The sequence below is a fragment of the Pseudoruminococcus massiliensis genome (genome assembly GCF_900291955.1).
Classification (GTDB): Bacteria; Bacillota; Clostridia; order Oscillospirales; family Acutalibacteraceae; genus Pseudoruminococcus; species Pseudoruminococcus massiliensis.
Map to the genome: position 1 here is coordinate 1 of NZ_OLMR01000009.1, position 57,671 is coordinate 57,671.

The window sequence follows — 57,671 nt, forward strand, 5'->3', positions numbered from 1 at the left end:
AGGCTGATTTAACAAACAATCTTGCAAATGTGTTTGGCATATCGACAAGTGCCTTAACTGTGCCCGACATTGACAGCTACAACGGATTAATGCACACTCTGTTTACTCTTGAGGATTTATACGGTTTCCGTATTGATAAACTTGATGACGAGCTTTGCATACGCCTTGATAAGTGTATGGGAACAAACTATCTTAAATTGTTCGATATGTTTTCCGCTTGGCAGGAGCAAGCCGAAAAACTTAAGAACGGAGAAATCACAAAAGAGGAATACGACCGTTGGCGTTATAACTATCCTGCAATCAATATTGAATAAAGGTGTTACTTATGAAAATACAAACTAAAATTGATTTCTTTTCAAGCAATTTCATAGAAGCAATTGGAGCAGGTGTGTATAAAGTAAGTGTTATCAATGCAAATGGTGATATCGCACCTTTATACATTGGCGAATCTGTTTTTGTGTTAGTCCGTTGTGCAACTCATTTATTTGAATTTAAGAAAAATCCCGCTTATTTCGGTTTTAACGAGAAATCCATTGTTAATCCAAAAATAACATTAAAATTCGAATTATACCGTCAAATAGATGAGCAACAAAAGCGAAAACAATGTGAAAAAGAATTGATAAAAGAAATACTAAAAACAAAACAAATCATCTGTCAAAACGGCATAAGTGACCGTATGAAGGGTATTAACGAAAAAATCAAAGCACTAGAAAACTTTTTAAGTCAAAACAAATAAGCAAATAAACGCAAAAAAGGCATTACCGACTGCAAAAGTCAGTAATGCCTTTTATAGTATTAAAATAATTGTACCTGCAAACCAATAGAACACTTAGAATAAAGTCGTTTTATGGTTTGCTATCATTTTGCTATCAAATCGGGAATTTGAGAGCTGAAAACCCAGTGTTTATGCGGGTTTACGCAACTCCTGATATTATTCCCACTCAATAGTTGCTGGAGGCTTACTAGTAATATCGTAAACAACTCTGTTTACATGCTTAACCTCATTGATAATTCTACTGGAAATTTTTCCAAGAACATCATAAGGAATGTGTGCCCAGTCAGCAGTCATAAAATCGCTTGTTGTTACAGCACGAAGTGCGATTGTACTATCATAGGTTCTTCCGTCGCCCATAACACCAACGCTCTTAATATTCGTAAGAACTGCAAAATATTGATTAATATCCTTATCAAGTCCTGCGTTTGCTATTTCTTCACGCATAATTGCATCTGCATCTTTGAGAATATCAAGCTTTTCATCTGTAATTTCTCCGAGAACTCGAATAGCAAGACCTGGACCTGGGAATGGCTGACGCCATACAAGGAAAGATGGAATAAGGAGCTCAAGACCAGCTTTACGAACCTCATCTTTAAAGAGATAACGCAAAGGCTCAATAATTCCCTCAAAATTAACATCTTCAGGAAGTCCGCCAACATTGTGGTGACTCTTAATTACAGCAGCCTCACCTACACCGCTCTCAACAACATCAGGATAAATTGTTCCTTGGCAAAGATAATCCATCTTTCCAAGCTCGTTTGCTTTTTCTTCAAATACACGAATAAACTCTTCACCAATAATTTTCCTCTTGCGTTCAGGGTCAGAAACACCTTCAAGCTTTTTGAGGAATCTATCCTTGCAGTTTACTCGGATAAGATTCATATCAAACTGCTCTCTAAATACCTTTTCAACTTGGTCGCCCTCGTCCTTGCGAAGAAGTCCGTGGTCAACAAAGATACAAGTAAGATTCTTTCCAATAGCCTTGTGTACAAGAACAGCAGCAACAGAAGAATCAACTCCGCCTGATAATGCACAGAGCACTTTTTTATCACCAATAGTTTCTTTAAGATGCTGAATAGTATCATTAACAAATGAACTCATCTTCCAATCGCCCTTGCAAGCACAAGCATTATAGAGGAAGTTCTTAAGATAAGTCATACCCTCTTTTGTATGTTGAACCTCTGGGTGGAACTGCATAGCATAAAATTTATTTGTTCTGTCTTCCATAGCAGCAACAGGGCAATCGTCTGTACGAGCAACAATCTTAAAGCCCTCAGGAGTTTTAGAAATATAGTCTGTATGGCTCATCCAGCAGATGTTTTCATCGCTTGCATTTTGGAAAAGTGTACTTGTATTATCAAATAAAACATTTGTGTTGCCATATTCTTTTACGAGTGAAGTGCTAACTTCTCCGCCAAGCATATTAGCCATAAGCTGAGCACCATAGCAAATACCAAGAACAGGTATACCAAGCTCAAAGAGCTCAGGGTCACACTTAGGAGCTTTTTCAGCATAAACACTGTTAGGACCACCAGAGAAAATAATTCCCTTATAGTTGCCCTGCTTAATCTCCTCAGCAGAAATTCTATATGGCTTAATCTCACAATAAACATTAAGCTCACGAACTCTTCTTGCGATAAGCTGGCTATACTGACCTCCGAAGTCGAGAATCAGAACCGCTTCATTTTTAATTTCCATCATTTTCACCTCAAAAACTTATTCAACTGTTACAGACTTTGCGAGATTTCTCGGCTTATCAATATCACAGCCCTTTAAAGAAGCGACATAATAAGCGAAAAGCTGCAACGGAATTACTGCCAAGGATGGCAACATAATATCACAGGTCTTTGGTATATAAAAAGCAAAATCAACGCTTTTTTCAATTTCGGGGTGGTTTTCACAGGTAAGTCCAAGAACAACCGCACCTCTGGATTTAACCTCAACGACATTACTCATAGTTTTCTCAAAAAGATTTTCGTGTGTTGCGAGAGCAACTACAAGTGTACCATCTTCTATAAGAGAAATAGTTCCATGCTTCAGTTCACCAGCTGCATATGCCTCCGAATGAATATAAGAGATTTCCTTTAGCTTGAGCGAGCCCTCGAGAGAAAGAGCATAATCAAGATTTCTGCCAATAAAGAATATATCTCTGTTATCAAATTGCTGTGATGCAAAATACTGAATATCTTCTTTATTTTTAAGAATCTGCTCTATTTTATCTGGAATAAGTCTAAGCTCAGAAAGATATTTTTTATATTCTGTTTCGGAAATTGTTCCAAGAATATCTCCAAAATAGATTGTAAGGAGATAGACAACTGCAAGCTGTGTGCTATAAGCCTTTGTTGTAGCAACAGCAATTTCAGGACCTGCCCATGTATAAACAACATCATCAGATTCGTTTGCAATAGCGCTTCCAACAACATTTACAATAGAAAGAATATAAGCACCATAACTCTTTGCCTCTCTGAGTGCTGCGAGAGTGTCAGCTGTTTCACCAGACTGACTTATTACTATCACAAGGGTTTTATCATCGACAATCGGATTTCTATAACGGAATTCCGAAGCAACATCAACCTCAACAGGAATTCTCAATGTCTGTTCAAATACATATTTTGCGACAACGCCTACATGATAAGCAGAACCACAAGCAACTATACAAATCTTTTTAAAGCTTTTAAACTGTTCAGGTGTAAGGTTTATTTCATCAAAGACAATTCTATTATCTTTGATTCTTGGATTTATAGTATCACGGAAAGCCTTCGGCTGTTCCATAATTTCTTTAAACATAAATGTTTCATAACCGCCCTTTTCAGCAGCAGAAATGTCCCAGTTTATATGCTGAACTTCTTTTTTAACTTCGTCTTTATCAGTGTTGATAATCTTGACATCTGAACTTGTAATAATAGCAATTTCATCTGCATCAAGACGATAAATATCTCTTGTCTTTTCAAGAATTGCAGGAATATCACTTGCAATGTAGTTTTCATTCTTGCCAAGTCCGATAATGAGTGGACTTTCTTTTCTTACTGCAATAATCTGATCGGGATTATCCAGACAAATTATGCCAAGGGCATATGAACCATTAACCTTAGAAAGAACCTTGATAACAGTATCAATAATATCTCCAGTATAATAATAATCCAAAAGCTGTGCTATAACCTCTGTATCCGTTTCAGAGTAAAATTTTACTCCTCTGCGAATAAGATGGTCTTTAAGCTTAATATAATTTTCTATTATTCCGTTGTGAACAACAGCAAATTTACCTGAATCGCTCAGATGAGGGTGTGAATTTGCATCTGATGGTTCGCCGTGAGTAGCCCATCTTGTATGGCCTATACCAACTGTACCTTTAACAGCTTTGCCACCATCAATCATATCACTAAGAATTTTCAGCTTGCCCTTTGCCTTAAAAACATTGAGTTTTTCTCCGTCATAAACACAGACACCTGCTGAATCGTAACCACGATATTCAAGCTTTTCAAGTCCACTTAAAAGGTTAGGAGCCGCTTGTTCATAGCCTATGTATCCAACTATACCACACAAAATAATCCCTCCGGTCTTATCTTAGAATGATGTCCTCACGCTTAGGTCCATTAGAAATCATCTTGAAAGGAACACCGACTGCCTTCTCAGCAAATTCGATATACTTTCTGCAATTTTCAGGAAGCTTATCATATTCCTTAATTCCACGAATATCGCACTTCCAGCCAGGAAGAACCTCAATAATAGGCTTGCATCTCTTAAGCTTTGTTGTTGATGGGAAGTAATCAATTCTTTCGCCGTCAAGCTCATAAGCAACAACAACAGGAATCTCATCAAGATAACCAAGAGCGTCAATAACTGTGAAAGCAACCTGTGTTGCACCCTGAACCTTACAACCATAACGAGTTGCAACGAGGTCAAGCCAGCCAACTCTTCTTGGACGGCCTGTTGTTGCACCATATTCTCCCTTATCTCCGCCACGCTTACGAAGTTCCTCTGCTTCTTCTTCATCATGAATTTCGCTTACAAATTCACCTGCACCAACAGAGCTTGAGTATGCCTTAACAACCGTAACAATTTCTTTAATCTCATATGGAGGAATACCGCCTGCACCAACAGCACCATAGCCAGCGATTGTATTTGAGGAAGTAACCATTGGATAGATACCAAAATCAGTATCCTTAAGTGTGCCAAGCTGTCCCTCAAGAAGAATGTTCTTTCCAGCCTTAACAGCGTCATTAACGATGTCAAATGTTGAAGCAACATAAGGCTCAAGCATTTCTTTATATTCCATAAGCTTATTGAAAATCTCGTCAACACTAAGCTCTTCTTTGTGATAGAGGTTCTTAATAGTTAAATTCTTAACCTCAAGAATTCTTTCAAGCTTCTTTCTTAATGAGTCAGTATCATCATAAAGCTCATTTACCTGAAAACCAATTTTAGCAAATTTATCAGAATAGAAAGGAGCAATACCAGACTTAGTAGAGCCAAAGCTTTCTTTTGAAAGTCTTTCCTCCTCATAGCAATCGAAAAGAATATGATAAGGCATTACGATTTGAGCTCTGTCAGATACCAGTATATGCACATTCTTTACACCTTGTTCCTCAAGGCTCTTAAGTTCGTTGATAAAATTATCAACATTAAGTGCAACACCGTTTCCGATAATATTTGTGATATTATCATAGAAAACACCACTTGGAAGCTGATGAAGAGCGAAACGGCCATAGTTATTTATGATAGTGTGTCCTGCGTTGCTTCCTCCCTGAAAACGGATAACCATATCCGAGTTTGCTGCAAGCACATCAGTTATCTTGCCCTTGCCTTCATCTCCCCAGTTTGCACCAACAATAGCTTTTACCATAATTAAAATCCAACCTTTCATTTTTTGTCGTTAAGGAGCGGAGTGCCTCCGCTGTCAATTTGTGTAATTGATTTTGCTTTGCAAAACCTATTAGCAAATTGTAGGGGCGAACTGTACTCGCCCGTTTAATATTTCATCATTCGCATCTTAGCCATATGCCGACACCCATATGCTTATAAAAACAGTTTTAGAGATATGCACAAAATAGTACATATCTCTTGCACTGTAAGTATTTTTTTATACGTTAATTTCAACCTCTTCAACAGCAATATTCTCATATTCTGCTAAAACAGGTGCTACAACATCATTGAGAAAATCTTCTGTTTGCTGAGGTGCTCTGCCAACATAGTTTTCTGGCTTGAGATGCTCCTCAAGCTCCTCTAAGGTTACACCAAAGATAGGGTCTTTCGCAATCTTCTCAAAGAGATGATTTTCCTTACCCTCTGCCTTAATTTCGTAGCCAGTTTCAACAGAAAGCTCACGAATACGCTCATGAAGTTCCTGACGGTCACCGCCACGCTTTACTGCGTCCATCATAATATTCTCAGTTGCCATAAATGGTAACTCAGAACGCAGACGCTTTTCTATAACCTTATCATAAACTACAAGTCCGTCACTCACATTAAGATACAAGTTAAGAACTGCATCAATAGCAAGGAAGCCCTCAGGTATGCTCAATCTCTTATTAGCTGAGTCATCAAGAGTTCTCTCAAACCACTGTGTAGCTGCTGTAATATATGGATTAAGTACATCAACCATAACATATCTTGAAAGTGACGCTATACGCTCTGAACGCATAGGATTGCGTTTATATGCCATAGCAGAAGAACCTATCTGATTTTTCTCGAATGGCTCTTCAATCTCTTTAAGATGCTGAAGAAGTCTTATATCATTAGAGAATTTTGTAGCACTCTGTGCAATTCCTGCAAGAACATTCAAGATTTGGCTATCAAGCTTTCTAGAATATGTCTGTCCTGAAACAGCAAAGCAAGAATCATAGCCAAGCTTTGCAGCAATTCTTCTGTCAAGCTCACGACACTTTTCGTGGTCGCCCTCAAAAAGCTCAAGGAAGCTTGCCTGTGTACCTGTTGTACCCTTGCAGCCAAGAAGCTTTGCCTTAGAAAGCTGGTACCTTACATCTTCGAGGTCCATAAGAAGGTCCTGAATCCAAAGTGTAGCACGCTTACCTACTGTTGTAGGCTGTGCCGGCTGAAAATGTGTGAATGCAAGTGTAGGAAGGTCCTTATATTTTCTTGCAAAGTCAGAAAGTGTGCGGATAACTCCGACAAGCTTTTTCTCAACTATACGCAAAGCCTCTGTCATAATGATAACATCTGTGTTGTCACCAACATAGCAAGAGGTTGCTCCGAGATGAATAATTCCCTTTGCATTCGGGCATTGTACACCATATGCATAAACATGTGACATAACATCGTGACGAACTAACTTTTCTCTTTCTTCTGCAACATCATAGTTTATGTCATCAGCGTGTGCTTTAAGCTCGTCAATCTGCTCCTGTGTAATAGGAAGTCCAAGCTCCATTTCAGATTCTGCAAGAGCAATCCAAAGCTTTCTCCATGTTCTGAATTTCTTATCAGGAGAAAAAAGATATTTCATTTCCTTATCGGCATATCTTGACGAAAGAGGAGATTCATAGGTATCTTTAGCCATAATCTTAAATTCCTTTCATCTTAAAAATACTGAAATCGGCAAATTATTGCTTATCCTTGACAAGCTTCTTGTCAAAGTCAACTCCGCCTCTTTCCTTACCTTCAAGTAATTTTTGAGGTATTTCTGTTGGGTATTTTCCAGTAAAGCAAGCAGTACAAATACCATTTGCTTTATTCAAAAGCATCTGTGAAAGCTTATCCGCTGGCAAATATCCAAGAGAATCCGCTCCACTGATTTTGCAAATCTCATCAACAGTATGTTTGCAGGCAATAAGCTCGCCCTTAGACGGAATATCTGTTCCGTAATAGCAAGGCCAAGTAAATGGCGGTGAACTTATGCGGAGGTGAACCTCCTTAGCACCTGCTTTTCTAAGCATAGTTACTATTCTATCGCAGGTTGTGCCACGAACGATAGAATCATCTATCATAACAACTCTCTTACCCTTAACACTTGTAAGAAGTGGATTAAGTTTAAGACGAACGCTCTTTGCACGCTCCTGCTGTGTCGGCTTAATAAATGTTCTGCCGATATAGTTATTCTTAACGATTCCCTTTTCATAAGGGATTCCCGATTCTTCACTATAACCAATAGCAGCATCTATTCCCGATTCAGGAACACCAATAACCAAATCAGCGTCAACTGGGAACTCTCTTGCAAGGATTCTTCCAGCCTCTTTACGAGATTCGTAAACGCCAATTCCATCAATTATAGAGTCTGTTCTTGCGAAATAAATATACTCAAAAACGCAAAGAGATTTCTTGCTTTCCTTAGGGCAGTTATCTTTGATTGAGGTAATGCCTCTATCATCAACAACAACAATTTCGCCAGGCTCAATATCTCTTACAAATTCTGCACCCGCAGCATCTAATGCACAAGATTCAGAAGCGAAAACATAAGAGCCTTCAAGCTTACCCATACATAGCGGTCTGAAGCCATGAGGGTCACGAGCCGCAATTAGCTTTCTTGGACTCATAACCAATAGTGAATATGAGCCATCAAGCTGTTTCATAGCCGCACTTACGGCAGCCTCAACAGAATGTGAATGAACACGCTCTCTTGCAATCAAATAAGCGATTACTTCAGAGTCGATTGTTGTCTGAAAAATTGCCCCTCGATGCTCAAGCTCTTTACGAATCTCAACAGCATTAGTAAGGTTGCCGTTATGAGCGATAGCAAGAACACCCTTAACATATCTCATTACAAGCGGTTGAGCGTTTTCAGGAACGCTTCCGCCTGCGGTTGAATATCTGACATGAGCAACGGACATCTGACCTTCAAGTGAAGCTAAGGTTTCCTTAGAAAATACTTCGCTTACAAGTCCCATATCCTTATGATAGCTGATTACGCCTCTGTCGTTAACGGCAATTCCGCAACTCTCCTGACCTCTGTGCTGTAAAGCAAGAAGTCCATTATATGAAGCATAAGCTGGGTTTATAGCACCATCACTATATACTCCGAAAACACCACATTCTTCATGCAGCTCCTCGGAGAAACAGTCTGAAAATTTGCTGCTGTCCAAAAGGTTTCACCGTCCTGTTAGCATTATAAAATTGTTTATAAAAAGATTATGCAAGGCCAATTCTTTTCATCATCTCAGCATAAGCTTCTTCTACGCCGCCCATATCTCTGCGGAAACGGTCCTTGTCGAGTTTCTCGTGTGTCTTAATATCCCAGAAACGGCAAGTATCAGGAGAAATCTCGTCAGCAAGTATAATCTTATCGTGGAACTTGCCAAACTCAAGCTTAAAGTCGATAAGCTCAACGCCTACGCCTGCAAAGAATTCCTTCATATAGTCGTTTACTTTATAAGCCATATCGCTGATAACATCAATTTCTTCCTGAGTTGCGATACCGCAAGCGATAGCCTGTGAATTGTTAATCATAGGGTCGCCAAGCTCGTCATTCTTATATGAAAACTCAAGGATTGGGCATTTAAGCTCCATACCTTCCTCAAGGCCGAGCTTCTTTGCGAGGCTGCCTGCTGCCTTGTTACGGATAATAACCTCGAGAGGAACGATAGAAACCTTCTTAACGATAGTTTCTCTATCGCTGATTTCCTTTACGAAATGTGTCTCGATGCCTTTTTCTGCAAGAAGCTTGAACATAAAGTTAGACATCTTATTATTAACTACGCCCTTACCTCTGATTGTGCCTTTTTTAAGACCATTAAAAGCAGTAGCGTCGTCCTTATATTCTACCATACAGTAATCAGGGTCGTCCATTGCGTAAACCTTTTTTGCCTTGCCTTCGTAAATAAGCTCTTTCTTTTCCATATTCAAAGTCCTCCAAACTTAAATTGACAAAATAAAAAAATCATACGCATATATTATACTTCATTTCGACGATTTAAGCAAGAGCCAGAAAGACGATTTATTTTTTCTATGATTTTGCATAATTTTTTCAAAAAATTTCATATTTGCTCATATATTATCAAAAGTCTATGCTTTTACGGTGTCTTTTTGAATGATTTACTATAATTTTTGCCAAAAATGCAGTACTATTTGTGTATAAGTTGACAAAATTTTATTAGTTTATTATATTTTTACAATTTTTGTTTGATTTATGGAAAATTATATGATAAAATATGCAAGGTATTAAGGAAGATATCCATACAAATTTGTTTTATTTCAAATATCTAAGTGATTTTTCTTCTGAAAATACTTGCAAATCAATCTTCAATATAAGGAAGTGGCTTCAATGTCATATGTAAGTGAACAACTTGAAAAAATTAAGGCAAAGAACCCTGCTCAACCTGAATTCATTCAGGCAGTAACTGAGGTTCTTAACTCTCTCGAACCAGTTTTCGAGCAGAATCCTAAGTATCAGGAAAACGCTATTATCGAAAGAATTACAGAGCCTGAAAGACAGCTCATGTTCAGAGTTGCTTGGGTTGACGATAACGGTAAGACACAGGTAAACCGTGGCTTCCGTATCCAGTTCAACAGCGCTATCGGTCCTTACAAGGGCGGTCTTAGACTTCACCCATCAGTAAACCTTGGTATCATTAAGTTCCTCGGTTTCGAGCAGATTTTCAAGAACTCCCTCACAGGTCTTCCAATCGGCGGCGGCAAGGGTGGTTCTGACTTTGACCCTAAGGGTAAGAGCGACCGTGAAATCATGGCTTTCTGCCAAAGCTTTATGACTGAGCTTTATAGACACATTGGTGCTGATACTGATGTTCCTGCTGGTGACATTGGTGTTGGTGCTCGTGAAATCGGCTACCTCTTTGGTCAGTATAAGAGAATCCGCAATGTTTATGAAGGTGTTCTCACAGGTAAGGGACTTAACTATGGTGGTTCTCTTGCAAGAACAGAGGCAACAGGCTACGGTCTTCTCTATCTCACAAAAGAAATGCTCAAGCAAAACAACATGGATATTGCTGGTAAGACAGTTTGTATCTCTGGTGCTGGTAATGTTGCTATCTATGCTACACAGAAGGCACAGCAGATGGGTGCTAATGTTGTTACTCTTGCTGATTCAACAGGCTGGGTATACGACAAGGACGGCATTGATGTTGCTGCTGTTAAGGAAATCAAGGAAGTTAAGCGTGCAAGACTTTCTGAGTATACAAAGTATCGTCCAAATGCAGAATATCACGAGGGCAAATTCCTTTGGACAATTCCTTGCGATGTTGCTCTTCCATGTGCAACACAGAACGAGCTTGATGTTGAGGGTGCACAGAACCTTATCAAAAACGGCGTAAAGGCTGTTGCTGAAGGTGCTAATATGCCTACAACACTTGAAGCTACAAAGATGTTCCAAGAGAATGGTATTCTCTTTGCTCCAGGTAAGGCTGCTAATGCAGGTGGTGTTGCTACTTCTGCACTCGAAATGTCACAAAATAGTCAAAGACTTTCTTGGACATTTGAAGAAGTTGACGCTAAGCTCGAGGGCATTATGGTTAATATCTTTACAAATATCGCTGCTGCTGCTGAAAAGTATGGTCATAAGGGCGATTATGTAATGGGTGCTAACATTGCAGGCTTCGAGAAGGTTGCAGACGCTATGATTGCACAGGGTGTATATTAATAGAACAGCAAACCTAATAAACTAAATTACTCCTATCCCTTTCTATAAAACTACAATCCCCGGATATTGTTTGGCATAAGCACCAACAATATTCGGGGCATTTTTTATAATCATACATAATTTAACTAAGTATCATAGGTTTTAATAGCAATGTTCTTAATTTCACTTACCCTTTAAGTAGTAAACTTAGCTTATCACTTTTTTACTAAAAATCCCCTTTTTTCAAATTCAGGCATATATAATATAACTGTGAATTTGTTGCAAAGAGCAGTAATTTATTGTATAATATATAAATAAATTTATAAAAAGGTGTGTACAGATATGCTCCTCAGAAGCTGGGACAGGCTTCCCAAAAATATGAAAAATGATGATGTAAGAAAATATTATGATATACTTTCCAAAAAGACGGCAAGTCTGCTTTTTAAGCGTATACTTGATTTTATTCTTGCTTTAATTATGTTGATTGTGCTTTCACCTATTTTTTTGATTGTTGCGATTTGGGTTAAATGCGATTCAAAGGGCAGCGTTTTTTTTCGGCAAGAAAGAGTCACCCGTTATGGAAAGATTTTTCATATCATAAAATTTAGAACAATGGTTCAAAATGCTGAAGCTATTGGTTCACAGGTTACCGTTGACCACGATTCTCGTGTTACTCGTGCAGGGCATTTCTTGCGAAAAACAAGGCTTGATGAATTACCGCAGCTCTTTAACATTCTATCAGGAAGTATGAGCTTTGTTGGCACAAGGCCTGAAGTTATGAAATATGTCAAGTGTTATACGCCTGAAATGATGGCAAGCCTCCTACTCCCTGCTGGAGTAACTTCACTTACGAGCATAAAATTTAAAGATGAAGAAAAGCTTTTGAAAGATGCTGATGATGCAGACAAGGTTTATGTAGAAGATGTTCTCCCCTTAAAGATGAAAATAAATCTTGAATACACAGAAAAATTCAATATTTTTTTCGATTTAAAAGTTATGTTTATGACGGTTATCGCCGTACTCAAGTAATACGACTGGTGGTGTATACCTATAATGAATATCACAAAAAAGGAAATAACAGCCTTGCTCATGAATACCTCTGCTATAAGATTTTCATTGCTTTGTCTGCTGTTTTTCGGTTCTGTTTGTGTGATAGATTCTGCCTGCTATTTTTTAGCCACTCCAATATATGTATGGGCAGGAATCGTTTTATACATAAAGCTTATAAAAGAAATGAAATTAAGAAAAATCAAGCACTTACCAATAATAACTCTATTCATTGCCTCAGGACTTATTTCTGTTGCAGTAAACTTCGCATATAACATACATGAAAATCTTTTTATGATTTATTATGTTATTCTCTGCTTCTTTCTGTTTTATGGATTATATGCTGAAAAAACTCATGAGGCTGCAAAAAGAGAAATGACCTTCTTCTTTAAGTTTTTTCTTTCATCAACAACCATACTTATGACCATAAGTATCATAATACTTCTATGCTCTAAAAAAGGTTTTATGTTTATGGATTATTACATAAGCATAAAGGATAATCGCTTTGTCGGCATATTCACAAACGCCAACCTTTTGGCGTTTTATGCTGTTATCGGTGTTATCTTCTGCCATATACTTTATTTAAGGCACAAGGCTGTTTCTAAATTTACCTTTAGAGTAAGTCTTTACTATGGAATATGTCTTTTTATAAACTTAGTTTCACTCTTTCTCTCTGACTCAAACGGTTCACTTGTATTCATAATAATCTATGTTTGTTTTATAGCATTCTATAAAATTTTCAGAAACAGTGATACCGTAAGAACATTTAATTTTATGTTCAGAATAATTTCATTAATTCTTGCCTGTGTGATATTTGCCTTTTCATTTTTAACCATAAGGTCTTTTGCTCAAGAAGGCTTTGCCACATTACTTGAATCTGAAAGAAAATTTTCAGAAAGCCAAAGTGTAGAAGTAACAAGCACAATTCCAAAATCCGAAAATTCCAAAATTCCAGAAAACAAATCTTCCCAGTCGGAAAGTGCTTCAAAATCAAGTGAAACCTCAAAAGCTGATAACAATAAATATCTTCCAAGTGACAATACCCATACAGAAAACATTTTCAGAGATAAAAAGACAACAACCTTTACCCATGAAAATAAAAATATCGACAGCGGAAGAATTCCACTCCTTAAACAAGCAATAAAACTTTTTTTACTCTACCCTATCTTTGGAGTTGCTCCAAGAAATATTGTTCTATATGGCGAAAAGTATCTCGGTGGATTAAAATATTCCGATTTCCACAATGGTTTCGTAACTATACTTGTAAGCTTTGGAGTTGTAGGCTTTACTTTCTTTATAATCTTTGCAGTAAAGATTGCAAAAAGTATGCTCATCTGCATTTTCAAAAAACGCAACAAAAATGATACTGAGCGTGAGATGTTGCCTTGTCTGCTTGCATTTTTGGCGGCATATTGTGTATACTCAATGTTTGAAATTACACTTCTGCTTGATGTATCTTTTAAGGTACTTATCTTCTGGCTTATTCTTGGCTATGCAATGAGCTATCTCAATCATTATGAAATGAGCGATTATCGAGGCAGACTGAATAGTTCAACATTCTTCCCAGGCTTTGTAGGCAAAATTCAATCAGCATATAAAGATAATCCAGATAAGCAAAGCGATACGCAAAAAAATGAAGATAAAGAAAATTCCAATTAGTTACCGAGCGGGCGAACAAAGTTCGCCCCTAAAGTTAGTTAGCAAATTTCTCTAAGACACTTAAAAGTTTTGCACAAGCTTTTTCAAAAGCTTGCGGTTTTCAAAGGCAGAGCCTTTGGTGGGTTTTAAGGGCAACGCCCTTAACATTCTTTGCTTCTAAAGCGGTGGACTTTGTCCACCGCTTAATTTTATCTTGTTAGCAATATTAGTCGATAAAGGCGAACTGCGTTCGCCTAAGAAAAAACAAATGTTGGGCTTCGCCCAAAAGTGTTTCGCTCTCTGCGAGAGCGACAAGGGCGTTGCCCTTGACCTACGAGCCTTTGAAAAGGCTCGAGCGAAACTTTTAATTGTCTTTGGGAAGTTTGTTAGCTAATTGGAAAAATGTCGGATTTTGCAATTAAGCACTTTACAAAAACTCTTTGATGTACTAAAATTTATTAAGATATTTAATTTGAAAGGAAGTCTATGATGAATATCAGAGAAGAATCATTGCAAAAACACTACGAATGGCAAGGAAAAATCGAGGTTGTTTCTCGTGTTGCCGTCAATGATACAAAAGATTTGTCCCTCGCTTATACTCCTGGCGTTGCAGAGCCTTGCCTTGAGATACAAAAGGACTATGAAAAGTCTTTCCAACTTACACGCAGAAGCAATTTAGTTGCTGTTATAACCGATGGTACAGCCGTTCTCGGACTTGGCGATATAGGACCTGAGGCTGGTATGCCTGTTATGGAGGGCAAATGTGCTTTATTTAAGGAATTTGCAGGAGTTGACGCCTTCCCTATTTGTGTTCGTTCCAAAGATGTTGATGAAATTGTAAGAACAGTATATCTTATTTCTGGAAGTTTCGGCGGAATCAACCTTGAGGATATTGCTGCTCCAAGATGCTTTGAGATTGAAAGAAAGCTCAAAGAAATCTGCGATATTCCTGTTTTTCACGATGACCAGCACGGAACTGCAATTATAGTTGCGGCTGCTGTCCTCAACGCATTGAAGGTTGTCAAGAAGGACCTTGGCGAAATCAATGCCGTTATCAATGGCTCCGGTTCAGCAGGTATAGCTATTGCAAAGCACCTCCTCAACCTCGGTCTTAAAAATCTTACAATGGTAGACAGAGCTGGCATTATTTGCGAGGGTATGGACGGACTCAACCCAGAACAGCAGTATATGTCTACAATCACAAACCGTTCTAAAAAGACTGGTACTCTTGCAGACGCTATGAAGGGTGCTGACCTCTTCATCGGTGTTTCTGCACCAAATATCGTAAATGAAGAAATGGTAAAATCTATGGCAGATGAGCCAATCATCTTTGCTATGGCTAACCCTACACCTGAAATTATGCCTGATGTTGCTAAGAAAGCAGGTGCAAGAATAGTAGGAACAGGTCGTTCAGATTTTCCAAATCAAATCAATAATGTTCTTGCTTTCCCAGGAATTTTCAGAGGTGCTTTGGATTGTCGTGCAAGCGAAATCAACGAAGAGATGAAAGCTGCTGCTTCCTATGCGATTGCTTCTCTCGTTTCTGATGATGAGCTTAATGATGAATATATTCTGCCAAAAGCATTTGATAGAAGAGTAGGCAAGGCTGTTGCTGAGGCTGTTATGGAGGCCGCAAGAAAATCAGGCGTTGCAAAGCTTTGATTAGCATAAGCATTTGACATTCGGGTAAAAATATAGTAAAATATCTTTTGCGAGCGGGCTGAACAGCTGCGGATGAAAGCCGAAAGGCTTCACCCGAGGAAAGTCCGGGCTCCATAGGGCAAGAATAACGGCTAACGGCCGCCGGGGGCGACCCCAGGGATAGTGCAACAGAGATATACCGCCTGAGTCTTTCAGGTAAGGGTGGAAAGGCGAGGTAAGAGCTCACCGGCACACGGGAGACTGTGTGGCCCTGTAAACCCTATTCGGAGCAACACCGCACAGAAGCATTCAACATCGGCCCGATGGCTTCGCTTAGGTGGCATCGAGCAGTGGCGGTAACGCCCTGCCAAGATAGATGGCTGTTCACGACAGAACCCGGCTTATAGGCTCGGTCGCCGCATTATTGCGTATATCATTGCGAATTTTCGCTTTAAATATAAGAACTTGTTTTTTCTATTTGCGAATTTTGTCTTAATTTTACCTCTATCATATTTCTACTTGTAAATTTTAATATTTATTTGCTGTGCAATATAAACTAAAACCTCTTTGTCATTTCTTACAAATTAGCTATTGTTATTTAGCATAAGTTAAAGTATAATACATAGTATAATAAATGGTTAGGAGGATATTTGATGAGATTGCGTAAGCAGGCACTGGGCAATCGTAACCTTATCGGTGCAAGAGTTGAAGCTGCTCGTAAAAGCAAAGGCATTAAACAAAAGGAATTACTTGCACAGTTGCAGGTCAATGGTGTTGATATGAATGCCTCTGGTCTTTCTAAGCTTGAAGGTCAGATTCGTTCTGTCACAGATATTGAGCTTGTTGCACTTGCTGATATACTTGAGGTTTCGATAGACTACTTACTTGGCAGAGAGTAAATCGCAACTATTTGTGAACGCAACTCTGAACCATCAGTCCCAAAAGCTATAATTGCTATTTATATACTTCGCTCACAAGAACGATAAAATATAATTAAGCACATCAAAAAGCACTTGGACTTCTTTACGAAGTCCAAGTGCTTTTAGTTTTTGGCTCAATATCAATAATTGTGGTAACCCGAAAAAATAGCATAAAGTATAATTACAAGTGGCAGAAAATTGAAAAAGTTCGTAAAAAATGGACATTAAAAAAACAAACCTCCTACGGCAGAATAAAAATTGTCATATGAGGTTTCGTTATGCCAAAAGAATATTGACACATAGTAAAACTGATATATTTGTATATTCTTCAAAATAAAATGTCAAATTTTTAATATAAAAGCTTACTATTTTCTGTAATGTTTATGCTTTATTGTGGACATAGATTTTCAGACTTACTTATCATAAATTCTGAATATTCAAAAAGTGCGTATTTAGCTGATTCTGTCATTTTTTCATAGTTCCTAATCAGCATACTAAGTATTTCATCTTTTACTTCTGAGTTTGTTTGTATGTTTTGAGATTCGTTTTTATTGGTTGCGTTTTTAACTTCGTATCCCATAAGCCACGCTTCAGATACATTTAATGCTCTTGCAAGAATATAGAGTTTATTTTGTCCTGGTTCTACCTTTCCAGAAACATATTGGCTGAGGTCAGATTTACTAAGTTTTACACCATATTCACTACAAAATGGTTTTGCACGATTTATAATATCAATTTGTTTTAAACCATTTTTCTGCATAAATTCATTAAGTCTTAATGCTGTACTTGAAGTTTTCATTAAATCCGCACTCCTATATTTCTTGTGTTGTCTTATTATATCAGAGTAGAAATCACAGTTCAAGCATATTTGATAAAAAATTTAAAAAATTGAACAATTACTTTAAAATGTAAATTCATACAAACACAACTCTCATATATATAATTAATTATTTCAGTAGAGCTTTTTCGGCGCCTGTAGATTATTCAAATAACCATGTACCAATTTCTAAGCCTTCTGGTTTAGATGTATCTACCCTGTCTATATTGTGCTTGATGCTTCTTCTTATAACAATCAATATCAAGATATTATGATTATAATAGTTCTAAGCTTTTTAGAACTAAGTTCGATGATAAAGGTAATGTTGTTAATGATTTAAGCAATAATATGACAAGTAATACGAGTGTAGTTGAAAATTTAGAAAGTTCAATATCTAATTATTATGAAAGTAGCAATAAAAAATATTCAAGCATAAACCAATTTATAACTTCTAATGATGAACAAAAAATTCACTAATATATATGTAATAGCAGTAGTATTGTAAATGAACATTGATAGAAAATAAAAGTGATGGACCTTAAGCTCCACCACTTTTTATCTTTAAATAGAATATTAAATTTTATATACCAAATCCACCGTTTACACCGAGAACTTGAGCAGTAATGAATGAAGCTTTATCAGATATGAGAAATTCCACCGCATTAGAAATATCCTTAGAAGTGCCTATTCTTCCAAGAGGTGTTTCGTCACGAAGTATATCAATATCCTCCTGAGTATAGCACGAAATCATATCTGTGCTTATAACTCCAGGAGCTATGCAGTTTACGGTAATTCCGCTTGGTGCAAGTTCTTTTGCAAGAGCCTTTGTAAGACCTATTATTCCAGCTTTAGATGCGGAATATACTACCTCACAAGAGGCACCGACTTCTCCCCAAATAGACGATATATTTATAATTCTTCCACAATGCTCAGAAACCATATATCGTGTTGCTTCACGAGAGCATTTTATTGCACCAAGAAGATTTGTTGATATTACGGCCTCAAGCTGTTCATCGCTGATGTCTTGGATAAGGCTATTTTGTAGAGCAATTCCAGCATTATTTATAAGAGCATAAGGTGTACCAAAGCTTCTATATGTTTGCTCAAAGAGATTTTTTACATCGGCTGTATCTGAAATATCACCATGAATGGCGATAGCTGTGCCACCTTGCTCTTGAATTTCTTTGCAAAGTACAAGAGCTTTTTCGGCAGAATGGTTATAGTTTATTGCAACTGCATAGCCTGCCTTTGAAAGTGTAGTACAAATTTCTGAACCAATACCTCTTGAGCCACCTGTTACGATAATAGAACGCATATTTTACTCCTTAATAAGAGCTTTTTCAATTTCTCCAATAAAAATAATGTGATAATCATTGTCGCTGTAACATTTATCTATAATGTCTTTATCTATAAAGGATTCAGCATTCATTTCTTGACGATAGAGCTTTTTACAGATTAGGATAAGCTTGCCTTCTTTAAAATATGGAACCTTTTCATCAAATAAAGGTGTGATACCTGTTTCCTTAACCTTATCATAATCTCTGCCAGAATTTTTCCCGCAGAAAGTTAAAGCTTTGCGCATAGAGTCACCGCCAAAGGTTAGTGAAAAATGGTCGAATTTATCTATAAATTCGAGTGTATAGCGAGATTTTCTGACATAGACAGTTGCAACATTTTTATTCCAAAGGATACCAACGCCACCCCAGCTTACAGTCATTGTATTAAATTTTTCTGAATTTCCTGCTGTAAGCAATGCCCAATCTTTATTAAAAAGATTATAAGGACTTGCAGTGAGCTCGGTAATATTTATTTCTTTAAAATCGGACATGAAAAATACCTCCATAAAATCTATTTTAAGTATATTATATCATATGAATAGCTTAAATTAAAGCGAAAAAAATATATGAGAATTTGGGATTTGATTGGTAATTAGTGGCTATCATAGAACTTACATTATGTAAACTTGCAATATTCAATAAAAAAAGCAAAATAAAAGTGCCTTTATTCTAAAAAAGCACTTAAATTTTAAATATTTCGTAAAAAATTTTGAAAATTACTTGAAAGTTATTTGGTACTTATTGTATAATAATTTATATTATAGTGACTTATGATAGTATTTTAAAAGGTGCTTTCTATGAAAAAAAGAAAAGTAAAAAACAGAATAAAACCAAAGAAAAATTACATTCTCAGAATTGCGGTTGTGGCGTTTTTTATTTTTATTCTGGTTACAATAGTAGACCAGCAGATTAAAATTCAGCAGAGCCGTACTGAGCTTGAAAATGTTAATAATAAGCTTGAAATGGCTCAAATGAAAACTCTTGACCTCGAAAAAAAATCACAGCTTGCTGAACAGGCAAGCAAACTCACAGTGAGCGAGGTTGCAAATCCAGTTGAAGAATCAAGCAGTAATGAAGAATCAAGCCAAAATGAGAATTTAGTTCAAGCTTCTTCTCAACCAGAAAAGAAGAAGCAAACAACTGCTGAAAACAAAACTGATGAGGAAAAAGAATGTGAGGAGTATCTAAGGCAGGAAGCATTGCGACTCGGCTATGCTAAAAGCGGAGTGCGTGTTTTTCAAAATATAGCCGGAAATTAAGGGGAGGAAAAATTTTCACTATGGGTCTTGCAGTAGGAGATGTTCTTGAGGGTAAAGTTAGCGGAATAACTAAATTCGGAGCTTTTGTTGACTTACCAGAAGGAAAAACAGGTATGGTGCATATTTCTGAAGTCGCTCAGACTTATGTAAAAGAAATTAGCGATTTTGTTAAGATAGGACAGGTTGTCAAGGTTAAAGTTATGTCTATCACTCCTGAGGGTAAGATAGGTCTTTCTATGAAAAAGGCTTTGCCACCAGCTCCTAAGCCAAATGGCGGTTCTAAAAGACAAGGTGGCACTCAAAGTCCTGGCAGACCAGGAAACTTTGAATGGCAGAGTTCTAAGCGACCTGAGGCAACAAGCTTTGAAGATATGATGTCTAAATTTAAACAGACAAGCGATGAAAAAATGTCCGACCTCAAGCGTTTTAATGAAGGCAGCTCAAGACGCTCTGGCAGAGGTTCTCGTGGAAATAGTAACAACGGGTATTCATCAAGATAATTATAATCTTTAGATAACTGAATTAAGCAGGTGAGCAGAGTAAAAATGTCACCTGCTTAATTTATAGCTTGAACTATGAATTAAGCATATATATTAAAATATAACTCAATTTTACAATTTGTACTTTTGTGCGAATTTTTAAATTGATGCTTTTTACTGATATGTGTTACTTTTAAAGATAAAAGAGCATTTTATTGCTATTGATGAATTGTTTTTTCTGTATTATAATACTATTGTGATATATATGGATTTTTACATTCAATTTGTTATTTTAAAATAAATAACATTATATTAACCATAAGAATTTAAGATATTCATTGATTTTATAATCAGACTGAGTTGAATTTTAAAAATTTTGTAGAAATCTTAATACTAAGCTTTTGTATGACTAAAGGACGGTAAAAATGAGCAAAACTAACGAAAAATACACTAACGAAGAAATACTGTCTTTAAAAGAGGCAGTTCAACACGGAGATTTTCTCCTTCCTTTTGATATTTATAGGACAAGAATGCCTGAATACTTTAACTCCTTTCCGATGCACTGGCACGAGGAGATAGAGATAGTATATGTTAAAGGCGGATATGTTGAATTTAACATTGACCTTGAAACATATGTTGCAGAGGAAAATGATATTGCTATTATTCCTCCTTGTGTTCTTCATTCTTTTAAGCAATATAATGGTAATGAAGCACATATGCTTACTATGATGTTTAATATGAGTATGCTTACAAATAATTCAACAGACGCTTGCTCTATTAGATATTTTACACCTTTTTATGAAAGACAGCTCTCTATGCCTTATATAATAAAGCGTGACCACCCATCTTATAGCAAGATTCGTGATATATATCTTTCAATAGTTGATACTTATGATAAGAAAAGGGATTTCTATGAGCTTACTATCAAATCTAAGCTCTATGAACTTTTCTATGTATTTTTCGCAGAATGCTTTGAAAAGATTGATTATGATACTACTCTCAAAAATAATACAACTAAGAATATCAAGGCTATTCTTGATTATATCAGCGAAAATTATATGAACTCTATTACAATAGAGGAGCTTTCTGCAAGTGTAAATCTTAGCAAGCATTACTTTATGAGGTTCTTTAAGAAATATATGGGAACAACTTGTATTGAGTATATCAATGATTATCGCTTGAATATTGCTACAAATATGCTTTTGACAACAAATTCTCAGATTACAGAGATTGCAACAAGCATAGGTATAACTAATCTCTCATATTTCAACAGAATATTTAAAAAGAAATATAATATGACACCTAAAGAATATCGCCGTAGCCTTGAAAATAAGCGTGTAGATAGTCGCAATTTAGAGTCATAACTATTAAATTATACATAACTGTCAATGAATATCTACTTTTTTATATTGACTTTAACAAGGTTTAAGTGTTATACTATTTTATATTTATTATATTATATTCGGAGGTAGTAAAATGGCATATTCCACAGAAATAAGAGCCGCAATAGAACAGTATCTTAAAAATGACGAATGGAACTATACATTTGATGAAGAAAGAGAAGTTATCAGATGCGGAATTAACCTTAGAAACCGCCTTAAAGAGTGCCGTATAATTGTAGACATTGATGAAACAAAGTATCTTTCACTTGGTCTTATCAGTCTTAACTGTGATGAGGAGCATAGAGTAGAGCTTTCTAAGTTCCTTACTATGGTAAACTATGGTCTTTTGCTTGGTAACTTTGAGATGGATTTCAATGATGGCGAAGTTCGTTATAAGATTGCAACAAACTGCAAGGATTGCATTCCATCACAGGCTGTTATAGAAGATAGTATGATGATTCCTGCTATTATGTTTGAACAGTTTGGCGATGCTATGATTGATGTTATGTTTGGTTATAAAACTGCTGAAGAGGCATATGCTTCTACAGAAAGCAAAGAGTGATAAAATTAAAATTGTCATAAAAATGTAAACTTTTGGCTTAATGTCAATGGTTATGGTAACACGAAAAATAGAATAAAGTATAATTACAAGCGACAGAAAATTAAACTGTCGCTTGTTTTTTCGTCAAATCTCTTAAGAAGTAATTTTCTTGAATTTTTAAAGTATCTATAATATGATTTGCTGAATTTCTTTTGTTCTTCTTTTCTGACACCTTCAAAAGCCCAGAAAAGCTGGCATATTCAGTGGTATTTATCAACAATTTGTTCAGCGTTCTCAAACCATATCGAGCCGATATTTGCAAACGGTTTCCGCATATCGCTGACAAAATATTTGTAGAGCATATTTTGTTCTCCGCTTCAGGCTTATAAGCAATTATATTTTAACGGATTTTGGTAAACTATGCTCTACTTTTTTACTTTTTATCTGTAGGCTCTTTTTTACCCAAACTATTGACATTAAGCCACATAAAAACCTCAAACTTTATGCTTGCTGGTATAATCTCAATCTCAGGCACAGACAGTGATAGAACTAGTGTGTTCTCAAGACTGTTTAACGATGAAATCTTTAAAGATTACTTACCCTGATGTCAATATATCATCTTTTAGTGCTTCAAAAAGTGGTTATGTTGGTGATTCGGTTACTCTCAAGGCTTCTGTTTCGAGCGGAACAGCACCTTATGAGTATCAATACAGCTATGATAATGCTAAAGGTATAAAACATATAATTACAGCTTATACAGCTGGTAAAACCTCAACAACTTGGAATACCTCTTCCCTATCTGCCGGCGATTATACGATAAGGGTTGAGGTCAGGGATAAAAACAAAAAAACTGCAACAAAAACAAGCACAATAAGCCTTCAAACAAGAAATGTCAAAGGCTCAATATCTACTATGGAAACAAGCTACACGCAAAATGCCGAATGGTATCCGAATGTAAGATTTCAGGTTAATATAAGTGATTTCAAGACTTATAGCGGTAGTACCCAGATAGAGCTTCTCCCTACCTCGAAAGATATTGGCACATATAATTATCGCCTTATTGTTCAGGATAAAAATAATAAGGAATATACAGCTGTTGTTTTCTATATTTACGCACAATATTTAAATGGTTTCATTACAGATATAAGTATAACAAAACCAGATGATATATTAAACACTCAAATGGGATTTTTCTCTTTTATATTTGTTTCGATTGGTGCATTTATACTTATGATTAAAACTCCAAGAGTTCTCAAAAATTTAGTAGCATAGTATTAAAATAAAAATCACTTTATGATATTATAATAATCATAGTATTTGAAAGGATTGATTATATGAAAAACAAAGTGAAAATAACTGCTTTAACATTAGCTTTGATAGTATCTATGGCAAGTATAGTCGGTTGTTCTAATAACAGTTCAACAAGTGCAGAGGCAAGTGTATCAAGCAATTCTTCCATAGAATCATCTATCGAAAGTTCTATTGGTGAATCCAGTGTTTCTAAATCGTCTGCAGAAATATCATCTGAAACAACAAGTGCAACAGAAAGTAGTGTAAGTAGCAATAGTTCTGCTATCGACCCTGATGTTGAAGAACGCTCATATAATAAAGATGAACAAACTAAATTTCAAAGCACGAGAATTCTCAATTATAAATACTATCCATATAACAAAACATATTATTATAAAGGAAATGAAAGTACAATAACTATACCTGAAGTATTTTCCGAGTGTCCACATATAATGAGTGATACAGTTAAAGAAATAATTGTTCCAGAAACGATAAAAAAGATTACAACAGATGCTTTTACAGGTTGCCCTAATCTTGAAAAGTTGGTAATTTTGAATCCCGATTGTGAATTTGATGTAAAATTTTTAAATTCAGGTGTTGGTTATCCGCCAGAGATATTATCAAACAGTAATGTTAATATATATTTATATTGTCATAGTGATAAAACTCCTGCGGATAAATCAGGAAATCGAGTAATACCTAAATCACTTACTTCTTCAACTGCAAAATTCTTTAGTGCAAATTACTCTACACTTTTAATTCACGATTTAGCCTCAGAATCATACGAATAAAGCCAAAAATAAAAGCACAACTCAGGCTGTGCTTTTATAATGCCCGTCAGAAGATTGACGGAATATATAGATTTTGGTATAATGTACTCGCACACGAAAGTGTGTACATAGTGCATACCACATAACGGTAGGCGGTTGTTCCCTTAACCTCTTTGAGGTGCAGGGATACATAAAATTTTCTTTTATCCCTGCTTTCTTAATGAAAGGAGGGATACGATGATGGAATGGAATGATTTCTTCCAGATGATTATTGCAGTTACAAATATACTGCTTGTCATAAATTCATATCGCAACAATAAAAGAAGATAACCGCCCTGCTCTCCAATAGGACGGTTATCTTTATAACAAAACTATCGGGAACAACCGCTTATCGGTATGCTCTATGTTTATATTATACACTACATATTAAAATATGTCAAACATATCATTCGACTGCACAGCCTAAGCTGTGCTTTTTTATTGTTCAAAGGAGGTACATATGATAAAAGTAAAAATCACAAAGAATGTCATTAACAAAAGCGTAAGCCCTCTTGGAAGTGCAATGACTCCACGATTGATTGTATGCACTGTACTTGGCTTAGCTGCTGCTATTGCAACATTCTTTGCATTAAAAGACAGTATAGAGTTCAATGCACTTATGTGGATAGTCTTTGCAGAAATAGCACTATTTGTTTCTTTAGGAATACAGATAAACGGAGTAGGTGTATTAAATCTTTTATTCGGCAAACAAAAAGATACACGACCATTTAATAGAAAAGGAGTATTTAACGATGATGAATCTATTTTCTAATATATTTTCTAAAAAGCAAAATAATATTTTTGGCAATATAAAAGCAAAAGTACCAAAAACAGCTCAAGATACTATACCATTCATAGAAGCCTATGAGAATGGACTTTTTCTTACCGGTGAAAATACATACACATTGATTTTCGCTTATAATAACATAGATTATTTTCTTTTCAGAGATGACGAAAAAGAAGATATTTATGAAAAATATATGCGTTTACTCAATACTCTGCCGTCAGATATAGAATATCAGGAATTTACGATGAATACCGAGGTTGATTCTGATGTGCTTTATAGAACACTCTTGCCGAATAAAGACTCGGAAGAAAAATATCCTGATATTGCAAAGGACTATAAGAAAGTCATAGGAAGCTATATTGAAAATACTTCCGCTGCTGCGGCCAAAAAGATTATGCTTATTGCAATGACCTATACACCTCAAAACAAGATAGATAACGCAAATATACTTTTTAAGTATTATCAAAATTTACAGCAGTTATTTACAAATCTTCATTCAGAAACGCACCAACTTGGGGCTGAGGAAGTGTTTGAAATTCTATACAAGCTGTACCACCAATTCAGCAATATTCCGTTTATGTTTCCTAAAAATGTCTTATCGACAGGTGGCAGAATTAAGGATTATATTGCTCCGTCAATATTCGTATTCAGACAGAAGTGCATTGAAATAGGTGATTCTTATACTCGTGTGCTGTTTGTAAAAAGCTATGACCGTAATATCGATGATGAATTTATTCATGACTTACACGATAATAATGAAAAAATAGTAATATCTAAACATTTACGCAGGGTAGACAAGGGTGAAGCTGCAGATATGGTTAAAAAGAATTTAAATAGCCTTGAGGGCAGCATACAAAAGCGTATGGAGATAAATCATAAGAATGGTACTAATTTTATTCCATATTCATTAAGTGACAGAGAAAAGGAACTTAAAGACCTACAAGACCGTCTTGGCGGAACAGGCTGTGAGCTTTTTGAAGTATCAATTTTTATAGCTGTTACCGCAAAAACGGAAGATGAATTAAATGAGCTTACTCGTTATGTACAGAATAAAGCTAAAGCACACCAAGTAGTACTTGATACTCTTACCGGACAACAAGCAAAGGACTTGATGCTATCACACCATTTGCATTAAGTAAATTCAATTCAAAATTTAATAATAATATAAAGACATATCTTCTTAGCGATGCTGCTGGGGTTATGATACCGTTCTCTCATGTTGAACATTTTGCAGAGGGCGGTATTTTTTATGGATAAAATCAGATTACATAGCTAAAAAGTGCCTTTTTTATATAAAATTTAGGTATTCGCAAAGGTATACCTTTACGGATATATTGGAGGAAATATTAAAATGAGCGAAACAAGAACTTATTACTATGCTCGTGTCAGCACAAAGAAGCAGAGTTTAGATAGACAGCTTGAAGCGTTTCATCAGCTTGGTGCGGAAGAAAAATATATCTTCGCAGACAAGCAATCAGGAAAAAACTTAGAAAGAACCAACTATCAGATTTTGAGAAACAACATACTCCGAAGCGGTGACACCCTTGTTATAAAATCTCTCGACCGCCTGAGCAGAAATAAGCTTGACATAAAATCTGAGCTTGAGTATTACAAGCAATACGGCATTCGTGTAAAAGTCATAGATATGCCTACAACTATGATTAACCTTGAGGGACAAGAATGGATTATCGAAATGGTTAATAATATCATTATTGAAGTCCTATCTTCTGTTGCAGAGCAAGAGCGTCAAGAAACGAGAAAAAGACAAGCCGAAGGAATAGCCTCAGCAAGAAAGCGTGGACAACATCTCGGAAGACAAGAAATAGACTTCCCCCCTAATTGGTTTGAGGTTTACATCAGATGGAAAAAGAAAGAAATCCGAGCTAATACAGCTATGGAAATCTTAAATCTGAAAAGAACCACTTTTTATAAGCTTGTTAATAAATATGAGCAAGAAGATAAGTGGAATATAATATTAATGATGTTCGATTACTCATCTTATCGTTGAGTATTTCGCCACTTGTAAAAGAGCGAGTGCAAAAGTAATCAAAAGCGGGTATTATTACCCGCTTTTTTAATTTAGAAAATTGAGGTTATACAAAATGAAAATTGCATTTTATAATGTTGATTTAGATTATATTGATTATTTAAAAAAGTTTGAATCTGCTCATCGTGGTTTTACCAGAGTTCCAAATGTTCAATATCGAAGTGGAAACAATAAGTTCTTCTATGGAACTGTTTTAAATATCCAAAGGATTGATTACTTTGTGCCTATATCATCTAAACAACACAATAGAGAAGATGATATTCAAATAAAACCAAAAAATGATAAGTATTGTAAAGAATATGCTACTTTGAGATTTGCATATATGCTTCCAATTCCTCACCAATGTATAACAATGCTTAATATTTCTGAAATTTCTAATAATACACAAAAAGAAAGAGTAAGAAAAGAATTAGCTTATTGTTGGAAATTTAAAACATAAATTATAAAGAAAGCCGTAGCATTGCACAAATAAATACTTGCAATGCTACGGCTTTTTTGCATAACTGAGAATTCAAGTCCCAGTTATAATTTTGTTTGTAAAAATAAATGGATAATTAATTATAAATTTTTATTGACAAATATATCCAAAATCAAGTTTCGTAGATATATTATTATGGAACTTGATAATATTGTTCAAAGGCAATAGGTATACACCTATTGCCTTTGAAGTTTGGTGACCCATCGGAGATTCGAACTCCGGACACCTTGATTAAAAGTCAAGTGCTCTGCCAACTGAGCTAATGAGTCATATTGGTTGGGATGGCTGGATTCGAACCAGCGAGATGACGGAGTCAAAGTCCGTTGCCTTACCGCTTGGCTACACCCCAGAAAAAATTTTCTTCAGCATACGAACAGTCATATGCTGAACGAAAATCAAAAAATATTGGGGTGGATAGTCGGATTCGAACCGACGCTCTCTGGTGCCACAAACCAGCGCTTTAACCAGCTAAGCTATACCCACCATATGGCGCGCCAAAAGGGACTCGAACCCCTGACCTACTGCTTAGAAGGCAGTTGCTCTATCCAGCTGAGCTATTGGCGCATATGGAGCGGGTGATGGGAATCGAACCCACACAACCAGCTTGGAAGGCTGGGGTTCTACCACTGAACTACACCCGCGTTTCGTGACAAATAGTATATTATCACATCATCCTTTAAATGTCAATAGGAAATTTAAAAATTTTTTCTATTTTTCAAAAAAATTATTTTCAAAGAAATCACTTGACAATTTCATGACTTTATTGTATACTAATTAAGCATTATTTGCCGGTGTGTCGGAATTGGCAGACGAGACAGACTCAAAATCTGTTATCCGCAAGGGTGTGTGGGTTCGAGTCCCACTACCGGCACCATATAAGAACCTCACGGTTGATAGAAAGGTATCTTCCGTGAGGTTCTTATTTTATTTGTATCAATGTTTTTTTCGACTTTTATGCCTTGCGTAAAGTCTCAAAAAGTACCGCTTGAAAATTGCTGTGCAAGATAATTTTCCGCTGTTGGCAAAAATGTAACAGCGGAATTATAAAAAAAACTTTCGCACAAAAGTGTACAGCCTGCGGACTTTTTGTTTTTCTATCTTCTATTCAACCTTTGAGCCGTCTTTGAAAACAAATACTACCTTGTCACGGAAATAAACGGTCATGCTGTCAAGCATTATATTCCACAATCCTTGTAATTGTTAAATATTCCTGAAAGCTGGGATTTGGTACGGCTAAGAAGCATTTAGACCAAAGATTTTGATTTTTCTTTTTATAATTTTTTAGATTTTATAAATTATCCTCTAACTTTTTAGTGATTAAAGCCTTTGCTTAAAATCTTCATATCCGAATTTTTTCCACAATTCAAAATCACCGTTTTTGTGAGAAATTGCAATAGAGGGAAGTGGCATACCATTAAAGGTGTTATTCTTAACCATAGTATAGATAGCCATATCGCAGAAAAGAAGTCTATCACCAATCTTCAACGGCTCATCAAAAGAATAATCACTGACAATATCTCCCGCAAGACAGGTAGGTGCGGCAAGACGATAAGTATACTTTTTCTCTCCAGCCTTTCCTGCCCCAATTATTTCAGGACGGTATGGCATCTCAAGGACATCTGGCATATGGCAAGCAGCAGATGCGTCTATAATCGCAATATCCATTCCGTTATTAACGATATCTAGTACCGTTGTAAGTAAATATCCTGCATTAAGTGCTACTGCCTCACCAGGCTCAAGATATACAGTAACATCATATTTATTCTGTATATAGTCAATACATTTGATAAGAGTTTCTATATCATAATCATGACGAGTTATGTGGTGTCCGCCACCAAAATTAACCCATTTCATTTGTTTGAGATACTTTCCGAATTTTTCCTCAAAATATGGAATAGTATGCTTTAGAGCATCTGAATTTTGCTCGCACATAGTATGGAAATGTAAGCCAGAAATACCGTCCAGTTCGCTTTCCTCAAAATTTGCAAGAGTTATGCCCATACGAGAATTTTTTGCACAAGGATTATAAATTTCCGTTTCAATTTCAGAATATTCAGGATTAACACGCAAGCCAAATTCTATTTCAGGGTGTTTCTTTGCAATAGTTTTAAAATGCTTCCACTGAGAGAATGAATTCAGCACAATATGATTGCAATATTTCAGAAGCTCGTTAAAATCACTATCCGAAAAAGCTGGTGAAAAAACATGAACTTCCTTGCCCATTTCCTCAAAACCAAGCCTTGCCTCATAGATGCCACTTGCTGTTGTACCATCAAGATATTTAGAAATAAGTGGATATAATTTATACATAGAAAAAGCCTTTTGTGCAAGCAAAATCTTACAACCTGTACGCTTTCGGACTGATTCAAGTATTTCAAGATTTTTAATCAATGCACCTTCATCAACAATATAGCAAGGTGACGGAGCATTAGGAAATTCTAATTTTTTCATCATCAACACCCTTTCATAACATAAAAAGCTTAATTCTACAATTATAATTAATCAACTTTCCCAAGACTTTAAAAGTTTCGCTCGAGGCGGCGAGCCGCCGCAGCCAAGACGCGGAATCGCTCGGCAAGCCTCGCTCGACACTAACAAGAGAAACCGATTGCCGCGACTGATAAAACTACCGATTAGCAAACTAACTATTATAAGACACTTAAAAGTTTCGCTGCGAGCCTTTGGTCGCTCTCCGCAGAGAGCGAAACTCTTTTGGGCGAAGCCCAACATTTATTTTTCCCTAGCGGCGGACTTTGTCCGCCGCCTTTTCTTTTGTAATCAATAAACTACTGGTTCAAATGTAGGGGCGAACTGTGTTCGCCCGTTCGATAGTCTACCAGCAATATTAGCCATAAAGTGCGGACTTTGTCCGCACTTAGAGAGAAAAAGATGTTAAGGGCTTTGCCCTTAAAACCCACGAGGGACTCCGTCCCTCGAACCTGCGAGCCTTTAAAAAGGCTCGAGCGAAACTTTTAATTGTCTTAGATAGGTGCGTTAGCTAATTGTAGGAGCGAACTATATTCGCTCAATAGTTTCATCGACCGCGTCAATCAACTTCTCTCACTCACCACGAGCGAGACTTGTCGAGCGATTACGCGTCTTGACGGCGGCGGCTCGCCGCCTCGAGCGAAACTTTTAATTGTCTTAGATAGGTGCGTTAGCTAATCGTAGGAGCGAACTATATTCGCTCGATAGTTTCATCGACCGCGTCAATCAACTTCTCTCACTCACCACGAGCGAGACTTGTCGAGCGATTACGCGTCTTGACGGCGGCGGCTCGCCGCCTTGAGCGAAACTTTTAATTGTCTTAGATAAGCAAAAACTAATTTTTATTATAGTGCAGAAAAAGCTAAAAATCAACAACATTAAAAATATGTTGACAAGTTCTGAAAACAAGCCTATAATTAAATCATAAAAGTTAAATAAGTTTACGAACCGGGGAGTCAATCAAATTGTTCTGAGAGTGAGGTAGTGCCTCTTACCCGTTGAACCTGACCGCCGTTATTGCGGTGAGGGAGTTTTGTAGTTATCGCACTATGCGTATTTTTGCAGAACTTCCTTTCGGGGAGTTCTTTTATTTTGCCTTTTGCTGAATTTTATTATATTTTTCGGAGGTATTATACTATGGAAGATAAGTTGATTATCGGAGGTCACGAGTTTAATTCCCGTTTTATTCTTGGTTCAGGTAAATTCTCACTTGAACTTGTAAATGCAGTCATCAAGCATGGCGGTGCTGAAATAGTTACACTTGCATTAAGACGAGCAAATAAAGGTGGAGAAGAAAATATTCTTGATTACATTCCAAAGGGTGTCACACTTTTACCTAATACATCAGGTGCAAGAACTGCCGAAGAAGCTGTTCGTATAGCAAGACTTTCAAGAGAGCTTGGCTGTGGCGATTTTGTCAAGGTAGAAGTCGTCCACGATTCAAAATACCTCTTCCCTGATAACTATGAAACAATCAAGGCAACAGAAATCCTTGCAAAAGAGGGCTTTATTGTTATGCCATATATGTTCCCTGACCTCAATGCTGCTCGTGATTTGGTCAATGCAGGTGCAGCAAGCGTTATGCCTTTAGGTGCTCCTATTGGAAGTAACAAGGGACTTGCTACAAAAGATTTCATAAAGATTTTAGTTGATGAAATTGATGTTCCGATTATTGTTGACGCAGGAATCGGCAGACCATCACAGGCTTGTGAAGCTATGGAAATGGGTGCAGACGCTGTTATGGCTAATACTGCTGTTGCTACTGCTGGTGATGTCGCTACAATGGCAAAAGCATTTAAGCTTGCTATTGAAGCTGGCAGACTTGCTTATCTTTCAAAGTCTGGCAGAGTTTTACCATTTACAGGTGAAGCATCAAGCCCACTTACAGGTTTCCTTGCAGACTAATATTAAAACAAAAGAAGGATTTTTATTATGCCTAATGAAACAAGTATTATGGAGCAGGTTCTTGCATTTCACGATAAGTATGATTTTAATTCATTCACCGCAAAAGATGTACAGAACGCTCTGAATAAAGATAGAATTGATTTTTACGATTACGCCGCCTTGCTCTCCCCTGCTGCACTTCCATTTCTCGAGAAAATGGCTGAAAAAGCTCAGCTATGTACGAGGAAGCAGTTTGGTAACACAATAGCTCTTTTCACACCAATTTATATTGCAAATTACTGTGAAAATCAGTGCGTTTATTGTGGCTTTAACTGCAAGAATAAAATTCATCGTGCAAAGCTGAATATGGAAGAAATAAAAAAAGAATATCAAGCTATTGCAGCAACTGGTTTGAAAGAAATTCTCATTCTTACAGGCGAATCCCGTTCTATGTCTGGCATTGAATATATCGGTGAAGCTGTTGAGCTCGCAAAGAAATATTTTTCACTTATCGGTCTTGAAATATATCCAGTTGAAGTTGATGAATATAAATATCTCCACGAAAAGGGTGCAGATTTTGTTACCGTTTTCCAAGAAACCTATAATACAGAAACCTATAAAAAAGTTCACCTTGCAGGTCAGAAAAGTATATTTCCATATAGAATCAATGCTCAGGAAAGAGCCATTCTTGGTGGTATGCGTGGCGTAGGCTTCGGTGCATTACTCGGACTCGATGATTTTAGACACGATGCTTTCTGCGTTGGTGTACACGCAACTCTTATTCAAAGAAAATACCCTCACGCAGAAATTGCCGTTTCCGTTCCAAGACTTCGCCCATACATCAATGGCGAAGAAACAAACCCTCGTGATGTTCACGAAAAGGAACTTTTGCAGATTATGTGTGCTTATAGATTACTTATGCCTTTTGCAAGCATAACAATCTCAACTCGTGAAAGATCAGATTTCCGAAATAATGCCGTAAATATCTGCGCAACAAAGATTTCCGCAGGTGTAAGCGTTGGTATCGGCGGTCACTCCGAAAAAGAAAAGGGCGATGAACAGTTCGAGATTTCCGACCCAAGAAGTGTTGATGAGGTTGTTGACGCACTTCATCAATATGGCTTACAACCGTCATTCAACGATTACATAAGACTTATTTAATATGAGTATGCTTTTTGTAATTACAAGCAGTAAATCGTGCAAAGAGGATTTTCTCACACGAATAAAGCGAATAGCCTCTGCAAATCCAGACAGAATAATTCTTCGTGAAAAACATTTAAGTCAAGATGATTTGCTTAAGCTTGCCATAAAATGCAAAGAAATTTGCGACAAATATTCCGTTGCATTTTCTGTCAATAGTAATATTGAAGTTGCTCGTAAAGTTAATGCTGATATACATTTGCCATATAAGCTTTTCGTTGAGAACAACGAAAATATAAAAGATTTTTCCACAATCGGAGTATCTGTCCATAGCATTTCAGAGGCAGAAACCGCTGAAATGTTTGGTGCATCATATCTTATTGCAGGACATATATTTGCAACAGATTGCAAGAAAGGTCTTAAACCTCGTGGCCTTGAATATCTTTCAGATATTTCAAAAGCCGTTAAAATTCCTGTTCTTGGCATAGGAGGAATAAGCCTTGAAAGACTTTCCTCCGTTTTACAAACAGGTGCAGCAGGTGCTTGTGTGATGTCACATTTTATGAATTGTGATAATCCTGAAAGTGAAGTATCAGCATTCAAAAAATTTGCTAACGACTAAAATTCCTATATACAGCAAAACCACCGTTCCGAAATCAATCGAAACGGTGGTTTTGTTTATATGGTAAAAAGCTAAGAAATAAGCTTAATGCTTATTTTATAATTGATTCACCTGTCATTTCAGCAGGCTGTGGAAGTCCCATAATCTTGAGCATTGTAGGAGCAATGTCTGCAAGTCTGCCGCCCTCACGGAGCTCGCAAGGATAGCCAACTACGCAGAAAGGAACAAGGTTTGTTGTATGAGCTGTGAATGGAGAACCATCAGTATCAATCATCTTATCAGCATTGCCGTGGTCAGCAGTAATAAGAGCAACACCGTCCATCTCACGGATAGCTGTAACAACCTTACCTACGCACTCGTCAACAGCCTCAACTGCCTTAACAGCAGCCTCAAATACGCCTGTATGACCAACCATATCGCAGTTAGCATAGTTAAGAATAATCATATCATACTTACCAGTCTTAATAGCAGCTACGAGCTTATCTGTAACCTCATAAGCACTCATCTCAGGCTGTAAGTCATATGTTGCAACAGCAGGTGACTTAACAAGGATTCTATCCTCGCCCTCATATGGTTGCTCAACACCACCATTGAAGAAGAATGTTACATGGGCATACTTCTCTGTTTCAGCAATTCTAAGCTGTGTCATACCCTTATTGGAAATATATTCACCAATTGTATTTTTGAGTGACTGTGGCTTGAATGCGACTTCAACATTAGGCATAGAAGCGTCATACTGTGTCATACAAACATATGTTAATGGGAAGAAGCCATTCTTTCTCTCAAAGCCCTTGAACTCAGGGTCAACGAAAGTACGAGTAATTTCTCTTGCTCTGTCAGGTCTGAAGTTGAAGAATACGATGGAATCTCCAGGCTTAACTGTTGCATTTTCTTCACAAACTGTTGGAACAACAAATTCGTCTGTTACATCGTTTGCATAGCTTTCTTCAACAGCCTTAACAGGGCAGCAAGCCTTGTTGCCTTCGCCATAAACCATTGCAGAATAAGCCTTTTCAACTCTATCCCAACGATTATCTCTATCCATTGCATAGTAACGACCCATAACAGTTGCAATCTTGCCAAGACCGATTTCCTTGAGCTTGTTTGCACACTCTTCTACGAAATCCTTACCGCTTGTAGGAGGAACATCACGACCGTCAAGGAATGCGTGAACATAAACATTCTTAACGCCCTTCTTCTTAGCAAGCTCTACGATAGCATACATATGAGTATTGTGGCTGTGAACACCACCATTTGAGAGAAGTCCCATAATATGGAGAGCCTTACCCTCTTGAGCCGCATTATCAACAGCCTTGAGGAGAGCCTCATTCTCAAAAAATTTGCCGTCTTCAATAGACTTTGTGATTCTTGTAAGCTCCTGATAAACTATACGACCTGCACCAATATTTGTATGACCGACCTCACTATTACCCATCTGTCCGTCAGGAAGACCTACATCAAGTCCCGAAGCACCGATTTTTGTAACAGGATTTTCTGCAAAAAGCTTATCAATATTTGGTTTCTTAGCGGCTTTGATTGCGTCTCCACGCTTTTCAGCCTCAAGACCTACGCCAAAGCCGTCAAGAATCATAAGAATTACAGGTTTTTTCATTATTTAACTTCCTTTCGTGATTGCCAATAAGCTGAATTATTCAGCTACGCTTGTTTCAGTAATTATAGCTGAATACAAAAACAAGCCTAAGGTAATACTCCATTTGCCTCAAAAGGCGAACCCATTACATCAAATATATGGTGTGTGGATACATATAACAAGATGCGTAATCGACTTATATTTTATACAGATTAAGAAATTCCCAATGAACTACCGAATTGCGAACTTCGTTCGCAATTTTAAAAAAAGAGATGTTAAGGGCTTTGCCCTTAAAACCCACGAGGGACTCCGTCCCTCGACCCTGCAAGCTTTTGAAAAAGCTTGAGCAAAACTTTTAAGTGTCTTAGGGCAATTCATTAGCTAATCGGTAGAGCCGAACAGCGAAGCCTGTTCGGCTACGGTAGCTACTTCATCCGCGTCAACCAACTTCTCTCACCCACCACGAGCGAGACTTATCGAGCGATTCCGCGTCTTCGTCGTGGGTCGGCACCCACTTATTTTGAAGCTTCTTCGAGGAGAACGCCGAAATCTGCTGCCTTGAGTGATGCACCACCGATAAGACCACCGTCAACATCTGGCTGTGCAAGAAGCTCTGCTGCATTCTTTGGATTCATAGAACCACCATACTGAATTGTCATACCGTCTGCAACTGCCTTGTTGTATCTCTTTGCAACAACGCCACGAATGAAAGAGCAAACCTCGTTTGCCTGCTCAGCTGTTGCAGTCTTGCCTGTGCCGATAGCCCATACTGGCTCGTAAGCAATGATAACATTCTTAGCGTCTTCTTCAGAAACGCCTGTGAATGCTGCTACTGTCTGAAGTTCAACAACATCTTCTGTAATGCCGTCTTCACGCTCAGAAAGCATCTCACCAACGCAAAGGATAACCTTAAGACCTGCTGCAAGAGCTGCCTTAACTCTTCTGTTTACTGTGAGGTCAGTTTCGCCGAAATATTGTCTTCTTTCGCTGTGACCGATGATAACATATTCTACACCCATTTCTGTAAGCATATCAGCAGAAATTTCGCCTGTGAAAGCACCACTCTTCTTGAAGTGAACATTCTCAGCACCAACCTTAATGTTTGTGCCCTTTGTAAGCTCTACTGCTGTTTCAAGGTTTGTGTAAGGTACGCAGATAACTACGCCACAAGTTGCTTTCTCAGCAATTGGCTTGAGGTCTTCAATAAGAGTCTTAGCCTCTGAACGAGTCTTATTCATTTTCCAGTTTCCTGCGATAATAGCTTGTCTTAATTCTTTATTCATTATGATTATCCCCTTTAATTTAAATATTTTTAACAGAAAATCTCTGTTTTCATAGGGAAAGGGCAGAGCAATGCCCTACCCTTCCTTTTAAGCATATATTAGTCCTTATCGTTGAGGCAAGCAATGCCTGGAAGAACCTTACCCTCGAGGAATTCAAGAGATGCACCGCCACCTGTTGAGATGTGTGTCATCTTATCAGCAAAACCGAGGTTTTCAACAGCAGCAGCAGAGTCACCACCACCGATAATTGAAATAGCGTCAGATTCAGCAACAGCCTTAGCAACAGCGATTGTACCCTTTGCAAAGTTAGGCCACTCAGAAACGCCCATAGGTCCGTTCCATACTACTGTACCTGCATTTTTGATAGCGTCAGCAAAGAGCTTAGCTGTCTTTTCGCCGATATCAAGACCCATCCAGCCGTCAGGAATGTTGTCAGAATCAACTGGCTTAAACTCAGCGTCAGCCTTATATTCTGTTGCAACAACATTATCCTGAGGAATGAGGAAGTTTACGCCCTTTTCCTTAGCCTTAGCCATAATATCCTTAGCAAGCTCTACCTTATCAGACTCACAAATAGAAGTACCGATAGAATAGCCAAGAGCGTTCATAAATGTGTAAGCCATACCGCCGCCGATGATGAGTGTATCAACCTTATCGAGGAGGTTTGTGATAACACCAATCTTATCAGAAACCTTAGCACCGCCGAGAATAGCAACAAAAGGTCTCTTAGGGTCAGCAAGAGCTCCGCCCATAATTGTGATTTCCTTCTGAATGAGGTAACCGCAAACTGCTGGGAGGTAATCAGCAACACCAGCTGTTGAAGCGTGTGCTCTGTGAGCTGTACCAAAAGCATCATTTACATAGATTTCTGCAAGAGAAGCAAGCTCCTTAGCGAATGCAGGGTCATTCTTTTCCTCTTCCTTATGGAAACGAACATTCTCGATAAGCTCTACTTCGCCGTCCTTAAGAGAAGCAGCAATGCTCTTTGCACTCTCACCGATAACATCTTTAGCCATCTTAACTTCCTGACCAAGAGCCTTTGAGAGGTACTCAGCAACAGGAGCAAGAGAATATTTCATATTAAATTCGCCCTTTGGACGACCGAGGTGTGAACAAAGGATAACCTTAGCCTGATGGTCAACAAGGTACTTAATTGTCTTAAGAGCTTCGTTAATACGCTTTGGGTCAGAGATATTTCCCTCTGCATCAAATGGTACATTGAAGTCGCAGCGAACAAGAACCTTCTTGCCCTTTACATCAATATCTTCAACTGTCTTTTTGTTTAAGTAGTTCATTATATTGCACCCTTTCAAATTCATTGTCCCCGCAAAAGGATTAATTGCGGTAAACTTATTGATTTTATTTTATAACAAATCCTAAATTATGTCAATCCAGTTTTAATAAGTTACCGCAAATTTTTACATAACTCTCTTATTTTACCCACAAATAAGCTATATTATTCAGTTTAAAGCAATAATTTCCAATTTACTTTTCATATCATTAAGCTCAACTTAAATTTTACTATAATCATCAGTAAATTTTAATTTTTAAAGACTTTGCAGTGGCAAGCAGGCGAGCTGACAACAAAAAAGGAGCGAACATTGTTCACCCCTGAATATCAAACAAGCATTATACCTTAATAAATTTATGAAGTCTGTTGACAAGCACAGCTGAAACAGCAATCTTAACTGCATCAAAAGGTAGAAAAGGAACTACACAAAGTGAAAGTGCATTCGCAAGGTCCATACTCTTACCAGAATTATTACAAAGAATAATAAACCAAGCTGTTCCAAATGCGTAACATACAAGTACGCCTATAATCATTGCAACAATAAGAACCCAAAGTTTTCTTCCAAATAGTTTTACTGCAAGACCAATAATAATAGCTGTAAAAATAAAGCCTACAATATATCCGCCTGTCGGAGAAGCCAATTTTGCAAAGCCTGATGTTCCACCCGCAAAAACAGGTATTCCGATAAGGCCAAGAAGAATATAAATTACTACACTAGTTGTACCTTTCGCCAATCCCAAAAATCCTGCTGCAAGACATATGCCAAGTATCTGAAAGGTTACAGGAACTTCTCCTATTGGAATTGAAATAAGCGAACATACCGATATAATAGCTGCAAAAAGTGCAATATATACTATATCAAGTATGCTTTTTCGGGAATTAACTTTCCCTTTAGTTTTCTTTGTTTCTTTAATGTTATCCATCTTTTATTCCTCCAATTTTTTCAATAAGCATATTATATCTGATTTTTCTTTAATTGTCAACCTTATTTTAAATTATAGTTAACAATTAAAAATCTTTCCTCTCTTGCCTAAACAATATTTTTGTAGTATAATTTCTATGGATAATACCGTAAGAACTGCGGTATAATCAGAAATAAGGTGTATTATGGAAAGATTTGAAAATTTCGTCTCTAATAAACTCGTCAAAGATGAATTGAATACAGCTATGGACGCAAATTCTCTCCCCCACGCTATCATAATCGAGGGAGATGAAGGTACTGGCAAAAAAACTCTTGCCAAAATTATCGCAGAATATTGTGTCTGTTCATCAGATAAAACAAGACCTTGCGGCATATGTAAAAACTGCATTAAAGCAAAATCTCTTGCACACCCTGATATTAAAATTGTTGACGCTAAAGAGGATTCTCGTTTAATAAATGTTGCATCTATAAGAGAAATTCGCTCTGACGCTTATATAGTTCCGAATGAAGCCGAAAGAAAAGCTTATCTTATACTCAACTGCGATAAAATGCTTATACAGGCTCAAAATGCATTTTTAAAGGTTTTTGAAGAGCCTCCACAAAATGTTATTTTTGTTTTAACCTGCAAATCAGCAACCTCTCTACTTGAAACAATTCGTTCTCGTGCAAGAGTATTGTCACTCTATCCTGCCGATGAAAATGAAGCTATCGAAGTAGTTCAGGAGCGTTTGCCTGATGCGGATAAAAGTGATGTCATAAATGCAGTAATAAAATGCGATGGCAATATCGGAAAATCTATTGATTTTTTAACAAACGGCAGTGGCACTGAGGAACAGCTTATTGCTGAACAAATTGCACAATCTATTCTTTTGCCCAAAAAATTTGAACTTCTCAAATGTTCAGCTAAGCTTTCATCAGATAGAGCCTTTGCAGACAGAGTTTTATCTAAGCTATATGAAATTCTTGCAGAGGCTGTAAAAATAACTGCTGGTGCAAATTCAAACAGTATAGCCGCAAAACCTCTTGCAGATAGGCTGACACGCAAAAGACTTTTTGAGCTTATGAATAAGGTTTCTGAGGCAAGATATCGAATCGAACGAAACATAAATATGAATCTTTTCGGAGCGTGGTTCTGCTCTGAAATGAGATTATAAAGCTATGGAGGAAATATGGCAATAATTATAGGAGTAAAATTCAAGGGAGCGGGTAAAGTTTACTACTTTGACCCTGATGAAGCGATTTTAAACGCAGGTGACTATGTTGTTGTAGAAACATCTCGTGGAATAGAATGTGGAACTGTCACCTTTGGAAACAGAGAAATAAATGATGATGGCTTAAATCGTCCACTCAAAAAAATAATTCGTCCTGCAACAGCCGAAGATATAGCTCATCTTGAAGACAATCGCAAAAAAGAAGAAAAGGCATACGGAATATGCTTAAAGAAAATTATTGAGCATAATCTTAAAATGAAGCTTGTAACAGTAGAATATACCTTTGATAATAATAAAATTCTTTTCTACTTTACAGCCGATGGCAGAGTTGATTTCAGAGAACTTGTAAAAGACCTTGCGGGAATTTTCCGAACAAGAATAGAGCTTCGCCAAATTGGTGTAAGAGATGAATCTAAAATGCTCGGTGGATTGGGCATATGTGGCAGAGAATTTTGCTGTAAAGGCTTTCTTTCTGATTTTCAGCCTGTTTCTATTAAAATGGCAAAGGAACAGGGAATGTCACTTAATCCTGTAAAAATATCTGGTACTTGTGGCAGACTTATGTGCTGTCTGAAATATGAGCAAGAAGCATATTCCGACCTTCTCAAGAAAACACCAAAAATCGGTGCATATGTTTCCACTCCAGATGGCAAGGGTACTGTTGTTGACCAAAATCTCATCAAAGGTATTCTCAATATTCAGCTACAAAAAAATCCAGATTCTCCGCCTAAGTCGTATAAGGTTAATGAAGTCAAGCTTATAAAAGATGGTCAGATTAAGATTAACAAGAACGAACAAGAGGAGTTGAAGGGTCTTGAAGGGTAAGAAATCGACAGCAAAGACTTTTATGTTTGTAATGCTTGGAATTTCAGTTGTTATCAGTATTACAGCAATTATTCTTATGTTTACAATGAAAGAACAAAGTATGCTTGCAAGAAAGATAATGTTTTCGAGTGTTATAGCTATACTTGAAGTATGCTATATAATAAAATTCAATATTATCGACCGAAAAAACGCAAAGCTTAATACAGCTATTATGACAATCCTTATGATTGCTCTTGCTGTATGCTTATGGATATTTTAAGTAATAAATCTTAATTTAAAAAACAAAGCATTCCTTAAATTTCGTTGAGAATTAAGGAGTGCTTTTATGTTATCTTAACATAAATTTAAAACTACTAAGCAGGCGAACACAGTTCGCCCCTACGATTTACTAACTATCTCCCTAAAGACACTCAAAAGTTTCGCTCGAGCCTTTTCAAAGGCTCGCAGGGTCGAGGGACGGAGTCCCTCGTAGGTTTTAAGGGCAAAGCCCTTAACATTCTTTGCTCTATAAGGGCGGACAAAGTCCGCCCTTATGGAACTAATGTTGCTAACAATAGAAAATTAAGCGGTGGACAAAATCCACCGCTTTAGAAGTAAAGAATGTTGGGCTTCGCCCAAAGGTGTTTTGCTCTCTGCGGAGAGCGTCCAAAGGCTCTGCCTTTGGAAACTGCAAGCTTTTGAAAAAGCTTGAGCAAAACTTTTAAGTGTCTTATGGAAGTTTATTAGCTAATATGCTAACTTATCTCTTTTTTCTCGAAATAACAGCTATTCCAAGAACATAGAACAAAATTGATGTAGCAATTAAAATAAGTATGCTTGCAAGTGTAGAAACCTCCCAAGAGCCTATCGTAAAATCAACGCCAAGCTCTTCTCTTATTGACGGTATTGCAACATCTGAAACCATAGCTGGTACACCGTCAAAAGACCTTTCAAATGGAACCTCCATAAATATCTTTCTAAAAATAGACGCTGCGTGAGATATAGGAAAAATCTTAACAACTGTAGCAACACTTTCAGGCATAGAACCAACAGGAAGATATATTCCAGTAATAAAGCCAATCAGTGTTCCGATAACTGTACTTGCAGTTGCAAACGCATTTGTACTGCTAAAGAATGATACCACAAAAAACATCATTGAAGAACCTGCAAGAACAGTAAGAAGAATCATTCCGAGAACCTTCAAAATTGAAACGAAAGGTAAAATCTCTCCACCGCTTGCAACTATGTAAAGCTCACCAACTGCAAAAGCAATAACACTCATAATCACACCAATAACAAATGCACTTATGATATATCCGCCAGCAATAGAGCTTCTTGAAATAGGTGAACAACGAAAATCCTTTTCTATCTTCTTAGCCTTGTCATCAACAATAACGCCAAATGCACCTAAGGTCGTAGAAATTGATGTTACTGCAAGAATTCCTGCAATAAGCCAGCTATCCATAAGAAATTTTGTACCCTCAATTTTAATACCAGAAACATTATCAAAGCTGTTTACAAGTTGGTTACCAAGAAAAAACGCATATAAACCTATAACAATTAAAACTGCAAGCAAAGAAAAGAATACGGAACTCTTATCTCTGAAAAAAAGTTTTAAATTTCTCTTAGCAAATAGAATCATTCTCTTATCTCCTTTCCTGTTATTGCAATAAAGGCATCGTCCATAGTTCCGTTTAATACTTCAAAGCCATCTATATAATCTCTGCAAGCATCAAGAATCGACAAAGAGTCCATAGTACTTTTAATATTAATTTTTATATCTGCTCCAACCTCGGCAAAAGCAAGCTTATTATTTTGCAGATATTCTTTAGCTCCAGTATTATTTTTCTTTGGCGAGATTATTAGAATATCCCCTGCATATTTTTCTTTAAGTTCAACCGGAGTGCCTTTTGCAGAGATTTCCCCTCCGTCAATAACAACAACATAATCCGCCTCAGCAGCTTCCTCCATATAATGTGTTGTAAGGAAAACTGTCATTTTTGTTTCCTCTTGAAGCTTGCGAATGGTTTCCCATACAGATTTTCTCGTCTGAGGGTCAAGACCTGTTGTCGGCTCATCAAGAAAAAGTATCTTAGGTGTATTTACTAAGGCTCTTGCAATATCTGCCCTTCGGCGTTGACCACCCGAAAGCTTACCATATCTTCTATTCTGAATTTCAGTAACACCTGTAACAGCCATAGCCTTCTCAACATTTTCACGAAGTTTATCTCCGCTAAGTCCATAAAATCCGCCACGAATCATAATATTTTCTTTGATAGTGAGCATTTGGTCAAGAACTCCGTCTTGAAAAACTGCACCTATCTGACTACGGATTTTATCGTCCTCGTGTCCCAATTTTCTTCCACAGACAATAACTTCTCCACTGTCTGGTTTCAAGAAGGTAGTAATTATATCAATAGTAGTAGATTTGCCAGCACCATTCGGACCTAAGAACGCAAATAGCTTTCCGCTCTCAACATAAAAGCTAAGTGATTTAACCGCTTGAACATTACCATATGATTTTTTCAGATTTTTAACTTCAATTATCTTTTCCATTGTTTTTCCTCCTGTTTTTTATAATCTTATTTATATTATTCGCAAATTGTCTTTCTTGAAAGAATGTTATTCCATAAACAGCAAAATAGATAATTAAGTCAATAACAATAATTTCTAAAATCCATTTTATACTCATAGGAAACCACTGATACCATAAGCCGCCCATAAGTATTACACAAGCTGAAACTTCTATTATGCCAATAAGTATATATAGCCATTGCGGAATAGGATTTGAAATTTTCTCTGAAATGATACCAGTAATAAACATCAAAAAAGAAATTACAAAACAAAGAAGTGCCATTTGAAATATCCATTCTATTCCTATTCCATTTGCATAATATGAATAGTTAAAAATTGCAACCACCAACGAAGCTATCGTATATGATGAAAAAAATATATTAACAAAGCGTTTTAATCCATTCATAATTAACTCCTCCTATAATCCAAATTTTTTCTTAAAGTCTGGCACATAGTGACGATTTATTATAAGCTTTTCACCATTTATCAATAGCACTTCATATTTTCCATTCAACATAGGCTTTACTTTCTCAATAAAATCTATATTTAAAATACACGACTTACTTATACGCACAAAGCTTGAATTTATGAGAGCCTCTTCAAATTCAAAAAGTTTCATTTTACTTTCATAAACATCATTTTCACAATATATAAATGTTTTCTCATCTACACTTTCTATATAACAAACAGCTTCATGGTTGATTTTTTGTAAATATCCGTCCTTATAGGCGGTTATGGTAAAGGAACATATTTTAATCGCATCTATAATCTTTTGCAGTTCAGAATTTATTTCAGAACAGCGAATAACTATTTCCGTTTCTTTTAAATTTCTGTCTTGTTCTATCACAAGCTTCATCTCATAACCTCCTTACAAATAAACTATATCACATAAAAATCGCTGAGTAAATCAAATTCAGGTAAAATGCACTTAATGGCATATAAACTGCATTCAAGCTCACTATTAAATGAATTTTTCTGAATAATCTGGCTAAAATAAACCCAGTACAACAAGAAAAGAGGAAAATTTGTGGATTTACTTAATATTGCACTAACCTCAATAGGTTCTATTATAGTGCTATTCTTGCTTACAAAGCTTATCGGAAATCGCCAGATGTCAGAGCTAAATATGTTCGATTATATTAATGGAATAACTATTGGTTCTATTGCCGCAGAAATGGCAACTTCTCTTGAGGGCGATTTTCTCAAACCACTTCTTGCAATGATAATCTACGGAGTAGTAACTGTTTTAATTTCAATTCTTGCAAACAAAAATATAAAGCTCAGAAGGTTTTTCAATGGTAAAACCCTCATATTATATAAAAACAATAAGCTTTTCTACAAAAATTTCAAAAAAGCCCGTATAGATATGAACGAATTTCTTTCACAGCTAAGAATTAATGGATATTTTAACCTAAGTGAATTAGAAGCTGTTTTTCTTGAAGAAAACGGAAAAATTTCCGCCTTGCCAAAATCCGAATCTCGTCCACTTATTCCTAAAGATATAGCACTTTTTCCTGATAAGGACGAACCTCTTATAACACTTGTAATTGACGGCAAAGTTTTGACAGGCAACCTGAAATTTTCTGGAAAAGATATTACTTGGCTAAACAAAAAGCTCAAAGAGCAAAATATAAACAGAATTTCTGATGTATTTCTTGCGGTTTGTGATAGCAATGATAAAATTACAAGCTATAAAAAAATAAAAAATAAACCTGATAGAGATATGTTCCAATAAGACGCTATATTTGAAAACTACAAGCTTTTAAACTTATTACTGAACTTATATAATAAAAACCTCTTGATGTTTTGAACTAAAAAATTCATTTACATCAAGAGGTTTTTTTGAATTTATTTTTTATATTCTTCTATGATATTGCAGGTTTTTTCTATATCTTCATCAGTATGAGCTACTGAAACAAACATTGCCTCAAATTGTGATGGTGCAGTATATATACCATTACTTTGCAAGTAATTAAAATAATCAGCATATTTTTTCGTATCTGACGATTTTGCAGTTTCATAATCCGTTACAGACTTATCTGTAAAGAATGCAGTCATTATTGAACCTGCACGATTTACATTAAGACCCGCTTTACGCATAGCTGATTCTATTCTTGCGGATTTCTTCTCAAGCTCTGGATAAATAGTATCTTGATTTTCCTCAAGAATTTTAAGTGTAGCAAGACCTGCACTTACAGCAACAGGATTTCCTGAAAGAGTTCCAGCCTGATATACTGAACCAAGTGGCGAAATACATTCCATAATTTCACGCTTGCCACCATATGCAGCTAAGGGCATACCTCCACCAACTATTTTACCTAAGGTTGTTATATCAGGGCAGACACCGTAATATTTTTGAGCACCACCAATACTTAAACGGAAACCTGTTATTACCTCATCGAAAATCAACAATGCACCATATTTTTCAGTAATATCTCTAAGAAATTGCAAGAAACCGCTTTTAGGCGGAACTACACCCATATTCGCAGCACAAGGCTCAACTATAACACAAGCTATATCCTTGCCGTATTTATCAAAAAGCTTTTCTACTGATTCAACGCTGTTATACTTAGCAAGAAGCGTAGTTTCTGTATAGCCTTTCGGAACACCCGAACTATCAGGAATAGAATTTGTCAGCAAACCAGAACCCGCACGAACCAACAAGCCGTCAGAATGTCCATGATAACAGCCCTCAAATTTTACAATAAAATCTCTTTTAGTATAACCCCTTGCCGCTCTCACAGCACTCATAACTGCTTCTGTACCAGAATTTACAAATCTGAGCATTTCCATAGACGGAAAATTTCTCTTTATAGCTCTTGCAAGCTCGATTTCTCCACTATGACAAGCACCAAAAGTTAAACCCTTTTTGCAAGTATCTATTACAGCATTTATAACTTCAGGATGAGTATGTCCAAGAATATTTGGTCCCCATGAGCATACATAGTCGATATATTCATTTCTGTCAACATCATAGATTTTGTCACCCTCTGCGTGGTCTATGAAAACAGGGCTTTTGCCGACAGATTTCCAAGCACGAACAGGACTATTTACACCACCCGGCATAAAATCAAGTGCTTGTTCATAAAGCTTTTCAGATTTCGTTGTATTCATAATTTATACTCCTTATCTGTAAAATTCATCAATCCACTTTGCAACATCAAGTGCGTGATATGTGATAATAATATCTGCTCCTGCTCTCTTAATAGCAATCATATTTTCGCTTACAATTTTCTTTTCGTCTATCCAGCCATTCTGGGCAGCGGCTTTAACCATAGCATATTCACCACTGACATTATAAGCAACAAGTGGCAAATCAAATTTTTCTCTTGCTGATTTAATTATATCTAAGTAGGCAAGTGCAGGCTTGACCATAACCATATCAGCACCCTCAGATATATCGTCTGCAATTTCACGAAGTGCTTCTCTGCCATTTGCATAATCCATTTGATAAGTTTTTCTGTCACCAAATTCGGGAGCGGATTCTGCGGCATCTCTAAATGGTGAGTAATAAGCTGATGCAAACTTAGCACTATATGAAAGTATCGGCGTATCAATAAAGCCATTTTCATCAAGAGCATTTCTTATTGCTGAAACTCTGCCGTCCATCATATCTGAAGGAGCTATAATATCAGCACCAGCTTTTGCAAGACTTACAGCCATCTTTGAAAGCAAAGGAAGTGTTTCATCATTGAGAATTTTTTCTCCGCAAACAACTCCGCAATGTCCGTGAGAAGTATATTCGCAAAGGCATACATCGGCAATTATAATAAGTGACGGATAATTTTTCTTTATATATCTTACTGCCTGTTGTGTAATACCATTATCGTTATATGCCTCTGTTGCATATTCGTCCTTATGCTTTGGAACACCGAAAATTAAAATTCCCGAAATACCACTTTTTTCAACTTCATTAAGAATTTCGTCCATTCTATCGAGTGAATATTGATAAACATTTGGCATAGACTCTACGGGATTTTTTATATTTTCTCCCTCAACAACAAACATTGGATATATCAAATCACTTTTACTTATTCTTGTTTCTCTTACCATACTGCGTAGATTTTCGCTTGCTCTTAATCTCCTAAATCTTTTCATTGCTATTCTCCTCAACTATTTTAAGAATTGTATCTGTTATACCCTCAACTGTCTTTGTCTTTGAAATATTAAATCCACTCACGCCGTGTTTAATTAAGGTTTCTGCGGTTATCTCGCCAATGCAAACTATTTTGGTCTTTGGTGAAATTGTAAAACCGCCCTCATAGAAAGCATCAACTCCCGATGAACTCGCAAAGGCGATAAAATCAGTATCTATCGTCTTATTGGCTTCTGTTTTATAATCAAGCTGAACGCCATAGGTCTTTATATCATCATACTGAATATTATTTTTGTCAAGAATTTCTGTTAGAAGTAAAGAACCCTTTTCCGCTCTTAGAATAAGAAGTTTTTCATCACTATGAACCTTTTTTGCGAGAAGCTTTCCAAGAGCCTCTGATGTAAAATCATTTGGAATAAGCTCTGCAAAAATTCCATATTTTTCAAGCACAGAAGCTGTTCCCATACCTATAACCGCAAATTTAATATTTATAAGCTTTCTTATATCTATCTTTAACGCTTTGAGTTTGTTAATGAAGATTTCTGCTCCATTCATACTTGTAAGAACGATATAGCTATATTTTTCTATATCATTAAGAGCCTTATCAAATTTCGGATTATTTCTATATTCGATAATATTAAGATGATTCATATGGTTAATATCTGCACCATTGGCAGAAAGCTGTTTTGAAAGCTTTGAAGAAAGTCTTTGAGTTCCTGTCACTGTAACAGAAATATCTTCTAAAGGCTTTTTAATTGTTGGTGAAAAATCATATTCCACAGTTTTTCCGACAGCTATAATAACAGGTGGTTTAATCTCGCTATTCTCCGCTACATTACAAATATTTTTAAGCGTAGCCCTGACAGTCTGATTTTTCGCATATGCTCCGTTAGAAACAATCGCAATAGGAGTATTTTCCGACATACCATTTTCGATAAGACTATGCACTATTTTAGGAAGATTTTTAAGTCCCATAAGGAATATAAGTGTTCCTCCACATTCGGCATAGGCTTTCATATTTTCAGGTAGAATATCCTCTGCTGTATGCCCAGTAATAACATGAAAGCTTCTGCTTGTAAGTCTGTGTGTAACGGGTATTCCGGCAAGCTCCGGAACAGCAATAGCTGATGAAATTCCAGGAACTATATCAAAAGGAATATCACCCTCTTTGAGTGCGATTATTTCCTCTCCACCTCTGCCAAAAACAAAGGGGTCGCCACCTTTAAGCCTGACAACTGTTTTATTTTCACGAGCTTTTTCAATCAAAAGGCTGTTTATAGTTTCCTGAGTTTCACTATGTGCTCCAGAACGCTTTCCAACGCAAATTTTTTCTGCGTTTTCGGCATATTCAAGAAGTTCCTTATCAATAAGACTGTCATATATAAGCACATCACATTTTTTTATAAGTTCCAAGCCACGAAGCGTAATCAAATCATAATCTCCACAGCCTGCACCTACAAGATATACTCTGCCTTTATTCATAGCTTTTTTGTCAACTCCTTTGCAAGCTCAAAGCTTTCTGATATATCTGCGCTTTTAGATAAAATATTGCAATTTTCACCAGAAACATAGAGTGTAATTTTATTGCTGTTTATCTCGGAATATGCACCCAAAGGCATGCCGCAATCTGCATTTAAAATTTGCGGGACAGCCCTTTCAAGCTGAAATGAATAAAAAGTTTTCTGATGATTTACAAGATTAATATAGCTTTTTAGTCTTTCGTCATTTTTACGGCTTTCTACAGCAATTATCCCCTGACAAGGCGATGGCAAAAACTCGTTATAATCAAATGGTGTGACTGTATATTCTTTGCTATTATAAATTCCGAGTCTTTCAAGACCTGCCGCCGCAAGAATTAAAGCGTCATATTCACCATTCATAAGCTTACGCAATCTGGTATCAACATTACCTCGTATATCCTTAACTGTAACTAAAGGATATAGCCTATGCAAAAAACTTCTTCTGCGTATACTTCCTGTACCAACAACAAAATCACTACTATTTTTTATCGGTGAATTATTTTTTGTAACTAAAACATCTCTATAATTTCCTCTTTCAAGTACAGCGGATATTTCCAAGCCCTCTGCAAGTTCTAATGGCAAATCCTTTGCACTATGAACAGCAAGGTCTATTTCACCAGAAAGCAATGCAGATTCAAGCTCTGAAATAAACACACCCTTTCCGCCAAAGGACGCAAGTGATTTATCAAGCACTTTATCCCCCTTTGTGGATATATGAATTGTTTCTATTTCTATATCATTACAGATAGATTTCAGCTTTGCTATAAACATTTCTGTCTGTGCAAGTGCAAGCTTACTTTTTCTCGTTCCAATTTTAATTTTCATTATTAGCTTCCTCTATCAATTTTGACACAAGGTTATCGTCTATTTCATCTCTTGAAAGACATAATGCAAGCAATCTTTCAAAAACTATTTTTCTGTCAGCTTCGTCTTTGATTTCAGATTTTATACGCTTTCTATATTTAAAAAGTGTTTCTGTAATATCAGCATTACCATCAAGCAAATTTTCAAGTCTTTCACGAATATATTTCGCATAAATAGGACTTTTTCCCGAACTTGTTATTCCTGCCGTAATTCCATTTTTATTAACCAATGCTGGAAAAATAAATCCGCATTTATCCTTATCATCAACTGTATTAACAAGGATATTCTTTTCACTGCAAAGCTTGAAAATATGTCCGTTTACTACTTCATCATCAGTAGCACTTATCGCACAAAATATATTGTCAATGTCGCTGTCTATAAATTTTCTTTCTATAATAGAAACACCAAGCTTTCTGATTTCGTCACATATAAAAGGTGCAACAACAGTTATTTTAGGTTCAAATTGCAAAAGCTTTTCAACCTTACGCAAGGCAACCTTTCCACCGCCTACAACAAGAATTTTCTTGTCTTTTATATCTATATAGAACGGGAAATAAGCCATTATTCTACACCTCCAAAAGTTTTATATACATTCAGAATTTTTTCAAATTCTTCTGCGGATAATTCCTCTCTCAGCTTATATAAAAGCTCCTCAAAGGATTTTTCTTTAAGTTTCATCTTTACTGCATCTATATATGGCAAAAAGCTATGAAACAGCATATCCTTTTTTAGGGCTTCAATTTCTTCCTCAATAATTTTCTTAGCCTCATCAATGCTGCTTAGTTTGAGAGAATTATTTTCCTTAGCAAGAGTTTTAAAATAGTCTACATCAACAAGCCTGATACCTGATATTTTTTCAATTTCTTTATCTATATCAGGCGGAACAGCCAAATCTATAAAAAGTCTGTTCTTATTCTCTTTAAGGCATTTCTGCAAATCATAATATGTTATTGTATAATGTGGACTTGAAGTCGCACTTATAAGGCAATCGACCTTATCAATATATTTATATCTATCGTTATATTCTACCGCAGAAACATCATTTCTATATGTCAAATCATTATTATGATTTCTCAGCGTGGTTATAATGCTTATATTTTTATGTGAAACAAGATTTTTAACAAGGCTTGTGCCAATCTTTCCTGTCGCACCTATTACCATAACGCTTACATTTTCGCCAAGTCTTGCGACTTCATTTGCGGCAAGTGTTGCCATAGATACAGATGTTTTAGAAAGAACTGTTTCTGTTTTAATGCGTTTCGCACAAGCAATAGCTGCTTGAAAAACTGTGTTCAATTCATAGCCAGTAGTTTTACATCTTTGAGCGAAAGTATATGCTCTCTTAATCTGACCAAGAATTTCGTCCTCGCCTATAACCATAGAATCAATACCACTTACAACATTATATAGATGAGAAATAGCCTTATCATCATAGAAAAGAAATATCTGCTTTGACAATCTCGAAACTTCAAAGCCTGAATATTCTGCCAAGGTATTTTTAGCAAAGCTTACTGCATTTTCATTTCCGACAAAATATAATTCCATACGGTTACAAGTGCAGACTATAAGACACTCATTTATACAGCCAGAAGTTACAAGGCAGTTAAGTAAAGCTTTTTGAGTATCTTCTGAAAAAGCAAATTGTTTTCTTATTTTTAAATCTGAATTTTTATGGTTAATACTTATGCAATACATAATTTCATCTACCAACACCTCAAAAAACATCCCTATGGCATAAAACAACGCACAAGCATTATTTTAATACCACAGGGACTCAATGTCAACGGTGGGTGCCGACCCACGGCGAAGACGCGGAATCGCTCGACAAGTCTCGCTCGTAGTGAGTTAAAGAAGATGCTTGCCACGGATGAAGTAACTACCGTAGCCGAATTGGCTTTGCCATTCGGCTCTACCGATTAGCTAACATACTTACATTAAGTCATTAAGAGGCGGACTTTGTCCGCCTCTTAGCAAGAAAAAGATGTTAAGGGCGTTGCCCTTAAAACCCACTAAAGGCTCCGCCTTTGGAAACTGCGAGCCTTTGAAAAACTCGAGCGAAACTTTTCATAACTTTTTAAGCTAATCATACTTTATATAATAAATGAATCTTCGTTAATAGCCTCATTATCTAGTATATATACCGAATTGCCCTTTGTGACGAATATCTTATATACAAACACATCGACTTTTTCGCCGACTGCTACTTCTGCTTCATTAAGTGTTCTTTTGGCAGTAAGCTTTGTGCCGTTTACAGCTATTGTAAGCTCTGTATTATCGCCTCTGAAAGATACTCTCTCAACTACTCCCTCAGCCGCAGAACTCTTATACTTTTGACTTTCATTCTTTTTAGTAACATCTAAAAACTCAGGTCTGATTATAGCCTTATCTGCACCATCAATCTTCTTAAATGTACTGAATTTGCTGTAATCATCAACAAATGAAGCTTGTCCAAAAAATGATGCTGTAAAAGCTGTCTGTGGCTTTTGATATATCTCTATTGGAGAACCCTTTTGCTCTATTTTGCCATGATTAGTTATAATAATCTCATCAGCAACTTCTATTGCCTCGTCTTGGTCGTGAGTTACGAATATGCTTGTAACACCAAGCTTTTCTATCATTTCCTTCAACCAGCTTCTGAGTTCCTGTCTGACCTTTGCATCAATAGCCGCAAAAGGTTCATCAAGAAGTAAAAGCTGTGGATTCGGTGCTAATGCTCTTGCAAAAGCTACTCTCTGTCTTTGACCACCAGAAAGCTGGCTCGGATACCTCTTTCCCAAGCCCTCAAGACCGATAAGCTTTATAAGCTCGTTTACTCTTTCCTTGATATATTTTTTATCAGCTTTTTGAACTTTAAGTCCGAAAGCAATATTATCATAAACTGTCATATAGCGAAAGAGTGCATAATTCTGAAAGACAAAGCCTATTCCACGCTTACTTGCAGGAATATTATTAACAATCTTGCCATCAATAATTATCTCTCCACTATCGGGATTTTCAAGACCTGCAATCATTCTTAATATAGTTGTCTTACCACTGCCACTCGGACCTAAAAGACCGATTAGCTTTCCCTTTTCAATTCCGAAATTAACGTTATCAGACGCCTTAAAATCGCTGAAAGTTTTATTTATATTTTTCAGTTCAACATACATTCTATATATCCTTCTTTCCTTTATATTCAACCACACTTCTTATTATCAATATAACAATCGCCATAATAACAAGGATTGAGGATACTGCAAAAGCAGGGACATACTGAAATTCATTAAAGAGAATTTCCACATGAAGTGGAAGTGTATTTGTTTTTCCTCTTAGATGACCAGATAATACAGAAACCGCTCCAAATTCTCCCATAGCTCTTGCGGCACACAAAATAACACCATAAAGGAAAGCCCATTTTATATGTGGAAAAGTTATTTTGCGGAAAATTGTAAAACCATTTGCACCCATAAGTGCCGCCGCTTCTTCTTCGTCTGTTCCCTGAGCTTCAAGGACAGGTATAAGCTCTCTTGATATAAACGGAAATGTAACAAAAACTGTTGCAAGAACTACACCAGGAACAGCATAAACTATACTTATATCAGCCTGTTGTAAAAGTGGATAAAGTATGCTCTGTCTGCCGAATGTAAGTATAAAAATTAAACCAGCAATAATAGGAGATACTGTAACTGGCAAATCTATAAGAGTGGTAAGAACTTTTTTGCCCTTAAATCTGAATTTTGTTATAGCCCAAGCTGCAAATACTCCGAATATTGTATTTACAGCTACTGCGATAAGAGTTGCTTCAAGAGTAAGAATAGTTGCTTTTATGGTATATTCATCTGTAATGGCTTTAATATAAACCTCCCAGCCTTGTTTAAAAGCCTCTGAAAAAACTGTTATAAGGGGCAATATAAGCATTACAAAAAGAAACAATATACTTATTCCTATAAGCAAGCCCTTGACTATTTTTGAGCCTAATTTATTTTCGTGCATTATATTAACCCCCTTTCAGAATCTTTGTATTTCTTGCCTGAATAAGATTTATTACAAATAACAGCAAGAATGATACTGCAAGCATTACAAGTGCTATTGCTGTTGCACTTTTATAGTCGAACTCCTGAAGCTCTGACATTATTATAAGTGGTGTAATTTCTGTTTCGTAAGGCTTATTTCCTGCGATAAAAACTACACTGCCATATTCGCCAAGGCATCTGCCGAAAGCAAGTCCAAAACCTGTAAAAACTGCAGGTCTTATTTCAGGAAAGATTATCTTCCAGAATATTCTTGTTCTGCTTGCACCAAGAACCCCTGCGGCTTCTTCATATGATGAATCAAGCTTTTCGAGTATCGGCTGAACCGAACGAACTACAAAAGGTATACCTATGAAAATAAGAGCAATCGTTATACCAACCTGTGTATAAGCAATTTTAATTCCAAACTTATCGAAAAAGCTTCCTATCAAGCCATTATCTGTTGTAAGTGATGTAAGAGCCATACCGGCAACCGCTGTCGGAAGTGCAAATGGAAGTTCTATCATACCGTCTATAATTCTTTTTCCCAGAAACTGATACCTTACAAGTACCCACGCTATAATAACTCCCATAACAGCATTTATAAGAGAGGCTATAAAAGCTGTTATAAAGCTTACTTTAAAGCTTGCAAGAACACGCTCACGAGTTATAGTCTGAATAAAATCGCCAAAATCCATTTGAGCTGTATATATTACAAGTGACGCAAGTGGTATCAGAACCACAAGACTAAGTATAGAAAGGGTTACGCCCATAGACAACCCAAATAAGGGAATTACTCTTTTTTTCGCTTTTTTCATTATTACACCTTATTTTTCATAAATTTGGTCGAAAACTCCGCCGTCTGCAAAGTGTTTCTCCTGAACCTTATCCCAACCGCCGAAATCTTTAATAGTAACAAGATTAAGATTGAGGTCGAAAACATCTGAATATTGCTTTAAAATTTTTTCATTTGATGGACGGTAATAGTTATCAGCGGCAATCTTCTGTGCCTCGTCTGAATAGAGATAGCTGAGATATTCAGTAGCAACTTCTCTTGTTCCTCGCTTATCTACAACATCATCAACAACTGCAACTGACGGCTGTGCAAGAATACTTACGCTTGGTGTAATTATTTCATAATCATCTGGATAATCTCTTTTTGAGAGGAACGCTTCATTTTCCCAAGCAATAAGAACATCTCCTTGGCGATTCTCTACAAATGTTGTTGTAGCACCTCTTGCACCTGAATCAAGCACAAGAACATTTTTATATAGCTTTTTGATGAATTCCTTAATCTTTGTTTCATCACTATTATAAGCCTTATCTGCATAAGCCCAAGCAGCAAGGTAATTCCATCTTGCACCACCTGATGTCTTTGGATTTGGTGTAATAACTCCAATGCCGTCTTTTGCAAGGTCGTCCCAATCCTTAATATTCTTAGGGTTGCCTTTTCTAACGAGAAAAACTATTGTTGAAGTATAGGGTGAACTATCGTTATCAAAATTATCTAACCAACCATCTTTAATTAATCCTGCATTTTGAATAGCCTTGACATCATATTCAAGAGCGAGTGTTACAACATCTGCATCAAGTCCATTTGCAACCTGTAATGCCTGCTTACCCGAACCGCCATGTGATTGAGTAACCTCAACATCTTGTCCCTTCTTTTCTTTCCAATGCTTTGCGAAAATTTCATTATAAACTTGATAAAGCTCTCTTGTTGGATCATATGAAACATTTGTAATAGTTACTTTTCCCGAATTTTCTGCTTCTGATGAAGAACTTGCACCGCAACCTGCAAAAGCTGTTACTGTCAACGCTGCTGCCAATATTATACTTAAAACTCTTTTTTTCATTTTAAATCTCTTCTTTCTAAAATTTTATTATTTAAAGTGGTTATATTGAGTATAGATTGACAACATCGACTATCTCTTAGTTCAAAATTCTTTATAGGTCTTATAAATATTTTCTTCATTATATAACCTCCTGAAATTTAAAGTTTATATCAACAGAGGAATCACTCTGTCAACACATAAAATAACCGAGAAAGCACTATGCTCCCTCGGTTAATTGTTATAAAACAATTAACACTGCCTCATAGGGAACATATTACTAAGCATAATCTTATGGCACATACAATTTATAATTTTCATTTTATATTCCCCTTTCGATAGTGAATTTTATGGTAAGAAAATTTCCAAAATATAAAGCATATAATTTCAATAGGTTTTGTATGCGTTAATAATATCACCTAAAACTAAATTTGTCAATGCAATTTTTACTATTTTTTTGAAATTCGAAAATTTGCTAAATACCCTCCAATTGCAGAATAGATTTACAATATTTTTTGGCATATTTTCACAAAAATAACAAAAAAAGTCCTGAGCAGATTTTTCTGCTCAGGACCATTATTTCTTATAGTATTCTACAAAAGCCAATTACATTGGACTCAATCCTTATCTGAATTTCTGAATCACCCACTATCATAATCCAAACGCCGTCAACAGTCCGCAGCCTTCTAGAAAATGACCCTCTATGAATAATCCGTATTAAAATTAAGAGTCAGCATACACTATGCCATAGGACTCAATCCTTATCTAAATAAATTCAGTTTTCGACGGACGAGTCGAAATCCGATATTCGCAAAAACGAAATGCGTCCGAAACAAAATATATATAGCACTCACTATTTGATTCGACTGCCTGCTTTTATACAAGCCATAACGCTTAATTCAAACCATTCTGCGAAAATGGACACCCGATAAACAATTTATCCAGCGGAACTTTCGTTGCGAATAAAAAATCAAATATAAATAACATATGCTCTGATAAGCTTCCTAATATTAAGATTTAGGCATTCACCGAATGTCAATCGGCATATCCAACGCATATAATACTAAATAAAGTCATATATCGTGGAAATATTAAGTTGTAATCTGCGTTATGAAGTATCTATCATCACGACAGGACTAAAACGCTCCTATCCGAAATTGAAATCGTTTCAAAGCATTTATGCCACATACAACGGCTATATGTAATAACCTGATGCTAAAGAGCCATAATAAATATGGAATAGAGCATCGCTCGGTTAAAGAAAAATTCGCTTTTACTTGGAATTTCTTATTTCGGAGACCTCAATCCTAAATGGCTCAAGGTCATTTAAACTAACTGGTTCTGTATCGCCCATAGGACTGCCTCCTTTCAGAAATTGAACAAGGAATTTCAATAAACTAAATATATAAAGCATCTCTCGATATTGACTTCTACCCTATCATCAAACTTGATAAATATAACTAAGGTTAAAGTCAATAGAGTGAGCATTCAAAAAATTAATTTCAAGCTCTATGCTTTAAAAATAATTTAATGGAACTTTCTTTGATTTAGTTCCTTTCCTTAAGCTCAATTACATTATATCACATTCTTAGCAAATGTCAATAGTTTTTTTTAACTTTTTTTATTTTTTGTAGATTTTATAAACTATAAATAACCTCTTGACTTATATGATATTTTGTTGTAAAATAACATTGCAAACAAAATACGATATTAAATTATGAAAAGAGGCTTTGGCTATGAGCAACGAAGAATTTGAAAGTTTTGAACCAGACCTTATCTCCCTTTTGGACGA

53 protein-coding genes, 6 tRNA genes, 1 other RNA gene and 1 pseudogene (1 of these 61 running past the window's edge) are annotated in these 57,671 nt (G+C 36.4%); 27 read left to right on the forward strand and 34 right to left on the reverse strand.

Annotated elements, in window-relative coordinates; all coding sequences use genetic code 11:
• Positions 1–314: pseudogene (locus C9914_RS09975) on the forward strand (helix-turn-helix domain-containing protein); the annotation flags it as partial.
• 11 nt (positions 315–325) lie between these two features.
• Positions 326–736, forward strand: coding sequence for a hypothetical protein (locus tag C9914_RS09980; RefSeq protein WP_106765156.1), 411 nt, complete (start codon positions 326–328; stop codon positions 734–736).
• Positions 737–931: 195 nt separating this feature from the next.
• Here C9914_RS09980 and guaA read toward each other — a convergent pair whose 3' ends face one another.
• From guaA to purC, 6 genes are all read right to left on the reverse strand, one after another.
• Positions 932–2,467 (reverse strand): glutamine-hydrolyzing GMP synthase, encoded by a 1,536-nt coding sequence (gene guaA, locus C9914_RS09985; RefSeq protein WP_270750660.1) that lies wholly within the window; start codon positions 2,465–2,467, stop codon positions 932–934.
• Between the two features lie 24 nt (positions 2,468–2,491).
• The gene (gene glmS, locus C9914_RS09990; RefSeq protein ID WP_022264583.1) at positions 2,492–4,318 is read right to left on the reverse strand and encodes a glutamine--fructose-6-phosphate transaminase (isomerizing); all 1,827 of its coding nucleotides are present in this window, start codon (positions 4,316–4,318) and stop codon (positions 2,492–2,494) included.
• Between the two features lie 16 nt (positions 4,319–4,334).
• Complete coding sequence (locus tag C9914_RS09995; RefSeq protein WP_022264584.1) at positions 4,335–5,618, reverse strand: adenylosuccinate synthase; 1,284 nt, start codon at positions 5,616–5,618, stop codon at positions 4,335–4,337.
• Positions 5,619–5,855: 237 nt separating this feature from the next.
• The gene (gene purB / locus C9914_RS10000; RefSeq protein WP_106765160.1) at positions 5,856–7,289 is read right to left on the reverse strand and encodes an adenylosuccinate lyase; all 1,434 of its coding nucleotides are present in this window, start codon (positions 7,287–7,289) and stop codon (positions 5,856–5,858) included.
• 43 nt (positions 7,290–7,332) lie between these two features.
• Positions 7,333–8,808 (reverse strand): amidophosphoribosyltransferase, encoded by a 1,476-nt coding sequence (purF, locus tag C9914_RS10005; RefSeq protein ID WP_022264586.1) that lies wholly within the window; start codon positions 8,806–8,808, stop codon positions 7,333–7,335.
• Positions 8,809–8,854: 46 nt separating this feature from the next.
• On the reverse strand, positions 8,855–9,562 hold the full coding sequence (purC, locus tag C9914_RS10010; protein WP_106765162.1) for a phosphoribosylaminoimidazolesuccinocarboxamide synthase: 708 nt from the start codon (positions 9,560–9,562) through the stop codon (positions 8,855–8,857).
• 424 nt (positions 9,563–9,986) lie between these two features.
• Between purC and gdhA the strand changes: the two genes are divergently transcribed.
• The 6 genes from gdhA (at position 9,987) to C9914_RS10045 (ending at position 16,522) form a co-directional block, all read left to right on the forward strand.
• The gene (gdhA, locus tag C9914_RS10015) at positions 9,987–11,318 is read left to right on the forward strand and encodes an NADP-specific glutamate dehydrogenase (protein WP_106765164.1); all 1,332 of its coding nucleotides are present in this window, start codon (positions 9,987–9,989) and stop codon (positions 11,316–11,318) included.
• 321 nt (positions 11,319–11,639) lie between these two features.
• Entirely contained in the window at positions 11,640–12,326 is a 687-nt protein-coding gene (locus tag C9914_RS10020; protein ID WP_106765166.1) for a sugar transferase, read from the forward strand.
• A gap of 24 nt (positions 12,327–12,350) precedes the next feature.
• On the forward strand, positions 12,351–14,003 hold the full coding sequence (locus C9914_RS10025; protein ID WP_106765168.1) for an O-antigen ligase family protein: 1,653 nt from the start codon (positions 12,351–12,353) through the stop codon (positions 14,001–14,003).
• Between the two features lie 468 nt (positions 14,004–14,471).
• Positions 14,472–15,644 (forward strand): NAD(P)-dependent malic enzyme, encoded by a 1,173-nt coding sequence (locus tag C9914_RS10035; RefSeq protein ID WP_106765171.1) that lies wholly within the window; start codon positions 14,472–14,474, stop codon positions 15,642–15,644.
• Between the two features lie 50 nt (positions 15,645–15,694).
• An RNA gene (rnpB, locus tag C9914_RS10040) (RNase P RNA component class A) lies at positions 15,695–16,043 on the forward strand.
• Between the two features lie 233 nt (positions 16,044–16,276).
• Positions 16,277–16,522, forward strand: coding sequence for a helix-turn-helix domain-containing protein (locus C9914_RS10045; RefSeq protein WP_022263688.1), 246 nt, complete (start codon positions 16,277–16,279; stop codon positions 16,520–16,522).
• Between the two features lie 409 nt (positions 16,523–16,931).
• On the opposite strand, the gene C9914_RS10050 is transcribed toward C9914_RS10045, so the two are convergent.
• The 3 genes from C9914_RS10050 to C9914_RS10060 form a co-directional block, all read right to left on the reverse strand.
• Positions 16,932–17,342 carry a helix-turn-helix domain-containing protein gene (locus C9914_RS10050; RefSeq protein ID WP_022263689.1) on the reverse strand — a complete coding sequence of 137 codons (411 nt, stop codon included), beginning with the start codon at positions 17,340–17,342 and terminating at the stop codon, positions 16,932–16,934.
• Positions 17,343–17,940: 598 nt separating this feature from the next.
• Positions 17,941–18,675 carry an elongation factor P 5-aminopentanone reductase gene (ymfI, locus tag C9914_RS10055; RefSeq protein ID WP_022263690.1) on the reverse strand — a complete coding sequence of 245 codons (735 nt, stop codon included), beginning with the start codon at positions 18,673–18,675 and terminating at the stop codon, positions 17,941–17,943.
• Between the two features lie 3 nt (positions 18,676–18,678).
• Positions 18,679–19,188 carry a flavin reductase gene (locus tag C9914_RS10060; protein WP_022263691.1) on the reverse strand — a complete coding sequence of 170 codons (510 nt, stop codon included), beginning with the start codon at positions 19,186–19,188 and terminating at the stop codon, positions 18,679–18,681.
• A 306-nt stretch (positions 19,189–19,494) separates the two neighbouring features.
• Between C9914_RS10060 and C9914_RS10065 the strand changes: the two genes are divergently transcribed.
• The 4 genes from C9914_RS10065 (at position 19,495) to C9914_RS10080 (ending at position 22,379) form a co-directional block, all read left to right on the forward strand.
• Complete coding sequence (locus C9914_RS10065; protein ID WP_022263692.1) at positions 19,495–19,956, forward strand: hypothetical protein; 462 nt, start codon at positions 19,495–19,497, stop codon at positions 19,954–19,956.
• 20 nt (positions 19,957–19,976) lie between these two features.
• Positions 19,977–20,456: a S1 RNA-binding domain-containing protein gene (locus tag C9914_RS10070; RefSeq protein ID WP_022263693.1), complete on the forward strand. Its 480-nt coding sequence runs from the start codon at positions 19,977–19,979 to the stop codon at positions 20,454–20,456.
• 404 nt (positions 20,457–20,860) lie between these two features.
• Complete coding sequence (locus tag C9914_RS10075) at positions 20,861–21,799, forward strand: AraC family transcriptional regulator (RefSeq protein ID WP_022263694.1); 939 nt, start codon at positions 20,861–20,863, stop codon at positions 21,797–21,799.
• A gap of 112 nt (positions 21,800–21,911) precedes the next feature.
• Complete coding sequence (locus C9914_RS10080) at positions 21,912–22,379, forward strand: type III secretion system chaperone family protein (protein ID WP_106765173.1); 468 nt, start codon at positions 21,912–21,914, stop codon at positions 22,377–22,379.
• An 83-nt stretch (positions 22,380–22,462) separates the two neighbouring features.
• On the opposite strand, the gene C9914_RS12035 is transcribed toward C9914_RS10080, so the two are convergent.
• Positions 22,463–22,618: a transposase gene (locus C9914_RS12035; RefSeq protein WP_106765232.1), complete on the reverse strand. Its 156-nt coding sequence runs from the start codon at positions 22,616–22,618 to the stop codon at positions 22,463–22,465.
• Between the two features lie 316 nt (positions 22,619–22,934).
• Here C9914_RS12035 and C9914_RS10090 point away from each other — a divergent pair, with 316 nt between their 5' ends.
• The 6 genes from C9914_RS10090 to C9914_RS10115 all read left to right on the forward strand — a co-directional run bounded on the left by C9914_RS10090 (position 22,935) and on the right by C9914_RS10115 (position 27,730).
• Positions 22,935–23,630: a hypothetical protein gene (locus C9914_RS10090; protein ID WP_106765175.1), complete on the forward strand. Its 696-nt coding sequence runs from the start codon at positions 22,935–22,937 to the stop codon at positions 23,628–23,630.
• Positions 23,631–23,692: 62 nt separating this feature from the next.
• On the forward strand, positions 23,693–24,439 hold the full coding sequence (locus C9914_RS10095) for a hypothetical protein (RefSeq protein ID WP_106765177.1): 747 nt from the start codon (positions 23,693–23,695) through the stop codon (positions 24,437–24,439).
• Between the two features lie 478 nt (positions 24,440–24,917).
• A complete protein-coding gene (locus C9914_RS10100; RefSeq protein ID WP_106765178.1) occupies positions 24,918–25,229 on the forward strand; it encodes a hypothetical protein in 312 nt (103 codons plus the stop codon).
• Complete coding sequence (locus tag C9914_RS10105) at positions 25,210–26,379, forward strand: hypothetical protein (RefSeq protein ID WP_106765180.1); 1,170 nt, start codon at positions 25,210–25,212, stop codon at positions 26,377–26,379. The genes C9914_RS10100 and C9914_RS10105 overlap by 20 nt, the downstream gene beginning before the upstream one ends.
• Before the next feature lie 216 nt (positions 26,380–26,595).
• A complete protein-coding gene (locus tag C9914_RS10110) occupies positions 26,596–27,252 on the forward strand; it encodes a recombinase family protein (RefSeq protein ID WP_106765182.1) in 657 nt (218 codons plus the stop codon).
• A gap of 94 nt (positions 27,253–27,346) precedes the next feature.
• Positions 27,347–27,730 carry a type III toxin-antitoxin system ToxN/AbiQ family toxin gene (locus tag C9914_RS10115; RefSeq protein WP_106765184.1) on the forward strand — a complete coding sequence of 128 codons (384 nt, stop codon included), beginning with the start codon at positions 27,347–27,349 and terminating at the stop codon, positions 27,728–27,730.
• A gap of 232 nt (positions 27,731–27,962) precedes the next feature.
• Here the strand turns inward: C9914_RS10115 and C9914_RS10120 are convergent.
• From C9914_RS10120 to C9914_RS10140, 5 genes are all read right to left on the reverse strand, one after another.
• Positions 27,963–28,038: transfer RNA gene (locus C9914_RS10120), tRNA-Lys, on the reverse strand.
• Between the two features lie 4 nt (positions 28,039–28,042).
• Positions 28,043–28,118: transfer RNA gene (locus C9914_RS10125), tRNA-Gln, on the reverse strand.
• 57 nt (positions 28,119–28,175) lie between these two features.
• Positions 28,176–28,252: transfer RNA gene (locus tag C9914_RS10130), tRNA-His, on the reverse strand.
• 4 nt (positions 28,253–28,256) lie between these two features.
• Positions 28,257–28,333: transfer RNA gene (locus tag C9914_RS10135), tRNA-Arg, on the reverse strand.
• 3 nt (positions 28,334–28,336) lie between these two features.
• A tRNA-Gly gene (locus C9914_RS10140) sits at positions 28,337–28,410 on the reverse strand.
• 146 nt (positions 28,411–28,556) lie between these two features.
• On the opposite strand from C9914_RS10140, the gene C9914_RS10145 reads away from it, so the two are divergent.
• Positions 28,557–28,643, forward strand: a tRNA-Leu gene (locus C9914_RS10145).
• 443 nt (positions 28,644–29,086) lie between these two features.
• Here the strand turns inward: C9914_RS10145 and nspC are convergent.
• The gene (gene nspC / locus C9914_RS10150; protein WP_181013450.1) at positions 29,087–30,223 is read right to left on the reverse strand and encodes a carboxynorspermidine decarboxylase; all 1,137 of its coding nucleotides are present in this window, start codon (positions 30,221–30,223) and stop codon (positions 29,087–29,089) included.
• Between the two features lie 1,170 nt (positions 30,224–31,393).
• On the opposite strand from nspC, the gene C9914_RS10155 reads away from it, so the two are divergent.
• From C9914_RS10155 to C9914_RS10165, 3 genes are read left to right on the forward strand one after another with little or no spacing between them, the layout of a single operon-like run.
• Positions 31,394–32,161 (forward strand): thiazole synthase, encoded by a 768-nt coding sequence (locus C9914_RS10155; RefSeq protein WP_106765188.1) that lies wholly within the window; start codon positions 31,394–31,396, stop codon positions 32,159–32,161.
• Positions 32,162–32,188: 27 nt separating this feature from the next.
• Positions 32,189–33,301, forward strand: coding sequence for a 2-iminoacetate synthase ThiH (thiH, locus tag C9914_RS10160; protein WP_106765190.1), 1,113 nt, complete (start codon positions 32,189–32,191; stop codon positions 33,299–33,301).
• Position 33,302: 1 nt separating this feature from the next.
• Entirely contained in the window at positions 33,303–33,902 is a 600-nt protein-coding gene (locus C9914_RS10165) for a thiamine phosphate synthase (protein WP_106765192.1), read from the forward strand.
• 91 nt (positions 33,903–33,993) lie between these two features.
• On the opposite strand, the gene gpmI is transcribed toward C9914_RS10165, so the two are convergent.
• From gpmI to C9914_RS10190, 4 genes are all read right to left on the reverse strand, one after another.
• Positions 33,994–35,514 carry a 2,3-bisphosphoglycerate-independent phosphoglycerate mutase gene (gene gpmI / locus C9914_RS10170; protein ID WP_106765194.1) on the reverse strand — a complete coding sequence of 507 codons (1,521 nt, stop codon included), beginning with the start codon at positions 35,512–35,514 and terminating at the stop codon, positions 33,994–33,996.
• A gap of 494 nt (positions 35,515–36,008) precedes the next feature.
• On the reverse strand, positions 36,009–36,776 hold the full coding sequence (tpiA, locus tag C9914_RS10180; protein ID WP_106765197.1) for a triose-phosphate isomerase: 768 nt from the start codon (positions 36,774–36,776) through the stop codon (positions 36,009–36,011).
• Between the two features lie 98 nt (positions 36,777–36,874).
• Positions 36,875–38,071 (reverse strand): phosphoglycerate kinase, encoded by a 1,197-nt coding sequence (locus tag C9914_RS10185; protein WP_106765200.1) that lies wholly within the window; start codon positions 38,069–38,071, stop codon positions 36,875–36,877.
• Positions 38,072–38,405: 334 nt separating this feature from the next.
• Complete coding sequence (locus C9914_RS10190; RefSeq protein WP_106765201.1) at positions 38,406–38,990, reverse strand: biotin transporter BioY; 585 nt, start codon at positions 38,988–38,990, stop codon at positions 38,406–38,408.
• A 184-nt stretch (positions 38,991–39,174) separates the two neighbouring features.
• Between C9914_RS10190 and C9914_RS10195 the strand changes: the two genes are divergently transcribed.
• The 3 genes from C9914_RS10195 to C9914_RS10205 are packed head-to-tail and all read left to right on the forward strand — an operon-like array spanning position 39,175 to position 41,284.
• On the forward strand, positions 39,175–40,143 hold the full coding sequence (locus C9914_RS10195; RefSeq protein ID WP_022264061.1) for a DNA polymerase III subunit: 969 nt from the start codon (positions 39,175–39,177) through the stop codon (positions 40,141–40,143).
• A 15-nt stretch (positions 40,144–40,158) separates the two neighbouring features.
• Positions 40,159–41,025 carry a PSP1 domain-containing protein gene (locus C9914_RS10200; protein WP_106765203.1) on the forward strand — a complete coding sequence of 289 codons (867 nt, stop codon included), beginning with the start codon at positions 40,159–40,161 and terminating at the stop codon, positions 41,023–41,025.
• The gene (locus tag C9914_RS10205) at positions 41,015–41,284 is read left to right on the forward strand and encodes a hypothetical protein (protein ID WP_106765205.1); all 270 of its coding nucleotides are present in this window, start codon (positions 41,015–41,017) and stop codon (positions 41,282–41,284) included. The genes C9914_RS10200 and C9914_RS10205 overlap by 11 nt, the downstream gene beginning before the upstream one ends.
• A 480-nt stretch (positions 41,285–41,764) precedes the next feature.
• On the opposite strand, the gene C9914_RS10210 is transcribed toward C9914_RS10205, so the two are convergent.
• The 4 genes from C9914_RS10210 to C9914_RS10225 are packed head-to-tail and all read right to left on the reverse strand — an operon-like array spanning position 41,765 to position 44,434.
• Entirely contained in the window at positions 41,765–42,646 is an 882-nt protein-coding gene (locus tag C9914_RS10210) for an ABC transporter permease (RefSeq protein ID WP_106765207.1), read from the reverse strand.
• A complete protein-coding gene (locus tag C9914_RS10215) occupies positions 42,643–43,560 on the reverse strand; it encodes an ABC transporter ATP-binding protein (RefSeq protein WP_106765209.1) in 918 nt (305 codons plus the stop codon). The genes C9914_RS10210 and C9914_RS10215 overlap by 4 nt, the downstream gene beginning before the upstream one ends.
• Positions 43,544–43,984: a DUF3021 family protein gene (locus C9914_RS10220; RefSeq protein ID WP_106765211.1), complete on the reverse strand. Its 441-nt coding sequence runs from the start codon at positions 43,982–43,984 to the stop codon at positions 43,544–43,546. Before C9914_RS10220 ends, C9914_RS10215 begins: the two co-directional genes overlap by 17 nt.
• A gap of 12 nt (positions 43,985–43,996) precedes the next feature.
• Positions 43,997–44,434, reverse strand: a complete 438-nt coding sequence (locus C9914_RS10225; protein ID WP_022264055.1) for a LytTR family DNA-binding domain-containing protein — start codon at positions 44,432–44,434, stop codon at positions 43,997–43,999.
• 171 nt (positions 44,435–44,605) lie between these two features.
• On the opposite strand from C9914_RS10225, the gene C9914_RS10230 reads away from it, so the two are divergent.
• Positions 44,606–45,313 (forward strand): DUF421 domain-containing protein, encoded by a 708-nt coding sequence (locus C9914_RS10230; protein ID WP_022264054.1) that lies wholly within the window; start codon positions 44,606–44,608, stop codon positions 45,311–45,313.
• A 113-nt stretch (positions 45,314–45,426) separates the two neighbouring features.
• On the opposite strand, the gene hemL is transcribed toward C9914_RS10230, so the two are convergent.
• From hemL to C9914_RS10280, 10 genes are all read right to left on the reverse strand, one after another.
• The gene (gene hemL / locus C9914_RS10235; RefSeq protein WP_106765213.1) at positions 45,427–46,692 is read right to left on the reverse strand and encodes a glutamate-1-semialdehyde 2,1-aminomutase; all 1,266 of its coding nucleotides are present in this window, start codon (positions 46,690–46,692) and stop codon (positions 45,427–45,429) included.
• Positions 46,693–46,704: 12 nt separating this feature from the next.
• The gene (gene hemB, locus C9914_RS10240; protein ID WP_106765215.1) at positions 46,705–47,676 is read right to left on the reverse strand and encodes a porphobilinogen synthase; all 972 of its coding nucleotides are present in this window, start codon (positions 47,674–47,676) and stop codon (positions 46,705–46,707) included.
• Positions 47,663–49,156 (reverse strand): uroporphyrinogen-III C-methyltransferase, encoded by a 1,494-nt coding sequence (cobA, locus tag C9914_RS10245; RefSeq protein WP_106765216.1) that lies wholly within the window; start codon positions 49,154–49,156, stop codon positions 47,663–47,665. The genes hemB and cobA overlap by 14 nt, the downstream gene beginning before the upstream one ends.
• On the reverse strand, positions 49,153–50,019 hold the full coding sequence (hemC, locus tag C9914_RS10250; RefSeq protein WP_106765218.1) for a hydroxymethylbilane synthase: 867 nt from the start codon (positions 50,017–50,019) through the stop codon (positions 49,153–49,155). Before hemC ends, cobA begins: the two co-directional genes overlap by 4 nt.
• Positions 50,009–50,620: a precorrin-2 dehydrogenase/sirohydrochlorin ferrochelatase family protein gene (locus tag C9914_RS10255; protein WP_106765219.1), complete on the reverse strand. Its 612-nt coding sequence runs from the start codon at positions 50,618–50,620 to the stop codon at positions 50,009–50,011. Before C9914_RS10255 ends, hemC begins: the two co-directional genes overlap by 11 nt.
• Positions 50,620–51,771 carry a glutamyl-tRNA reductase gene (gene hemA / locus C9914_RS10260; RefSeq protein ID WP_158707399.1) on the reverse strand — a complete coding sequence of 384 codons (1,152 nt, stop codon included), beginning with the start codon at positions 51,769–51,771 and terminating at the stop codon, positions 50,620–50,622. The genes C9914_RS10255 and hemA overlap by 1 nt, the downstream gene beginning before the upstream one ends.
• 377 nt (positions 51,772–52,148) lie before the next feature.
• Positions 52,149–53,207, reverse strand: a complete 1,059-nt coding sequence (locus tag C9914_RS10265; RefSeq protein WP_106765223.1) for a sulfate/molybdate ABC transporter ATP-binding protein — start codon at positions 53,205–53,207, stop codon at positions 52,149–52,151.
• Position 53,208: 1 nt separating this feature from the next.
• Positions 53,209–54,030 carry a sulfate ABC transporter permease subunit CysW gene (cysW, locus tag C9914_RS10270; protein WP_106765225.1) on the reverse strand — a complete coding sequence of 274 codons (822 nt, stop codon included), beginning with the start codon at positions 54,028–54,030 and terminating at the stop codon, positions 53,209–53,211.
• 4 nt (positions 54,031–54,034) lie between these two features.
• Positions 54,035–54,865, reverse strand: a complete 831-nt coding sequence (gene cysT, locus C9914_RS10275) for a sulfate ABC transporter permease subunit CysT (RefSeq protein WP_106765227.1) — start codon at positions 54,863–54,865, stop codon at positions 54,035–54,037.
• 9 nt (positions 54,866–54,874) lie between these two features.
• Positions 54,875–55,903: a sulfate ABC transporter substrate-binding protein gene (locus C9914_RS10280; protein WP_106765229.1), complete on the reverse strand. Its 1,029-nt coding sequence runs from the start codon at positions 55,901–55,903 to the stop codon at positions 54,875–54,877.
• A gap of 1,712 nt (positions 55,904–57,615) precedes the next feature.
• Here C9914_RS10280 and C9914_RS10285 point away from each other — a divergent pair.
• Positions 57,616–57,671 carry the beginning of a DUF1292 domain-containing protein gene (locus C9914_RS10285; RefSeq protein WP_106765230.1) on the forward strand. 268 nt of this gene lie beyond the right edge of the window, so the window shows 56 of its 324 coding nt (coding positions 1–56); it begins with the start codon at positions 57,616–57,618; its stop codon lies beyond the right edge, outside the window.

Bases quoted from the DNA above. Each gene is read 5' to 3' on its own strand.
- C9914_RS10265 (WP_106765223.1), bottom strand. From the start codon at position 53,207: ATGTATGTTGAACTGAAAAATATAAATAAAACTTTCAGCGATTTTAAG.
- gpmI (WP_106765194.1), bottom strand. From the start codon at position 35,514: ATGAAAAAACCTGTAATTCTTATGATTCTTGACGGCTTTGGCGTAGGT.
- C9914_RS10065 (WP_022263692.1), top strand. From the start codon at position 19,495: ATGAAAAAAAGAAAAGTAAAAAACAGAATAAAACCAAAGAAAAATTAC.
- hemB (WP_106765215.1), bottom strand. From the start codon at position 47,676: ATGAAAAGATTTAGGAGATTAAGAGCAAGCGAAAATCTACGCAGTATG.
- C9914_RS10255 (WP_106765219.1), bottom strand. From the start codon at position 50,620: ATGGCTTATTTCCCGTTCTATATAGATATAAAAGACAAGAAAATTCTT.
- hemC (WP_106765218.1), bottom strand. From the start codon at position 50,019: ATGAAAATTAAAATTGGAACGAGAAAAAGTAAGCTTGCACTTGCACAG.
- cysT (WP_106765227.1), bottom strand. From the start codon at position 54,865: ATGAAAAAAGCGAAAAAAAGAGTAATTCCCTTATTTGGGTTGTCTATG.
- C9914_RS09980 (WP_106765156.1), top strand. From the start codon at position 326: ATGAAAATACAAACTAAAATTGATTTCTTTTCAAGCAATTTCATAGAA.
- C9914_RS10110 (WP_106765182.1), top strand. From the start codon at position 26,596: ATGAGCGAAACAAGAACTTATTACTATGCTCGTGTCAGCACAAAGAAG.
- C9914_RS10060 (WP_022263691.1), bottom strand. From the start codon at position 19,188: ATGTCCGATTTTAAAGAAATAAATATTACCGAGCTCACTGCAAGTCCT.
- C9914_RS10200 (WP_106765203.1), top strand. From the start codon at position 40,159: ATGGCAATAATTATAGGAGTAAAATTCAAGGGAGCGGGTAAAGTTTAC.
- nspC (WP_181013450.1), bottom strand. From the start codon at position 30,223: ATGATGAAAAAATTAGAATTTCCTAATGCTCCGTCACCTTGCTATATT.
- hemL (WP_106765213.1), bottom strand. From the start codon at position 46,692: ATGAATACAACGAAATCTGAAAAGCTTTATGAACAAGCACTTGATTTT.
- C9914_RS10020 (WP_106765166.1), top strand. From the start codon at position 11,640: ATGCTCCTCAGAAGCTGGGACAGGCTTCCCAAAAATATGAAAAATGAT.
- C9914_RS10080 (WP_106765173.1), top strand. From the start codon at position 21,912: ATGGCATATTCCACAGAAATAAGAGCCGCAATAGAACAGTATCTTAAA.
- C9914_RS10035 (WP_106765171.1), top strand. From the start codon at position 14,472: ATGAATATCAGAGAAGAATCATTGCAAAAACACTACGAATGGCAAGGA.
- C9914_RS10105 (WP_106765180.1), top strand. From the start codon at position 25,210: ATGATGAATCTATTTTCTAATATATTTTCTAAAAAGCAAAATAATATT.
- C9914_RS10050 (WP_022263689.1), bottom strand. From the start codon at position 17,342: ATGAAAACTTCAAGTACAGCATTAAGACTTAATGAATTTATGCAGAAA.
- C9914_RS10100 (WP_106765178.1), top strand. From the start codon at position 24,918: ATGATAAAAGTAAAAATCACAAAGAATGTCATTAACAAAAGCGTAAGC.
- C9914_RS10075 (WP_022263694.1), top strand. From the start codon at position 20,861: ATGAGCAAAACTAACGAAAAATACACTAACGAAGAAATACTGTCTTTA.
- thiH (WP_106765190.1), top strand. From the start codon at position 32,189: ATGCCTAATGAAACAAGTATTATGGAGCAGGTTCTTGCATTTCACGAT.
- C9914_RS10215 (WP_106765209.1), bottom strand. From the start codon at position 43,560: ATGGAAAAGATAATTGAAGTTAAAAATCTGAAAAAATCATATGGTAAT.
- C9914_RS10045 (WP_022263688.1), top strand. From the start codon at position 16,277: ATGAGATTGCGTAAGCAGGCACTGGGCAATCGTAACCTTATCGGTGCA.
- ymfI (WP_022263690.1), bottom strand. From the start codon at position 18,675: ATGCGTTCTATTATCGTAACAGGTGGCTCAAGAGGTATTGGTTCAGAA.
- C9914_RS10115 (WP_106765184.1), top strand. From the start codon at position 27,347: ATGAAAATTGCATTTTATAATGTTGATTTAGATTATATTGATTATTTA.
- C9914_RS09995 (WP_022264584.1), bottom strand. From the start codon at position 5,618: ATGGTAAAAGCTATTGTTGGTGCAAACTGGGGAGATGAAGGCAAGGGC.
- C9914_RS10165 (WP_106765192.1), top strand. From the start codon at position 33,303: ATGAGTATGCTTTTTGTAATTACAAGCAGTAAATCGTGCAAAGAGGAT.
- tpiA (WP_106765197.1), bottom strand. From the start codon at position 36,776: ATGAATAAAGAATTAAGACAAGCTATTATCGCAGGAAACTGGAAAATG.
- purB (WP_106765160.1), bottom strand. From the start codon at position 7,289: ATGGCTAAAGATACCTATGAATCTCCTCTTTCGTCAAGATATGCCGAT.
- C9914_RS10185 (WP_106765200.1), bottom strand. From the start codon at position 38,071: ATGAACTACTTAAACAAAAAGACAGTTGAAGATATTGATGTAAAGGGC.
- C9914_RS10095 (WP_106765177.1), top strand. From the start codon at position 23,693: ATGAAAAACAAAGTGAAAATAACTGCTTTAACATTAGCTTTGATAGTA.
- C9914_RS10225 (WP_022264055.1), bottom strand. From the start codon at position 44,434: ATGAAGCTTGTGATAGAACAAGACAGAAATTTAAAAGAAACGGAAATA.
- cobA (WP_106765216.1), bottom strand. From the start codon at position 49,156: ATGAATAAAGGCAGAGTATATCTTGTAGGTGCAGGCTGTGGAGATTAT.
- C9914_RS10210 (WP_106765207.1), bottom strand. From the start codon at position 42,646: ATGATTCTATTTGCTAAGAGAAATTTAAAACTTTTTTTCAGAGATAAG.
- cysW (WP_106765225.1), bottom strand. From the start codon at position 54,030: ATGCACGAAAATAAATTAGGCTCAAAAATAGTCAAGGGCTTGCTTATA.
- C9914_RS10070 (WP_022263693.1), top strand. From the start codon at position 19,977: ATGGGTCTTGCAGTAGGAGATGTTCTTGAGGGTAAAGTTAGCGGAATA.
- C9914_RS10155 (WP_106765188.1), top strand. From the start codon at position 31,394: ATGGAAGATAAGTTGATTATCGGAGGTCACGAGTTTAATTCCCGTTTT.
- C9914_RS10090 (WP_106765175.1), top strand. From the start codon at position 22,935: ATGAAATCTTTAAAGATTACTTACCCTGATGTCAATATATCATCTTTT.
- C9914_RS10195 (WP_022264061.1), top strand. From the start codon at position 39,175: ATGGAAAGATTTGAAAATTTCGTCTCTAATAAACTCGTCAAAGATGAA.
- C9914_RS10280 (WP_106765229.1), bottom strand. From the start codon at position 55,903: ATGAAAAAAAGAGTTTTAAGTATAATATTGGCAGCAGCGTTGACAGTA.
- C9914_RS10190 (WP_106765201.1), bottom strand. From the start codon at position 38,990: ATGGATAACATTAAAGAAACAAAGAAAACTAAAGGGAAAGTTAATTCC.
- gdhA (WP_106765164.1), top strand. From the start codon at position 9,987: ATGTCATATGTAAGTGAACAACTTGAAAAAATTAAGGCAAAGAACCCT.
- purC (WP_106765162.1), bottom strand. From the start codon at position 9,562: ATGGAAAAGAAAGAGCTTATTTACGAAGGCAAGGCAAAAAAGGTTTAC.
- C9914_RS10220 (WP_106765211.1), bottom strand. From the start codon at position 43,984: ATGAATGGATTAAAACGCTTTGTTAATATATTTTTTTCATCATATACG.
- C9914_RS10025 (WP_106765168.1), top strand. From the start codon at position 12,351: ATGAATATCACAAAAAAGGAAATAACAGCCTTGCTCATGAATACCTCT.